The sequence below is a fragment of the Streptomyces sp. NPDC111802 genome (assembly GCF_055634335.1).
The window spans coordinates 1-56,387 of sequence record NZ_JBVKCZ010000006.1; the positions used below are offsets into that span (position 1 = coordinate 1).

The 56,387-nt window shown below is 70.9% G+C and carries 49 protein-coding genes and 1 pseudogene (1 of these 50 running past the window's edge); 22 read left to right on the plus strand and 28 right to left on the minus strand.

The window, feature by feature from the left end; genetic code table 11:
- A partial coding sequence (locus tag ACZ7NC_RS07710) for a biotin carboxylase N-terminal domain-containing protein (protein ID WP_471485846.1) occupies window positions 1-342 on the minus strand: 342 nt, incomplete at its 3' end.
- 303 nt (window positions 343-645) lie between these two features.
- The gene (locus ACZ7NC_RS07715; RefSeq protein ID WP_471485848.1) at window positions 646-1,377 is read right to left on the minus strand and encodes a response regulator transcription factor; all 732 of its coding nucleotides are present in this window, start codon (window positions 1,375-1,377) and stop codon (window positions 646-648) included.
- Window positions 1,378-1,736: 359 nt separating this feature from the next.
- Between ACZ7NC_RS07715 and ACZ7NC_RS07720 the strand changes: the two genes are divergently transcribed.
- Window positions 1,737-2,468 carry a ScbR family autoregulator-binding transcription factor gene (locus ACZ7NC_RS07720; RefSeq protein ID WP_471485850.1) on the plus strand — a complete coding sequence of 244 codons (732 nt, stop codon included), beginning with the start codon at window positions 1,737-1,739 and terminating at the stop codon, window positions 2,466-2,468.
- Here ACZ7NC_RS07720 and ACZ7NC_RS07725 read toward each other — a convergent pair.
- The 3 genes from ACZ7NC_RS07725 to ACZ7NC_RS07735 all read right to left on the minus strand — a co-directional run bounded on the left by ACZ7NC_RS07725 (window position 2,446) and on the right by ACZ7NC_RS07735 (window position 5,217).
- Window positions 2,446-3,234 carry an SDR family oxidoreductase gene (locus ACZ7NC_RS07725; protein ID WP_471485852.1) on the minus strand — a complete coding sequence of 263 codons (789 nt, stop codon included), beginning with the start codon at window positions 3,232-3,234 and terminating at the stop codon, window positions 2,446-2,448. The genes ACZ7NC_RS07720 and ACZ7NC_RS07725 overlap by 23 nt on opposite strands.
- A gap of 66 nt (window positions 3,235-3,300) precedes the next feature.
- Window positions 3,301-4,242, minus strand: coding sequence for an NAD-dependent epimerase/dehydratase family protein (locus ACZ7NC_RS07730; protein WP_471485854.1), 942 nt, complete (start codon window positions 4,240-4,242; stop codon window positions 3,301-3,303).
- A gap of 39 nt (window positions 4,243-4,281) precedes the next feature.
- Entirely contained in the window at window positions 4,282-5,217 is a 936-nt protein-coding gene (locus tag ACZ7NC_RS07735; RefSeq protein WP_471486270.1) for a ScbA/BarX family gamma-butyrolactone biosynthesis protein, read from the minus strand.
- Window positions 5,218-5,433: 216 nt separating this feature from the next.
- On the opposite strand from ACZ7NC_RS07735, the gene ACZ7NC_RS07740 reads away from it, so the two are divergent.
- Together ACZ7NC_RS07740 and ACZ7NC_RS07745 are read left to right on the plus strand one after the other, a co-directional pair.
- Window positions 5,434-6,105, plus strand: coding sequence for a ScbR family autoregulator-binding transcription factor (locus ACZ7NC_RS07740; protein WP_471485856.1), 672 nt, complete (start codon window positions 5,434-5,436; stop codon window positions 6,103-6,105).
- 91 nt (window positions 6,106-6,196) lie between these two features.
- Complete coding sequence (locus ACZ7NC_RS07745; RefSeq protein ID WP_471486271.1) at window positions 6,197-7,156, plus strand: D-2-hydroxyacid dehydrogenase family protein; 960 nt, start codon at window positions 6,197-6,199, stop codon at window positions 7,154-7,156.
- A gap of 9 nt (window positions 7,157-7,165) precedes the next feature.
- On the opposite strand, the gene ACZ7NC_RS07750 is transcribed toward ACZ7NC_RS07745, so the two are convergent.
- The 5 genes from ACZ7NC_RS07750 to ACZ7NC_RS07770 all read right to left on the minus strand — a co-directional run bounded on the left by ACZ7NC_RS07750 (window position 7,166) and on the right by ACZ7NC_RS07770 (window position 10,625).
- Entirely contained in the window at window positions 7,166-7,762 is a 597-nt protein-coding gene (locus ACZ7NC_RS07750; protein ID WP_471485858.1) for a DUF2087 domain-containing protein, read from the minus strand.
- 46 nt (window positions 7,763-7,808) lie between these two features.
- A complete protein-coding gene (locus ACZ7NC_RS07755; protein ID WP_471485860.1) occupies window positions 7,809-8,669 on the minus strand; it encodes a tyrosinase family protein in 861 nt (286 codons plus the stop codon).
- Window positions 8,653-9,156: a tyrosinase family oxidase copper chaperone gene (locus ACZ7NC_RS07760; RefSeq protein WP_471485862.1), complete on the minus strand. Its 504-nt coding sequence runs from the start codon at window positions 9,154-9,156 to the stop codon at window positions 8,653-8,655. The genes ACZ7NC_RS07755 and ACZ7NC_RS07760 overlap by 17 nt, the downstream gene beginning before the upstream one ends.
- 107 nt (window positions 9,157-9,263) lie before the next feature.
- Entirely contained in the window at window positions 9,264-9,854 is a 591-nt protein-coding gene (locus ACZ7NC_RS07765; RefSeq protein WP_471485864.1) for a vitamin K epoxide reductase family protein, read from the minus strand.
- Between the two features lie 9 nt (window positions 9,855-9,863).
- Window positions 9,864-10,625, minus strand: coding sequence for a beta-glucanase (locus ACZ7NC_RS07770; protein ID WP_471485866.1), 762 nt, complete (start codon window positions 10,623-10,625; stop codon window positions 9,864-9,866).
- A 216-nt stretch (window positions 10,626-10,841) separates the two neighbouring features.
- Between ACZ7NC_RS07770 and ACZ7NC_RS07775 the strand changes: the two genes are divergently transcribed.
- The 4 genes from ACZ7NC_RS07775 (at window position 10,842) to ACZ7NC_RS07790 (ending at window position 12,796) form a co-directional block, all read left to right on the plus strand.
- On the plus strand, window positions 10,842-11,237 hold the full coding sequence (locus ACZ7NC_RS07775) for a hypothetical protein (protein ID WP_471485868.1): 396 nt from the start codon (window positions 10,842-10,844) through the stop codon (window positions 11,235-11,237).
- A 455-nt stretch (window positions 11,238-11,692) separates the two neighbouring features.
- On the plus strand, window positions 11,693-12,028 hold the full coding sequence (locus ACZ7NC_RS07780) for a hypothetical protein (protein WP_471485870.1): 336 nt from the start codon (window positions 11,693-11,695) through the stop codon (window positions 12,026-12,028).
- Between the two features lie 63 nt (window positions 12,029-12,091).
- Entirely contained in the window at window positions 12,092-12,412 is a 321-nt protein-coding gene (locus ACZ7NC_RS07785) for a hypothetical protein (protein ID WP_471485871.1), read from the plus strand.
- Between the two features lie 63 nt (window positions 12,413-12,475).
- A complete protein-coding gene (locus ACZ7NC_RS07790; RefSeq protein WP_471485873.1) occupies window positions 12,476-12,796 on the plus strand; it encodes a hypothetical protein in 321 nt (106 codons plus the stop codon).
- 325 nt (window positions 12,797-13,121) lie between these two features.
- Here ACZ7NC_RS07790 and ACZ7NC_RS07795 read toward each other — a convergent pair whose 3' ends face one another.
- Window positions 13,122-13,427, minus strand: a complete 306-nt coding sequence (locus ACZ7NC_RS07795) for a hypothetical protein (protein ID WP_471485875.1) — start codon at window positions 13,425-13,427, stop codon at window positions 13,122-13,124.
- Between the two features lie 123 nt (window positions 13,428-13,550).
- On the minus strand, window positions 13,551-14,114 hold the full coding sequence (locus ACZ7NC_RS07800) for a hypothetical protein (RefSeq protein ID WP_471485877.1): 564 nt from the start codon (window positions 14,112-14,114) through the stop codon (window positions 13,551-13,553).
- A gap of 381 nt (window positions 14,115-14,495) precedes the next feature.
- Between ACZ7NC_RS07800 and ACZ7NC_RS07805 the strand changes: the two genes are divergently transcribed.
- The 8 genes from ACZ7NC_RS07805 to ACZ7NC_RS07840 are packed head-to-tail and all read left to right on the plus strand — an operon-like array spanning window position 14,496 to window position 23,908.
- On the plus strand, window positions 14,496-15,635 hold the full coding sequence (locus tag ACZ7NC_RS07805) for a glycosyltransferase (protein ID WP_471485879.1): 1,140 nt from the start codon (window positions 14,496-14,498) through the stop codon (window positions 15,633-15,635).
- Entirely contained in the window at window positions 15,632-17,095 is a 1,464-nt protein-coding gene (locus ACZ7NC_RS07810; protein WP_471485881.1) for an exopolysaccharide biosynthesis polyprenyl glycosylphosphotransferase, read from the plus strand. The genes ACZ7NC_RS07805 and ACZ7NC_RS07810 overlap by 4 nt, the downstream gene beginning before the upstream one ends.
- A gap of 6 nt (window positions 17,096-17,101) precedes the next feature.
- Window positions 17,102-18,472: an O-antigen ligase family protein gene (locus tag ACZ7NC_RS07815; RefSeq protein ID WP_471485883.1), complete on the plus strand. Its 1,371-nt coding sequence runs from the start codon at window positions 17,102-17,104 to the stop codon at window positions 18,470-18,472.
- On the plus strand, window positions 18,469-20,175 hold the full coding sequence (murJ, locus tag ACZ7NC_RS07820) for a murein biosynthesis integral membrane protein MurJ (RefSeq protein WP_471485885.1): 1,707 nt from the start codon (window positions 18,469-18,471) through the stop codon (window positions 20,173-20,175). Before ACZ7NC_RS07815 ends, murJ begins: the two co-directional genes overlap by 4 nt.
- On the plus strand, window positions 20,165-20,956 hold the full coding sequence (locus tag ACZ7NC_RS07825) for a polysaccharide deacetylase family protein (RefSeq protein ID WP_471485887.1): 792 nt from the start codon (window positions 20,165-20,167) through the stop codon (window positions 20,954-20,956). Before murJ ends, ACZ7NC_RS07825 begins: the two co-directional genes overlap by 11 nt.
- Complete coding sequence (locus ACZ7NC_RS07830) at window positions 20,953-22,095, plus strand: glycosyltransferase (protein ID WP_471485889.1); 1,143 nt, start codon at window positions 20,953-20,955, stop codon at window positions 22,093-22,095. Before ACZ7NC_RS07825 ends, ACZ7NC_RS07830 begins: the two co-directional genes overlap by 4 nt.
- Window positions 22,092-22,757, plus strand: coding sequence for a YveK family protein (locus ACZ7NC_RS07835; RefSeq protein WP_471485890.1), 666 nt, complete (start codon window positions 22,092-22,094; stop codon window positions 22,755-22,757). The genes ACZ7NC_RS07830 and ACZ7NC_RS07835 overlap by 4 nt, the downstream gene beginning before the upstream one ends.
- Window positions 22,754-23,908 (plus strand): GNAT family N-acetyltransferase, encoded by a 1,155-nt coding sequence (locus ACZ7NC_RS07840; RefSeq protein WP_471485892.1) that lies wholly within the window; start codon window positions 22,754-22,756, stop codon window positions 23,906-23,908. Before ACZ7NC_RS07835 ends, ACZ7NC_RS07840 begins: the two co-directional genes overlap by 4 nt.
- On the opposite strand, the gene ACZ7NC_RS07845 is transcribed toward ACZ7NC_RS07840, so the two are convergent.
- From ACZ7NC_RS07845 to iolC, 11 genes and pseudogenes are all read right to left on the minus strand, one after another.
- Window positions 23,868-25,193: a glycoside hydrolase family 26 protein gene (locus ACZ7NC_RS07845; RefSeq protein WP_471485894.1), complete on the minus strand. Its 1,326-nt coding sequence runs from the start codon at window positions 25,191-25,193 to the stop codon at window positions 23,868-23,870. The genes ACZ7NC_RS07840 and ACZ7NC_RS07845 overlap by 41 nt on opposite strands.
- A 113-nt stretch (window positions 25,194-25,306) precedes the next feature.
- Window positions 25,307-27,241: an AMP-dependent synthetase/ligase gene (locus tag ACZ7NC_RS07850; protein ID WP_471485896.1), complete on the minus strand. Its 1,935-nt coding sequence runs from the start codon at window positions 27,239-27,241 to the stop codon at window positions 25,307-25,309.
- A gap of 406 nt (window positions 27,242-27,647) precedes the next feature.
- On the minus strand, window positions 27,648-29,183 hold the full coding sequence (locus ACZ7NC_RS07855) for a vWA domain-containing protein (RefSeq protein ID WP_471485898.1): 1,536 nt from the start codon (window positions 29,181-29,183) through the stop codon (window positions 27,648-27,650).
- A gap of 148 nt (window positions 29,184-29,331) precedes the next feature.
- Window positions 29,332-30,195 carry an ABC transporter permease gene (locus tag ACZ7NC_RS07860; RefSeq protein ID WP_471485900.1) on the minus strand — a complete coding sequence of 288 codons (864 nt, stop codon included), beginning with the start codon at window positions 30,193-30,195 and terminating at the stop codon, window positions 29,332-29,334.
- Window positions 30,192-32,843 (minus strand): CocE/NonD family hydrolase, encoded by a 2,652-nt coding sequence (locus ACZ7NC_RS07865; protein ID WP_471485902.1) that lies wholly within the window; start codon window positions 32,841-32,843, stop codon window positions 30,192-30,194. The genes ACZ7NC_RS07860 and ACZ7NC_RS07865 overlap by 4 nt, the downstream gene beginning before the upstream one ends.
- 196 nt (window positions 32,844-33,039) lie before the next feature.
- Window positions 33,040-34,428, minus strand: a complete 1,389-nt coding sequence (locus ACZ7NC_RS07870) for an APC family permease (RefSeq protein ID WP_471485904.1) — start codon at window positions 34,426-34,428, stop codon at window positions 33,040-33,042.
- Window positions 34,429-34,629: 201 nt separating this feature from the next.
- Window positions 34,630-36,132, minus strand: coding sequence for a CoA-acylating methylmalonate-semialdehyde dehydrogenase (mmsA, locus tag ACZ7NC_RS07875; protein ID WP_471485906.1), 1,503 nt, complete (start codon window positions 36,130-36,132; stop codon window positions 34,630-34,632).
- Window positions 36,133-36,146: 14 nt separating this feature from the next.
- Complete coding sequence (iolD, locus tag ACZ7NC_RS07880) at window positions 36,147-38,030, minus strand: 3D-(3,5/4)-trihydroxycyclohexane-1,2-dione acylhydrolase (decyclizing) (RefSeq protein ID WP_471485908.1); 1,884 nt, start codon at window positions 38,028-38,030, stop codon at window positions 36,147-36,149.
- Window positions 38,027-38,590 (minus strand): annotated as a pseudogene (locus ACZ7NC_RS07885) (5-deoxy-glucuronate isomerase); the annotation flags it as partial. The gene iolD and the pseudogene ACZ7NC_RS07885, both read right to left, overlap by 4 nt.
- Before the next feature lie 120 nt (window positions 38,591-38,710).
- Window positions 38,711-39,592, minus strand: coding sequence for a Cgl0159 family (beta/alpha)8-fold protein (locus ACZ7NC_RS07890; RefSeq protein WP_471486272.1), 882 nt, complete (start codon window positions 39,590-39,592; stop codon window positions 38,711-38,713).
- A 65-nt stretch (window positions 39,593-39,657) separates the two neighbouring features.
- A complete protein-coding gene (gene iolC, locus ACZ7NC_RS07895) occupies window positions 39,658-40,632 on the minus strand; it encodes a 5-dehydro-2-deoxygluconokinase (protein WP_471485910.1) in 975 nt (324 codons plus the stop codon).
- A 508-nt stretch (window positions 40,633-41,140) separates the two neighbouring features.
- Between iolC and ACZ7NC_RS07900 the strand changes: the two genes are divergently transcribed.
- Window positions 41,141-41,341, plus strand: coding sequence for a helix-turn-helix transcriptional regulator (locus tag ACZ7NC_RS07900; RefSeq protein ID WP_362382724.1), 201 nt, complete (start codon window positions 41,141-41,143; stop codon window positions 41,339-41,341).
- A 52-nt stretch (window positions 41,342-41,393) separates the two neighbouring features.
- Complete coding sequence (locus ACZ7NC_RS07905) at window positions 41,394-41,984, plus strand: GNAT family N-acetyltransferase (protein WP_471485912.1); 591 nt, start codon at window positions 41,394-41,396, stop codon at window positions 41,982-41,984.
- Here the strand turns inward: ACZ7NC_RS07905 and ACZ7NC_RS07910 are convergent.
- On the minus strand, window positions 41,965-43,008 hold the full coding sequence (locus ACZ7NC_RS07910) for a zinc-dependent alcohol dehydrogenase family protein (protein WP_471485914.1): 1,044 nt from the start codon (window positions 43,006-43,008) through the stop codon (window positions 41,965-41,967). The genes ACZ7NC_RS07905 and ACZ7NC_RS07910 overlap by 20 nt on opposite strands.
- A 116-nt stretch (window positions 43,009-43,124) precedes the next feature.
- The gene (locus tag ACZ7NC_RS07915; RefSeq protein ID WP_471485916.1) at window positions 43,125-45,353 is read right to left on the minus strand and encodes an MMPL family transporter; all 2,229 of its coding nucleotides are present in this window, start codon (window positions 45,351-45,353) and stop codon (window positions 43,125-43,127) included.
- A 161-nt stretch (window positions 45,354-45,514) separates the two neighbouring features.
- Between ACZ7NC_RS07915 and ACZ7NC_RS07920 the strand changes: the two genes are divergently transcribed.
- The 3 genes from ACZ7NC_RS07920 to ACZ7NC_RS07930 all read left to right on the plus strand — a co-directional run bounded on the left by ACZ7NC_RS07920 (window position 45,515) and on the right by ACZ7NC_RS07930 (window position 48,932).
- A complete protein-coding gene (locus ACZ7NC_RS07920; protein ID WP_471485918.1) occupies window positions 45,515-46,198 on the plus strand; it encodes a TetR/AcrR family transcriptional regulator in 684 nt (227 codons plus the stop codon).
- A gap of 194 nt (window positions 46,199-46,392) precedes the next feature.
- The gene (locus ACZ7NC_RS07925; RefSeq protein ID WP_471485919.1) at window positions 46,393-46,632 is read left to right on the plus strand and encodes a heavy-metal-associated domain-containing protein; all 240 of its coding nucleotides are present in this window, start codon (window positions 46,393-46,395) and stop codon (window positions 46,630-46,632) included.
- Window positions 46,633-46,640: 8 nt separating this feature from the next.
- Complete coding sequence (locus ACZ7NC_RS07930) at window positions 46,641-48,932, plus strand: heavy metal translocating P-type ATPase (RefSeq protein ID WP_471485921.1); 2,292 nt, start codon at window positions 46,641-46,643, stop codon at window positions 48,930-48,932.
- Window positions 48,933-49,867: 935 nt separating this feature from the next.
- Here the strand turns inward: ACZ7NC_RS07930 and ACZ7NC_RS07935 are convergent.
- The 3 genes from ACZ7NC_RS07935 to ACZ7NC_RS07945 all read right to left on the minus strand — a co-directional run bounded on the left by ACZ7NC_RS07935 (window position 49,868) and on the right by ACZ7NC_RS07945 (window position 54,108).
- On the minus strand, window positions 49,868-51,157 hold the full coding sequence (locus tag ACZ7NC_RS07935; protein WP_471485923.1) for a citrate synthase: 1,290 nt from the start codon (window positions 51,155-51,157) through the stop codon (window positions 49,868-49,870).
- Window positions 51,158-51,422: 265 nt separating this feature from the next.
- Complete coding sequence (recD2, locus tag ACZ7NC_RS07940) at window positions 51,423-53,678, minus strand: SF1B family DNA helicase RecD2 (protein ID WP_471485925.1); 2,256 nt, start codon at window positions 53,676-53,678, stop codon at window positions 51,423-51,425.
- A gap of 64 nt (window positions 53,679-53,742) precedes the next feature.
- Entirely contained in the window at window positions 53,743-54,108 is a 366-nt protein-coding gene (locus ACZ7NC_RS07945) for a cupin domain-containing protein (RefSeq protein ID WP_471485926.1), read from the minus strand.
- Between the two features lie 229 nt (window positions 54,109-54,337).
- Between ACZ7NC_RS07945 and ACZ7NC_RS07950 the strand changes: the two genes are divergently transcribed.
- Window positions 54,338-55,357, plus strand: coding sequence for a LacI family DNA-binding transcriptional regulator (locus tag ACZ7NC_RS07950; RefSeq protein WP_471485928.1), 1,020 nt, complete (start codon window positions 54,338-54,340; stop codon window positions 55,355-55,357).
- Window positions 55,354-56,387, plus strand: partial view of a sugar ABC transporter ATP-binding protein gene (locus ACZ7NC_RS07955; protein ID WP_471485930.1) — the 5' portion only. It continues 511 nt past the right edge of the window; the window shows 1,034 of its 1,545 coding nt (coding positions 1-1,034); its start codon is at window positions 55,354-55,356; its stop codon lies off the right edge, out of view. The genes ACZ7NC_RS07950 and ACZ7NC_RS07955 overlap by 4 nt, the downstream gene beginning before the upstream one ends.

Sequence of the window (56,387 nt, forward strand, 5' to 3'; positions counted from 1 at the left end):
GAAGCCGTAACCGGGATGGATCGCGTCCGCCCCGGACTCGCGTGCCGCCTTCAGCACCTTGTCGATGTCCAGGTAACTGGTGGCCGGGGTGTCACTCCCGCTCGCCTCGCGATCTCCGCGCCGACCGCCTCTGCCGACCTGCTCTTCTGCCGGGGGTCCGGGGGTTGTCCCCCGGAATGACGCAGTACCGCCCAGGGCGAACGCCTCATCCGCGGCGCGGACATGCAATGCGTCCCGGTCCGGGTCCGCGTAGACGGCCACGCTCGCGATACCGGCGTCCCGGCAGGCCCGGGCCACGCGGACAGCGATTTCGCCACGGTTGGCGATGAGCACCTTGCGCACGACGAGCTCTCCTCATTCGTCACCGGACCGTGCCTCAAAGCCTCGCCCGCGCCCGACCGCCCCCACAAGGGCGTTCCTTTCAGGAACAGGTCAGATTCCGCAGGCCCTGTACGCCCGTGTCCGAGCAACTTCAGAAGAACGTCGGGAAATCTCAGAAGAGCGTCGGGAAATCGCAGACGAACGCCAAATTCCGCAGGTGACGCCATCATCAAGAAGGGGCACCCCCGCGTCCGGAGGTGCCCCTTTTTCGACGTCATCCTGGAGGGATCGCGAGCCTTTGCCGCTCGGCCACCCACCCTGCGCTCAACCGCCCTCCCCGCCGAAGCGGAAACCGACGCCCCGGACGGTGACGATCCAGCCACTGCCGCCGAGCTTGTTGCGGAGGCTGCTGACATGCGTGTCCACAGTCCGCCGGGACCAGGAGTCGCCCCAGATCTGATGGATGAGGCGCTTGCGGGGTATGACCGTGTCGGGGCTTGAGGCCAGCATGTACAGCAGATCGAACTCCTTGCGGGTGACGTCGACGGCGCGTCCGTGCAGGGTCACCTCGCGGGACCCCGCGTCGATCCGCAGCGGGCCATGGCTGACGACCCTGGCGGCGGGCTCCGGCGTCCGCACGCGGCGCATGACCGCGTCCATCCGCGCCATCAACTCCCGGAAGCCGTACGGCTTGACGAGGTAGTCGTCGGCACCCGCCTGGAGCCCGAGCACCCGATCGAGTTCGGATCCGCGCGCGGTGACGGCGATCACCGGGACGTCACAGGTCGATCGGATGCCTCGGCAGACCTCCAGCCCGTCCAGATCGGGCAGTTCGAGGTCGATCAGCACGAGATCGGCGTCCGCGTAGGACTGAAGCGCGTCGCCTCCGGAGGCGACGCTGTCCACTTCGTGCCCGTGCCGCTTGAGCGCACGGACCAGGGCTTCCGCCTCGACCGCGTTGTTCTCCACGACGAGAACTCGCCAGGCCGCCGCCGCCTCCTCTCGCCGGGGAGCCGGTATGTGAGGCTCCACCAGATTTGTTGAACGCTGGCTCATTAGTCCCCCTAGCTAGTCCAGCTATGTCCGATACGTTCACATTAGGAACGCTCAGAGGAAACCTACAAACCGATGCTCCGGTATGTCAATGATCCTTAGGTCCGTAGACGGCTTGCACAAATGTCGTTCAACGAAACGTCAAATCAAGTTCCACATCGCATACTTCAGCGAAACTGCAGGGAAATGAGGCCGTCTTTCCGTGACTTCGCAGGCGGGGGACGCTTTCACAGATGTCAGACACAGGCTGACAAACAGTCAAAACGGTTTGTTATGATCCACGCCCTTCCTCACCGGGACCTGAGCAGGAGGAGCACGGAAGTGAACATCAGGGAAATCACGGTGTGGGTGGGAAGCCCACGATGACCAAGCAGGAACGAGCCGTCCGCACCCGTGACGCACTGCTGCTCGCGGCCTCCCAGGAGTTCCGCCGGCACGGATACGACAGGGCGAAGTTGTCCGCCATCAGCGCCGAAGCGGGGGTCAGTTCCGGCGCGCTGCACTTCCACTTCGAGAACAAGGCGGCCCTGGCGGAGGCCCTGCGCGCCGAGGCCTCGCATGCCCTGCGCCGGGCCGCCCGCCTCGTCCACACCCGGCGCACCAGCGCGCTCCAGGCCCTGGTCGACGTCTCCCACGCCCTGGCCGATCTGCTCCGCCGCAGCGTCGTCGTACGCGCCGGTTTCGTACTCAGCTGTGAGAACGAACACGGCACAGGGCTGAATCTGCGTCAGGAGTGGCAGTGCTGTGTGCAGCAGTTGCTGGCCGAGGCCTACGACGAGCGCATGCTCGCCCAAGGGGTGCCGCAACAGCACATGGCGGGGGCGCTGGTGGCCTCGACCGTCGGGTACGAGGTGCTGGGCAGATCCAACCCGGAGTGGCTGTCCTGCTTCACCCTCACCGCCTTCTGGGAGTTGCTGCTTCCGGCCCTGGCCACTCCCCAGACGCTCACGCACCTCGACCCGGCGGGCACGGACTCGGCGTACCAGGCGTCGGCCGAGGCCATGCGCGCGCCCCGCGTCCCGGCTCCGGCCGTCCCGGTCGCTCAGGCCGCCCCCGGCATCCGGGTCACCGTCACAGGTCGGTCCCCCCGCTGACGTCGAGATACTGACCGGTGAGCCAGCGGGAGTCGTCGGAGGCCAGGAAGGCCACCACGTCCGCCACGTCGGAGGGCCTGCCGATCCGGTCGAAGACGGACCGCGCGGCCAGGGCGGCCCGCGCCTCGGGTGTCGCCCTGCGCCGGGCGTTCATGTCCGTCTCGATGAATCCGGGCCCGACGGTGTTGACGGTGATGCCACGCCCGGCGAGTTCCTTGGCCAGGCACAGCGTCATCGTGTCCAGCGCGCCCTTGGACATGGCGTACGCGACGGACTCGGGGAAGGCACGTCGTGAGGCGAGCGAGGAGATGTTGACGACCCGCCCGCCGTCGCGCATCCGCGGCAGCGCGCCCTTGACGAGGAAGAAGGGCGCCTTGGCGTTGACGGCGATCATGCGGTCGAAGACGTCGGGATCCGCCTGCCCGATCGGCCCCGAACCGCTCACCCCCGCGTTGTTCACGAGGATGTCGAGCGAGCCCGCGGTATCGGCGCCCGCTTCCGTCTGCTGCCGCACCCCGGCGTCGAAGGCCGCGAAGACGGCGTCGGCGTCGCCCGGCACCCCGAGCTCCGCCCCGACCGGGAAGGCCCGCCCGCCCCTCTCGCGTATCTCCGCGACCACTTCCAGCGCGGCGGCCTCACTCTTGCCGTAGTGGACGCCGACCAGTGCCCCGTCCCGGGCGAGCCGCTCGGCGATGCCTCTGCCGATCCCCCGGCCGGCCCCGGTGACCAGTGCGATCTTGCCCGTCAGTGCGCGTTTGGTATCCACGAAGACCCTGAGTGTCGTTGAAGGCGTACAGAGGAAGGGGGGAAGCGAACAAGGGGAGGCCGAACGTCAGCGCCCGACGAACTCCCGGTACCACGGCCCGTGTTCGGCCAGGCTCCGCGCGAACCCCGCTCCGGGATCGACGCCGGCACCGGCCCAGAAGCCGTCGTCCGCGAACCAGTGGTCCACGGTGAGCATGCCGAGGTGGTGCAGTGCGCGCGGCTGCCCGGCGAGCCGCTCTCGCGCCTCGTCGACGTCCACGGGTGCGCCCGGCAGCCGCAGGCCGAGCCGGTAGGCCACCGTGTCGAGCAGCTCCGAACAGTCCACCGGCTCCGGGTGGTTGACGTGATGCGCCCCGGCCAGCTCCCGCTCCGCCAGCCCGGCCGCGACCACCGCGCGCCCCAACGCCCGTACGTCGACGACGGAGTGCCGGGCCGCGCATCCCTTCAGCCGCGCCGACAGCACGCCCATCAGGGCGGCCAGTCCGGGCACCACCCAGCGGTCGCCGGTCCCGAGCACAAGGTGCGGACGCAGCACGACCCCGCCCGCGTCCAGCACATGCCGCTCGGCGGCGGCACGGGCCCGGCTGGTCGGCGAGGCCGGCGCGAGGGGCAACTCGCCCCGGAGCGCGCCGGTGAAGGGCCCGCGGCCGTATACGGCGGCCGTACTCACATAGACGACCCGGGCCACGCCGGCGCGGGTCGCCTCCTCGACGAGGGCGCGGGTGCCGTGGTCGTTGACGGTCTCGGTGAGCTGCGCGTCGTCGCCGATGTGGGAGGCGCAGTGCAGTACGACGTCCACGCCGTCGCACACCCCGCGCAGCGACCCCGGGTCGGCCAGGTCCCCCCGCACGACGTCCGTCGCCCGGGCATCGTCCGTCGGCAGGATCGCCGGGTCGCGCAGCAGCAGCCGGACCCGTGACGGCGTGACGCCGCTCGACTCCCGCAGGGCGGCGACGACATGACCGCCGACGAAGCCGCTGCCCCCGGTGACGAGGATGCGTGATGACAAGGTGGGGTCCTCCCTCTCGGCCGCGGCCCGCGCGCCGCGTCAGCGGTCGGTGACGGACCCGTCGAGGGGACCGTGGGGGTCGAGGTCCGGCAGGGCGGGCTGCGACGCCGCGACCGTCACGGTACAGCGGAAGACCTCGCCGTCGTCCTGGAGCCCGCGCACCCGCACCGTGGTGGGGTCGGGGTCGCCCTCGGCCGGCGCGTCGGCCTCGATCCAGCAGGGGCTGTCCAGTTCGGCGTACCGGAGGAAGACCATGTCCATGTCGGTGACCACCATCAGGCCGGGGAACAGCGAGAAGGCCGTGGCTGCCTGACGGGCCGCCTCCAGCAGCACGAAGCCCGGCACATGGTCGTTCGGTCGGCGGAACAGGGTGGGATGCGCGGTGTCGACCCTGAGCTGCCAGGCCCCCGGCCGCGGAGACGGGGCGAGTACGACGGCCGCGGGGTCCGTCCTGCCGACCGCGCCGGGCGGCAGTCCGGGCAGCAGCGGCACGGGCCGGCCGGTCAAGGACAGCCGCTCACCGCGCAGTCGGCGATAGGCCCGGTCCGAGACGCAGTCGAGCAGCCCGTCGGCGGTGGCGACGACCCGGCCCCGGCGGCGCAGCACCATCGCGCACCGCATGCCCGCCAGCCGACGCCCCCGGCGCCGTACGCCGCCGCAGCTGAGGTCGGCGACGACGCCCTCGGGCGACCGGTCGAGCAGCAGCCCGGCCGGCGCTGCCGAGTAGCGGATGCGCTGCATCACGAACCGGTCCCCGACGGGCACCGAGAACGCGGCGTGCGCCAGCAGCATCGAGGCCTGCCGCAGTATCTCCGGTATCAGCAAGGGGTCCTGGAAGCGTCCGGCCACCTCGGTGAAGAACCGGTGCCGCCGCGGCCAGCGGGCCTTGACCTGGAAGTTCGTGTCGTCCACGCGACGCCACGCGGTGGGGAACGCGTCCCGGGGATCCGAGCGGTGCACGTGCTCGCCGCTTATCTCCGTATGCCATACGGCCGTTGCGGGAACGGGCTCGACAGCTCCTGTGGTTTGCTCGTCCCGAGCGGATGCGTCAAGAGATCGCACCGGGTCCATGGCTCCCCCCGAGTCATTCGCCAGGGCGAGGTGCCCCCGCCCGCCGAGTAACCTACGTGTGATCCGGTTTTCTTTTCAATACATGAAGTGACGTGCCGCGTGCACACGGTGGAGGCACCCATGGCTCAGCAGGACCGCGCGATCAGAACCCGCCGTACGATCCTCGAGGCGGCCGCGAGGGTGTTCGGCGAGCGCGGTTACGCCTCCGCCACGGTGGAGGAGATACTCAACCGCGCCGGGGTCACCAGGGGCGCCCTGTACTTCCACTTCTCCTCCAAGGAGGAGGTCGCCCTCGGCGTGCTGGAGGCCCAACTGCCCGTCGACCGGCTCCCCGAGAGAGCCAGCAAGCTCCAGAAGCTCGTCGACCACGGCATGCTCATGGCCCATCGACTCCAGCACGATCCGCTGGTGCAGGCGGGTGTCTCCCTCGCCCTCGACCAGGGCGCACGTGAGCTGGACCGCGACGCCGCCTTCCGCGCCTGGACCGCCCACATGGAGCAGATCCTCGCCGAGGCACGGGCCCAGGGCGAGCTCCTGCCGCATGTCGACGTGGCCGAGACCGCCGAGTTCCTCAACGGCGCCTTCGCCGGCGTGCAGGCGATGAGCCAGGCCAACTGCAACCGAGCCGACCTCGGCCACCGGGTCTCCGTGCTGCTCCGCCACGTCCTGCCGAGCATCTCCACGCCCGCGATGCTGGCCGCCCTCGACCTGTCGCCGGGCCAGGGCGAGCAGGTCTTCGAGGAATACCGCGCGAACTCCCCCGAATCTGCCGCGTCCATGACGCGGAGCTAGCGGTTTGCGTACCGGTAACCAAACCGACCGGTCTGGTTGATCCCACCTTCAAGCCAGTGCGACACAGGGGAAAGGAGCCACCGTGGCCACCGTGCGGCTGCGCTGTGCTGTGCTCGACGACTTCCAGAACGCGGCGACCGAGGCCGCCGACTGGTCGCCGCTCGCGGACGACGTGGAGGTCGTCCCCTTCACCACCCACTTTCCCGACGAGGACGCCCTCGCCGCGGCCCTCGCCGACTTCGACATCGTGGTCACCCTGCGAGAACGCGTCCCCTTCCCGGCCTCGCTGATCACCCGTCTCCCCCGGCTGCGGCTGCTGATCGCCTCCGGCATGCGCAACACGGTCATCGACTACGCCGCCGCCGAGGCGCACGGCGTCACCGTCTGCGGCACGGCCAGTTCCTCCAGCCCGCCCGTCGAACTCACCTGGGCCCTGCTGCTGGGCCTCGCCCGCGGCCTCGTCCAGGAGAGCAACGCGCTGCGCACCGGCGGCCCCTGGCAGAACACGGTCGGCGCCGACCTGCACGGCCGCCGCCTCGGCCTGCTGGGCCTGGGCAAGATCGGCAGCCGGGTGGCCCATGTCGGCCTCGCCTTCGGCATGCATGTCACCGCCTGGAGCCAGAACCTCACCAAGGAGTACGCCGACGAGGTGGGCGTCCATCTGGCCGCCTCCAAGGAGGAGTTGCTGGCCGACAGCGACTTCGTCTCCGTCCACCTCGCCCTGAGCGACCGCACCCGGGGCCTGCTCGGCGCACCCGAACTCGCCCTGCTCAAGCCGACGGCGTATCTGATCAACACCTCACGCGCCGCCATCGTCGACCAGGACGCCCTGCTCACCGCCCTGCACGAGGGCCGCATCGCGGGCGCCGGCGTCGACGTCTTCGACACCGAGCCCCTCCCCGCCGACCACCCGATGCGCACGGCTCCCCGACTGCTGGCCACACCCCACCTGGGCTATGTCTCGCAGGCCAACTACGCGACGTACTACGGCCAGGCGGTGCAGAACATCCAGGCGTACCTGGCGGGTTCACCGGTACGGCGACTGCCCTGACGCCGGCCGTCAGGCGCTGTCGGCCGCCTCGGTGTGCCCGTCCTCGGCGGGCCTGCGGTAGATCCCCTCGCTCCGGTGCAGATGGTGCAGGTCCACCAGATAGCGCCGGAGCGTCACATGGTCGATGTCGTCGCTGCCCTCGCACCAGGCGCGCAGCTTCTCGTTGACCGTTCGTTCCGGATACTCGACGCCCGGCTCGAAGGTCTGCTCGGCGATGTACCGCAGCACCAGCTTCTTACGGGTCCACTGCGCGGGCAGCCTGATCAGCCGCCCGTCCCGGACGAAGGTCCGCAGCACGATGTCGCTGCGCGGGTCCCCGGAGGCCGGGCCCTCGGCGGCCCGTGAGTCGCCCTCGCGCCTCGCCGCCGCCCGTGCGTACTCCCTGAACAGGCTGTACGCGACGCCCAGTTGTCCGTCGTCCCCCGTGCTCACCACGCCCTGCTCCCGCAGCCGCCGCAGCGCCACGGCCGTCTCCTTCGGGGACAGCCCCGCCGCCCGCGCGACCTGCTCGGCGCCGCCCGCGCCCAGTGCCACGGCGGCGAAGGCACGTACGCGGCTCTCCTCGGCGAAGAGTCGGACCAGTTGTTCCGTCGGATCGGTTGCCATGCCCGGAGGCTAGTGGACACCAAGAGCGGAAGCTGAGCGATTTTTTCTACGCGTACCGGTAGATGCTGGACACGTCCTCCAGCTCGTCCGGTGTCACGTCCCACGGCGGCAGCCGCTCGTGCCGGGCGACGATCCGCCGGTACTGGTCACTGCGCTCCCCGGGCGGCGTCGCCGGCAGATAGCGGTGCCGACCGTGGCGCTGCTGCCAGCGCTGCCACTGCATGTCCACGAAGGCGTGGTGCAGCCAGAAGACGGGGTCGTTGACGGACGCGCCGCCGAGCATGGAGCCCCCGACCCAGCGGTGCACCCGGTTGTGGTTGCGCCAGGAGTCCCTGCCGCTGCCCCACCCCTCCAGCTTGTTGCGGAAGCCCTTTCGGACCGTCGAGTTCCACGGGGCGACGTCATAGACGGGATCGTCCAGCGCCTGCTTCAGCTCGGCCTTGGTGGGCAGGGAGATCGGACGGCGGGAGCGGCCGAGGTCCCGGGTGAGGAAGTCGCCCGCGAAGGCGCCCGCCCTGATGGTCCAGTTGCCCGTCGCGTGGGCGAACGGCCCGGTCATCACCCGCCGGTCGCCGGGCCGGCCGTTGCCGCCGAGCAGATCGTCGGTCCACGGCAGCGAGGTGGTGCTGCGGTCCCGCGTCCAGTCCCAGTACGGCACCGTCACCGAGTCGTCGACACGCCGCAGGGCGCCCTCCAGGTCCAGCAGGAGCATGCGGTGCCAGGGCAGGAAGGAGGGCGTCATGTGCGCGGCGCGCAGACCTCGGTTGCCGTCCCCGACGAAGTGCGCGATGTGCAGCCGTACGAACTCGTCGTACTCACCGCGCCGTTTGATCTCCAGCAGTGCCTCGACGAACCGCCGCCGCTCGGTGCGCGTCAGCTTGCTCACGTTCTTACGCACGTACACCATGCTCTGCCTCCCTGTGCGGATGCCCGCCGCCGAACGGCCCGGGAGCCAGGTCGCGCAGTCGCCCGCGGGGCCCGAGTTCGTCGACGGCCGCGCGGGTCGCCTCCAGCGGGGTCCGGTACCAGCCGTAGTGGTCGACCATGCTCAGCCAGGTGCCGTCGGCCCGGCGCATCAGGTGCAGCGGCCGCCCGTCCACGGTGACGTGCCAGGCGACGTCGAGGGCGGTGAGACCGCCGTAGGACTCCGGGGCGCCCTGGATACGGCGGCCCTGGTAGGTCTCGTCGAATGCCAGGTCGGTGTCGGCGCCGTGCCGTCCGTCGGCGGACTGTGAGGGCCGGGAGGCGGTGATGACCGGGGCGACGGCCACGGCGGCCGAGGCGAACAGCAGCCGCGCCACCTCCCGCCGCGTCCGCCCTCGCGGCTCACCGCTCACAGGGGCGGGCGCCCCCTGCCCGGCTCCCACCGACACCTCGCGTGCGCTGACGGCCATCGCTCACTCCTCGTACGGTTCGGTGTTCGTACGAGTAACAGTTCAGGGCCTCGCATGGTCACCACCGAAGCGTCCCGGGGGCCGTGTCGCCCCGGGTGCAGCAATGGTCAGCTTGTCCAGAAGTCCCACCAACGGGTCAGGATCAGCATGCCGACGATCCCGATGTGCAGCACCGGGAGCACCCAGGTGAACTCGGTGAAGAAGGCCCGCACCGGCCGTGGCGCGGGCAGGAAGCCGGCCCGCACACAGAGGGATGTCACGTACCAGAACAGCGGGATCGTCCCGAGCCAGGCCAGACAGCACCACAGGCACAGGGCGTTGATCCGGTACAGGGACTCGAACTGCAGCCAGGAGACGAACCCGACCCCGAACAGACAGCCCGCCTCGAAGGTCAGCCAGTACCAGCGCGGAAAGGCGGCACCGGCCAGCAGGGTCACACCGACGCAGATGACGATGCCGTAGGCCACCAGGCCGAGCATCGGGTTGGGGAACCCGAGGGCCTCGGCCTGGTCGCTCTCCATCACGCTGCCGCAGGACACCACGGGGTTGAGACTGCAGCCCGGGGTGAAGTCCGGGTCCTGAAGCAGCTTGAACTTGTCGAGGGTGATGACCCAGGAGGCCAGCAGCCCGGCCGCCCCGCAGAACACCAGCAGCAGGGCGAACGCCCGGCTGCTGCCCGTACGTGAGTCGGAGTCCACCGCGCGACCCTATCGACGGCGCGAAGGGCGGTAGACGCGGAGATGGCCGACGTCGAAGGTGATCGGCTCCGGGCCGTGAGGGGCGGGGTGGTGCTCGCCGGCGCTCAGCGACAGGTTCAGGACCGGATACGCCGACCAGTGCGGGCCGACGCCGGTGCCGTCGGAGAAGACGCACTCGCCGTTGACGTACCACTCGACGCACCGCGCGCCGTAGCGGGTGCCGATGGTCACCCACCGGCCCGGGGCGACGGCGTGGGCGTCGGTGAAGTACGACGCCGCGCAGTTGACGTGGTTGGACAGCTCCAGCAGGTTCGGGTTGTCCGGGTGGTACTCGAAGCTGTCGACCTCGTTCCCGCCGTCCTTCCAGGTCCACAGCGCCGGCCAGGCCCCGGCCTCGAAGGGCAGTCTGACGCGGGTCTCGACATGGTCACCGGTCCTCACCTGGAAGCCCTCGGCGGAGTACTCGGTGGTGAGCAGCCCGGTGCGCCAGGCCTGCCGCCCGTTCTCCAGGACGCGGCCGTCCGGAACGGCGGTGAAGGTGGCCACGCCGTCCGAGACGCTCACACAGGCGGGGTCGAGCCAGTCGAGCTTGTTGTCGTCCGGGTTGTGGTCGCAGTAGCGGAAGGCGCTGGTCCGGTCGCCGGTCCAGCGGGCGCCCCAGGCGAGCGGGGCGTCGAACTCCTCGGACCAGACCAGCGATCCGCCGGGGGTGCGGGGCGGTGTGAATTTGTCACCGCCGGTGATCATGTCGATGAGGGTGCCGAATTTCATATTTCCGATCATGCAGGCAGCACACCCGAACCGGAAGCACCATACGATGAATTAATTCGCGGACCAGCTGCCAATCCCTCCGAATACACCTGCACATTGCATTCTTCACCCCTGCGGCTTTCACGCGTATGGAGTAACGCGTCGCTTTTACAGGGCCGATGGACTGCTATGTTCTCCAACCGTCGGATCAGAGGTACTTTTCAAGCGAGGTGAATCATGAAGAAGGCAGTTTTCACCACTGCGGCGTTGGCGATCGGTGCGGGCCTTGTGGGCGGTTCCGCTGTCGCGGCGTCGGCCGCCACGGGGGGTTCGGGAATCTCCAGCAACCCGCTCGGGCTCATGTCCCCGACCAAGGTGACCCCGGCGGTCGTGCCGGCGGCCGATGTCGTGTCGCGGCTGGCCCGGGACGGCGGGATCGCCAAGGGCAGTGCGTTCGACAAGAAGAGCCCGGGGCAGCCGATGTCCGGCATCTACCTGGACGGCATGGACCCGGATGCCGTCAAGAAGCCCACCATTCCGGTGAAGAACCCGGCGGGCAGCGGCTCCGTCCAGGTCCGCCCGCTGAAGGCGCCGACCGCCGCCGGTCTCGGCACTCTGCTCCCCAACAAGTGACGACCCGGCAGCCTTACGAGTCGGCCGCACCGGTGAAAGCCGGGCCAGGAATTCCGAGACTCTGATCCGGTTCTGGGCAGCCGGTGACCGTCGGCAGGCTCGGACGCTGAAACAGGACCCGCAGTTCCAGCTCCGCACACGGCGGGCCCACGAGCCCACCGGCACCCCGTGAACCATCGTCCGGCCCACCGGCCCTCCCCTCGCCGGTGGGCCGGACGCATGTCGGCGACCGCGTGTCCGGGCCATCCCGGAATCCATTCGGATCGAACCGGACAAATATTTCCAAGGGCGTTCCTCAGGAATGAGAGTTAAGCCGGGTGGGCCGGATGGCCTGTTGCGTTGCGCCATCCGATGGAATCTGCCCGCGTTTGAATGTTTTCGCCGTGACTTAGGCGCGCATATACGGGTTTCCTTTTCGTAAGCGTGCGCAACCGTGAATTCAGGAAGGAACCAAGTTGCCCAAGAAGTTCGCGGTCATCACAGCCCTCGCCCTCAGCACCGTCGTTGCCGGCGCCGGCATGGCCTCTGCTGGTGAATACGGCGGCAACGGCAAGACCACCACTGTCAAGGGCGGTAGCGGCTTCTCGGCGTCGCCGGTCGTCGTGAACGCCCCTCAGCAAGGCGTTGTCATCGTCAACGGCACCCTCGTCGACGCCCGCTGCCTCGCCCCGTGGTCCAACGGATCCGTCCTTGGCGGCGTCGCCGCGCCGAACTCGAAGTACGCCGCCTGCAACACCGCCCAGGTCGAGCAGGCGCGGGGCGCCGTCTACGAGGGCGGCCTGCTCCTCTGACCTCTGCTCGGAGCGATTCGCAGCAGCTGAATCACCCAAACGCCACCCGGAAAGGCGCAACTCATGCTTAAGAAGGTTACGGCCATCTCCGCCCTCGCGGCAGGCATCGCCCTCGCGACCGGGGGCACCGCCGCGGCCGACACCAACACCACCACCGTCAAGGGCGGCAGCGGCTTCTCAGCATCCCCGGTCGTCGTGAACGCCCCTCAGCAAGGCGTTCTCGTCGTCAACGGCACCGTTGCCGACCTCCGCTGTGCACTGCCGTGGTCCAACGGAGCCGTCCTCGGCGGCACCGTGGCGCCGAACTCGAAGTACGCCGCCTGCAACACCGCCCAGGTCGAGCAGGCGCGGGGCGCCCTCCACCAGAGCGGCCTGCTCCTCTGACCCCTGCTCCGAGCGATTCGCAGCAGGTGAATCCCCCAAACGCAGCCCGGAAAGGCTCAACTCATGCGTAACAAGGTTACGGCCATCTCCGCCCTCGCCGCGGGCATCGTCCTCGCGACCGGGGGCACCGCCGCGGCCGACAGCGACACCACCACCGTCAAGGGCGGTAGCGGCTTCTCGGCGTCCCCGGTCGTCGTGAACGAACCGCAGCAGGGTATCGCCGTCGTCAACGGCGCCGTCCTCGACGCTCGCTGCCTCGCCCCGTGGTCGAACGGAGCCGTCCTCGCCGGCACCGTGGCGCCGAACTCGCACTACGCCTCCTGCAACACCGCGAAGATCGAGCAGGGGCGGAACGCCGTGAAGACCGCCGGCCTCCTCATGTAGTAGTGCTTCACACGATGGCGGTCCGCCGGAATCCCGGTGGACCGCCATCGGCGTTCGCGCACCCGTTGCCACAAGAGCTGGTTGCCCCAAAAGCCGTGGGCCCTGTCCGCATTGGAGAGCGGACAGGGCCCACAGCCATTATGGAGAGCGCCGGCAAGGAGGAAAGAGCGCCCATTCACAAGGACCAACGGAGCCACTGAACGAATGGTCACCCCGAGTCGTCCGTTCGGCCCAACGACGAAGAAAATCACACTCCGCCGCACAGACCGAAGGGCCGGCTCCGAGGAATACGGAGCCGGCCCCGATCACCGTCAGGCGGGCGAAGTCACTTGTTGAGCGGAAGACCGCCGAGCAGCCGGCCGTCGACGGGGTTCGGCAGGGTACCGCCCAGGACGGGGGTCTTCACCATGCCCGAGTCCTTCACACCCGTCTTCACCTTGTCCGCGGTGCGCTTCACATTGTTGCCCACGTAGCCCGTCGGCAGCTTGGCGGCGGTGGGGAGGCTGCGGGCGACCGTCTTACCGTTCTCGACGAGGCCGTGCCCCGACATGTCCACCGCCGAGGCGGGAACAGCGGCGCCGGCAATGGCAAGGGAGCCGGCGACCACGGCAGCAGCCTTCAGGTTCTTCATCGTGTTCCTTCCAGGTAAATCCGGTCTCGGTTCTCCTGGGCTAACGACAGGGGAAGTGCTCTGGAAACTCTGCGGCCGGAACTTCCGGGAACTCATACGAAAAGACCCGTTGTGGTTCTGATATCAGGCGGACGGCAGGCCGCTGCCGGTGAGGGTGGCGACGGAGACGTTCACGAGGGCCTCGACCACGTTGTCGGCCGTGGTGTCGACCTGCTCGGACCTGCCGGATGTGAGTGCGGCCAGCAGCGCGTCGAGCGTCTTGCCGAGGTCGCCGAGGACGTCACCCGTGACATTGGTCGGCAGGACGGTCGCCGGTGCGGTCTCCGCGGCCTCGGCGAGGGCCTCCTTCCTGGCCTCCTCGACCTCCTTCCTGGCCTCGGCGAGAGCGTCCTTCCTGGCCTGCAGGGCGTCCTTCCTCGCCTGTTCGGCTTCCTTGCGGGCCTCCTCGACCTCCTTCCTGATCTCGGCGACGGCCTCCTTGGCGGCGTCGGTGAGCTCCTTCTCCTCGGCCGCGGTGAGCGGGTCGTCGTCCGCTGCGAGCGCGCTGTTCAGCAGGCGGGTGACCGGGGTCAGTACGGTGCGCTCTGCGTCGGGAGCGGCCGCGAGCGCGGGCGCCGTCGCCGTTCCCAGAAGGAGGGCCGCGCAGAGGGTCGAAGTGACGATGTGCCGGGTGGTCGGTGCGGGCATGGAGTTCCCCTCGCGTGATTTTCGGATCGTGCGATCACCGTTAAACCGGCACGGCGCGTCCGCAACCCACGGCACTCCGAACAGACCAAGGCCGTGCCGATCGGGTGGCATACCGGAACCACACCGCACGGCGACTCCGAATGGGTGGTCCGGCACATGAATCAAGTCGGGAGCCGCTGCCGTTCCCACACTGTTGACCGGATAGAAGATAAATATGGATAAGTGGCTGGTAGTGCTAATCCGCTGAATCAGGAAGCCGGTTGCCCCTCAGACCCGCTCGAACAGACCCTCTCGAACAGGCGCGGAATCTTATATCGGGAACGCGAGCCACACATCGTGTTACTGGTTCGGACTCATTTCTTCGGAAGGGCAGCATCGGTCATGCGTATCGCGCCGCACATCCTGCACGTCGCCCAGCCCGTCGAGGGGGGTGTCGCGCGGGTCGTGACGGATCTGGTCGCGGCGCAACTCGCGGCGGGGCTGCGGGTGACCGTGGCCTGCCCGCGGGGCGGCACGCTGGCCTACGACGTGCGCGCGCTGGGCGGCCGGGTGCAGCGCTGGGACGCGACCCGGTCACCGGGGCGCCGACTCCCGGGCGAGGTACGGCGGTTGGCGCGGCTGGTGCGTGACGTACGGCCGGACGTGGTGCACGCGCACAGCGCGAAGGCGGGGCTCGCGGCCCGGCTCGCGGTGCGCGGCGCGCTGCCGACCGTGTACCAGCCGCACGCCTGGTCGTTCGAGGCCGCGGAGGGCGTCGTCGCCCGGCTGGCCCTGGGCTGGGAGCGGTTCGGCGCGCGGTGGGCGACGCGGGTGCTGTGCGTGAGCGAGGCCGAGCGGCGTACCGGGCACCGGTCCGGCATCACGGCCCGGTGGCATGTGGTCCCCAACGGTGTCGACACCGACCTGTTCCGGCCGGAGGGGGACAGCGCACGCTCCGGTGCGGGTCCGCTCGTCGTGTGCGTGGGCCGGCTGTGCCGTCAGAAGGGGCAGGACGTGCTCCTGGCGGCCTGGCCCGAGGTGGTGCGGCAGGTGGCCGGGGCCCGGCTGGTGCTGGTCGGCGACGGCCCCGAAGCGGAGCGGCTGCGCAGCGGTGCGCCGGCGTCGGTGGAGTTCGCCGGCGGGACACCCGACGTCGCCGGCTGGTACCGGGCCGCCGATGTCGTCGTACTGCCGTCCCGCTGGGAGGGCATGGCGCTCGCCCCGCTGGAGGCCATGGCGTGTGCCCGGCCGGTCCTTGTCACGGACGTGGACGGGGCGCACGAGAGCCTTCCGCCCGGTCTTCGGCCGTCCTGCCTGGTGCCGTCGGAGGATCCCGGCGCGCTGGCACAGGCACTGACCGCGCTGCTGCGGGACGAGCCGCTGCGGGCGGCGCTGGGCGCACAGGGTCGTACGCATGTGCTCCGTGCCCACGATCTGCGCAGAGCCACGGACGCAGTGACCGACCTGTACCGCGAGCTGCTCGGCCTCGACACCGCGCAGGTCGCCGGTCCCAACGAGGGCAGAAAGTGCATCACCACATGACCGCGGAAAGTACCGTTGCCTCGCCGGGGCACCAGAGGGTGCCCGGGCGCGCCGTCTCCGTCCTCGCCCCGCGCGACCCGGCCGCCGGACGCCGGGGAACGCCCGGACGGGGGCCCCGTCGTCCGCGCCGGACCTCCCGGGCACCCCTGTGGCTCGTCGACGGCGGTGCCGCCCTGCTGGGCGCCCTGGTCCTGCCCGCGCCGCACCGATACCCGCTGGTCATCGCTCTGCTGGCGCTCGGCGTGCTGGGGCTGAACCGGCGGGCCGCGCTGTACGACACCTCCGCGGTGCCCGGCGCACTCGACGAACTCCCCGCCGTCTGCGGCCGGATCGCCGTCGCCTGGGCCGCCGTCGTGGCGCTCTCCCCGCTGCGCTCGCTGCCGGTGGCCGTGCTGGTCGGCGCCGTCGCCGTGCACTGCGCGGTGGCCGGTGCGGGCCGGGCCACGGTGCATGGACTGCGGCGCCGGGCGCTGCGGCGCCGGCCCTGTCCCGCGCTGGTGGTCGGCCCGCTCTCCACGGCCCGGCTCGTCTCGGCCGCGCTGCTGCGCCAACCCGACTGCGGCGTACGGCCGGTGGGCCTTGTCGCCGACGCCTTCGAGGTCCTCGGCGGCGCCGTCGACGAGCTCGAACTGCCGGTGCTCACCACGGCGTTGGAGGCGCGGCGCGCGCTCGTCCGGAACGGGGTGCGGACGGTGCTCGTCGTGGGCGCCGCGACCCGGGTGGAGAAGGCCGCGGTGCTGCGGGAGCTGGCCGGGCACGGATGCGTGCTGTGGGAGCTGGACGCGGACTCGCCGTCGTACGGCATGGGCGGGCACCGCCGGGGGGCGGGACATCTGGCGGGGTTCTCGCGCAGGTTGCTGCGGCCGGAGGGCGGGCGGCGGTTCGGCGGGGCGGGCAAGCGGGCGCTCGATGTGGTGCTCTCCGGCTCGCTGCTGGTGCTGACGGGGCCGGTGCTGCTGGCGTGCGCGCTCGTGCTGCGGGTCATGGACGGGCCGGGCGTGGTGTTCCGGCAGGAGCGGATCGGCAAGGACGGGCGGCCGTTCACGATGCTGAAGCTGCGCACCCACCGGCCGGCCAGCGCGCACGAGGCGGCGACCCGCTGGAGCGTGGCCGACGACCAGGACATGAGCCGCTTCTGCCACTTCCTGCGCCGCACCTCGCTGGACGAGCTGCTCCAGTTGTGGAACGTCTTCCGCGGTGACATGAGCCTGGTCGGGCCCAGGCCCGAACGGCCTTACTTCGTCGCCAAGTTCAGCCAGACCCACCCCGGCTACCCGGCCCGTCACCGGATGCGGACCGGGATCACCGGGCTCGCCCAGATCCACGGGCTGCGCGGTGACACCTCGATCGAGGACCGGTGCCGCTACGACAACGCCTACATCGACAACTGGTCGCTGTGGCAGGACATCTGCATCCTGCTGCGCACGGCGGCCCAGTTCGTACGGCCGATGGGGAGCTGAGGGCCGGTGAGCACTCCCACGGCGGCTCCATCCGCTCCCCCGCTCGCGCCGCCGGAGCCCGCGCCGCGCCGGATCCGTTCCGTCCTGCCCCGCCCCTTCCTGCCCTTCCTGCCCGTGCTGCCCGTCGTAGCGGTCGTCGTCCTGCTGGGGCTGCCGGTCGCGCCGGACAGCGCCGCCGCGCCCGCCGACGCCGCGTCGGGGCTGCTCGTGCTGTGTGCCGTCGGCCACGCCGTGCTGCGGGCGCGGCGACCGCTGACGCGGACCGCGGTGCTGGTGTTCGGGCTGCCCGTGGTGGGCATCGCGGTCGCCGCCGCCGGGGCGGTGACCGCGAGTGACGCGATCACCGGACTGGCCCGCTACGTCCAGGTGTTCGTGCTCGTCCCGGTCGCCGTGCTGCTGCTGGTGCGCGACCGGCGGGGCGCCCGGCTGGTGCTCTGGTCCCTGATCGGCCTCGCGCTGTGGCAGGGCGCGATCGGTGTGAAGCAGTACCTCACCGCGACCGGGGCCTCGTACCAGGGAGCGAACATCCGAGCGGTGGGCACCTTCGGGCCGTCGGACGTGATGGGGATGGCGAACGTCGTCGCGCTCGGGATCGTGGCCGCGACCGGCCTCGCGCTCGGGGCGCGTGAGCGGCGACAGCGGGTCGTGGCGACCGTGTGCGCACTGATGCTGCTGGTCCCGCTCGCGCTGTCCTTCAGCCGGGGTGCCTGGATCGCCACGGCGGTGGCGTGCGGGGCGCAGCTGCTGCTGGTCGGGGTGCGGCGGGCGGCGAAGGTGTTCGCGGCGGCCACGGCGGTGACGGTGGTGCTGGTGGGCGGGTTCGGCGTCGGCGCCGCGGCCGTCGAGGAGCGGCTGACCAGCATCACGCAGGTCACCGACGCGCCGGACCAGTCGGTGGTGGACCGTTACACCATGTGGGCGGCGGCTGCCGACATGTGGCACGAGCACCCGGTGACCGGGGTGGGCCTGAAGGCCTTCCCCGCGCACCGGGACGGACATGCCTCGCTCGCGCTGTCGTCGGGCAGCGACACCGAGGGCGCGGGCCAGGCCTTCCGGCGCCAGCCCCTGCTCTCCCCGCACAACATGTATCTGCTGCTCCTGAGCGAGCAGGGCCTGCTGGGCCTGATCACGGTCGCGGGCAGCTGGCCGGCCCTGCTGCTGTGCGCACTGCGCCGGATGCGGCGAACCGGCGGGCACGCGCGGGCCGCCGCGCTCCCGGTCTGCGGACTGCTGGTGTGGCAGCTCGTCAACTTCTCGTACGCCGACATCGGCGGCCCCTCCACCATCCTCACCGCCGTCTGCTTCGGCCTCGCCGCCTGGTGGGCCCTGAGCGACGACGCGGCGACGGCCCCGGCGACGGAATCGGGAGCACGATGAGGTCCCGAGCGATCGGCGTGGCCGACGTCCTCCAGAAGGACGGCCGCCCCGGCACGGGCAGCCCGCTCCCGCCCAGCCGCCGCCCCGCCCGGCCGGCACCAAGGCGAACGGGCGCTCCCTCGGGCCGATTTCTCGCCCGCGCGACCCTGCTGTCCGCCGCGCTGTCGATGGCCGGGGCGCTGCTGGGGCTCGGGCGGGATCAGGCGCTCGCGCATCTCTTCGGGGCGGGGGCCGAGAGTGACGCGTTTCTGGTGGCCTGGACGGTGCCCGAGATGGCGTCGACGCTGCTGATCGAGGACGGGATGGCGTTCGTGCTGGTGCCCGCGTTCAGCGTGGCGCTGGCGCGGCGGGCGCGCGGGTCCGGCTCGCCCGACCCGGTGCGCGCCCTGGTCGCCGCCTCGCTGCCGCGGCTGTGCCTGGCCCTCGCCGGTACCGCCGCCGTGCTCGCGGCCGGGGCGCCGCTGCTGGTCCCCGTTCTCGCGCCCGGCCTGTCCGACCCGTCCCTGGCGGTGTCCTGCACCCGGCTGACCGCGACATGCGTGCTGAGTTTCGGGCTGGCGGGGTACTGCAGCGCGGCGCTGCGGGCCCACCGCAGCTATCTCGCCCCGGGCGCCATCTACATCGCGTACAACATGGCGATCATCACCACGCTGTTCGTGCTGGCCGCGCGGTGGGGCGTACGGTCCGCCGCGCTCGGTGTCGCGATCGGCGGGTGCCTCATGGTCGCCGTACAGGCGCCGTCCCTGTGGCGGCGGATCGCCGCGCGGCCCGGCCGGCCCACGTCGGCGTCCCTGCCCGAGGAGGACGGTGACGGCGGCCGGACGGTCGCGGTCGGGCTGGTGCTCGCGGTGCTGCTGTTCGCCCTGTGCCGGCAGTCGCAGGTGCTCGTCGAGCGGTACTTCGCCTCCGGGCTGCCCGACGGGGCCATCTCGCATCTCAACTACGCGCAGAAGGTCGCCCAGTTGCCGATGTCGCTGTCGATGATGATGTGTGTCGTCACCTTCCCGGTGGTGGCGCGGGCCATCGCCGAGGGCGACACCCGGCGGGCCGGGGAGCGGGTCGAGCGGGACCTGGCGCTGATCGCCTGCATCGTCCTGCTCGGCGCCGCCGTGGTCCTGGCCTGTGCCCCGCAGCTGGTCCAACTGCTGTTCCAGCGCGGTGCGTTCACCGCGCAGGACACCGCCGCCACCGCCGCCGTCATGCGGGTGTACGCGCTCGGACTGCTCGGGCAGACGCTGGTGGGGGCGCTCGTGCGGTCGTACTTCTCGACCGGCCGCACCACCTGGTTCCCGCTCGGCGCGATGGGCGCGGGCACCCTCGTCACCGTCGTCGTCAGCGCCTTGGCCGTCGACCCCTGGGGCGCCCGCGGTATCGCCGCGGCCAACGCGGCCGGCATCACGCTCACCGCGCTGCTCCTGCTGCTCGGGCTTGGGCCGCGCGCCGTGCCCGTACGCGTGCGCCGGGTCGTAGCCGAACTGGGCCGGCCGGTGCGCGCGGCCGTCTGCGCCACCGGGGCCGGACTGCTCTGCGCAGGGCTGTTCGACTCGCCCGCGTTCTCCGTCGCCGCGTGCTGTACCTGCGTGACCGTCGTCTTCCTGCTGCTGGCCTGGGTCCTCGACGCGGCGGGCGCCCGGTCCCTCCTGCTTTCCGTCACGCACTCCGTCCGTAGCTCCGTCACACGAAAGCCTCGCCATGGTCGCTGACATCACTGCCGCGCCGCGCGCGGTCGAACCCGAACCCCTACCGGTCCCCTGGGGGCGCCCGAAGCGGCAGCCCGCCGCCTGGGTGGCCATGTACCACTCCGTCTCCAACTGCCCGGACGACCCGTACAACATCACCGTCACCCCCGGGCGCCTGCAGCGGCAGTTCGCCTGGCTGGCCCGGCGCGGCCTGCGCGGGGTGAGCGTGCGCGAGCTGCTCGTGGCACGCGCCCTCGGCCGGGAGCGCGGCCTGGTGGGGCTCACCTTCGACGACGGGTACACCGACTTCGTCACCACCGCGCTGCCCGTGCTGCACCGCTGGGGCTTCACGGCGACCGTGTTCGTGCTGCCCGGGCTGCTCGACGGCGAGAACTTCTGGGAGACCACGGGCCCGCGCAAGCCGCTGCTCGACGTGGAGGGCATCCGCCTCGCCGCGGACGCGGGCATGGAGATCGCCTCGCACGGACTGACCCACGTCGATCTGACCACGGCGGACGACGAGACGCTGCACATGGAGGTCACCGAGAGCCGGCACCAGTTGGCCGGGATCGTCGACGAGGACGTCGAGGGCTTCTGCTACCCGTACGGCCATCTCGACGAACGCGCCACCGACGCCGTACGGCGGGCCGGTTACCGCTACGCCTGCGCGATCAAGCCCGGCCCGGCCGGGTCCGGCGACTTCGCGCTGCCCCGTATCCACATCGGGGAGGCGGACCACCCGGTGCGGCTGGAGCTGAAGCGACGTCTGGCCCCGCTCTGCGGCCGCGCCCTGGAGGCAGTGTGAAAGCCCTGCACATCATCACCGGACTCGGCATCGGCGGGGCGGAACTGCAGTTGCGGCTGCTGCTGCGGCACCTTCCCGCGCAGTGCGACGTGGTGACCCTGACCAATCCCGGCCCGGTCGCCGAGGGCCTGACCGCCGACGGTGTGCACGTCACCCACCTCGGGATGACCGGCAACCGCGACCTGAGTGCCCTGCCCCGCCTCACCCGGCTGATCCGCGACGGCGGCTACGACCTGGTGCACACCCACCTGTACCGGGCCTGTCTGTACGGCCGGCTCGCGGCACGGATCGCGGGAGTCCAGACCGTCGTGGCCACCGAGCACTCCATCGGCGCCACCCGGCTGGAGGGGCGACCGCAGACCGCGCGGGTGCGCGGGCTGTACCTGGCCGGGGAGCGCCTCGGCCACACCACGGTGGCCGTCTCGCCGACGGTGGCCGAACGGCTGCGGCACTGGGGTGTGCCCGGCCAGCGCATCCGCGTCATCCCGAACGGCATCGACGCGCCCCGGTTCCGCTACGACGAGGTGCTCCGCAAGGAGGCACGGGCGAAACACGGGGTGCCCGAGGACGCGTTCGTCGTCGGCGGTGTGGGGCGGCTCGCGCCGGGCAAGCGCTTCGACCTGCTGCTGCGCGCGCTGGCCCTGCTGCCCGGCGACGTATGGCTGCTGCTGGTCGGTGGTGGGCCCGAGGAGACGGTGCTGCTGCGCACCGCCCGGGATCTGGGGGTCGCTAGCCGGGTGGTGCTCGCCGGCGAACGGCCGTATCTGCCCGGGCCCCGTGACGAGGCGCCCGGCCTGATCGCCCTGCTGTCCGCGATGGACGTGCTCGTCTCGCCCTCGCCGGAGGAGTCCTTCGGGCTGGCCGTGGTGGAGGCGCTGGCGGCCGGGCTGCCCGTCCTGTACTCGAGCTGTCCCGCCGTCGAGGACCGGCCGCCGGACGCGGCGCCCGGTGCGCGGCGGGTCACGGGCGGCGCCGGGGCGTACGCACGCGAGCTGCTGCGGCTGCGGTCCGCGGGACCGGGTGAGCGGACCGTCCCGGACGTCGTACGCCACTACGACATCGCGCGCACCGCGCGGGAGCTGATGGATCTGTACACGGCCGCTCTGTCCGGCTCGGACCTGGAAGTGAGTTCCTCATGACAGACAACCCCGGTGGACGTGCCCCGCTGTCCGACCGTGCGCGCGCGAAGTGGCTGCCCCTGTGGTGGTGGCTGCCGGCCGGCGCGCTGATCGGTGCCGTGGCCGGTGGCGCCTACGGTCAGTTGAGGCCGCCGCAGTACACGGCGACCAGTTCCGTCGTCGCCGTGCCCAACGGCAGGACCGACGCCGACTGCACCGACGCGCTCGGCTTCGCTCAGGCGTACGGCCGGGTGGCCAAGCAGCTCGCGGTGCTCGGGGACGCGCAGGTGTGGGCGGGTGTGCCGGTGTCGACGATGCGCGAGAGCGTGGACGTCGCGACCTCGCCGGACGCGCCGATGGTCGCGGTCTCGGCGACCTCGTCGAGCCCCGCGGAGGCGGTCGACATCGCCAACGCCGTGTCCCGCGCGCTGCTCACCCACGCGGACCACACCAAGGACGACACCGGCATCAAGCTGGAGCGTCTCTCCCGGGCCCTGAAGCCCACCGAGCCGTCGTCCGCGTCCCCGGCGCTGACCGCACTGGTGGGCGCGAGCGCCGGCGGTCTGCTGGGCGGGCTCGCGCTGCTGGCCCGGCCGCGGCGGACCGAGGACGACGACGACACGGGCCGGGCGTCGGTACCCGGCCCGGCCAACGCCGCCGACGCCCACGGGACGCTTGGATGACGGCGACGGACGGGGCGCTGTCGGTGGAGGTGTGCACCGACGGGCACACCTTCGCCGAACTGGCCGGGGACTGGGCACGCCTGTACCGGGCGTGCCCGTCGGCGACGCCGTTCCAGAGCCACGCCTGGCTGCACTCGTGGTGGCTGTCGTACGGCAGGCCGGGCGCGCTGCGGCTCGTCCTGGTGCGCCGGGGCGGTGAACTGGTGGCGGCGGCACCGCTGATGCGGGTGAGCCGGCCGCTGCCGGCGCTGGTGCCGATCGGCGGTGGCATCACCGACTTCTGCGATGTGCTCGTCGACGAGACGGTGGGCGTACCGGGCGCCGCGGCACTGGCGGACGGTCTGGCAGACCTGGCCCGGACCGCCCTCGTCGACTTCGGCGAGGTGCGGCCGGGCGGCGCGATGGAGCGGGTCTACCTGTGCTGGCGCGGGCCGCGGCACCGCACCCGCGACTCGGTGTGCCTGGACCTGCCCGCCGTGCCGATGGGCGAGCTGGTCGGACGGCTGCCGGTGGCGCGCGCCCGGCGGATCCGCAGCAAGGTGAACCAGCTCGGCCGGCTCGGCCTCGAGTGGCGCGTGGTGCCCCACGACGAGACCGAGGCCGCGCTGCGCCGGCTCCTCGAACTGCACCGGCTGCAGTGGGAGGGCAGACGGGTCTCGGCGGAGCATCTGCGGCCGAGGTTCCTGGAGCACCTGGTCCGCGCCGCGGTCCCGCTGGCCCGGACCGGGGAGGCGGCGACGACGGAGTTCGTGCTGGAGGGTTCGGTGGTGGCGGTCAACATCACGCTGCTGTCGAGGCAGTTGGCGGGGATGTACATGTACGGCTTCCATCCGCAGCTGCGGGAGCGCAGGGTGGACGTGGCGACGATGCTGCTGCACGCGGCCACCGGGCACCTGGAGTCCCCCGAGCACCGGGTGCCCGGCCAGGTGCGGACGTTGAGCCTGCTGCGCGGCGACGAGCCGTACAAGTACCGCTGGTGTCCCGAGACGGCCGTCAACCAGCGCTTCCTGCTGGCCCGGCGCCGCACCCTCCCGCTGCTGGCGGCCGCCGTCGCCGAGGATGGCGCCCGGCGACGGGCCAAGGAGGTCCTGCGACGCCGCTCCGGCCCCGCTACGGCCGATGTCGCCCCGCCCCCTGAGGACAGACGGTGAACTCGGCGCCGCCCTGGTGCTCCAGCCACTTCTCCAGGTCGACCGGCGTGCACCGGGGCAGCTCCGAGGGCTGGGCCGTGGGCTGGGCCGTGGGCGTCCGTGAGGGGGTCGACGCCGGTTTCGGGTCCTGCTCGGGTTCCGGGTCCTCCTCGGTTTTCGGTTCCTCCTCGGGCGGCGTCGGGGCGGGGACCGACGGTCCGGGTTCCGGCTGCGGCAGGACGGGCGTGGACAGCAGCAGGCGGTACAGGGCGGAGGCGCGGGGGTTGTCGGAGCACAGCCACACGCCGTGCGGGCAGTAGTCGGTGATGGTGTTGTACAGCGGCTTGTGCTGGTCCATCCAGGCCAGCATGCGCAGCATGTACCTGATGTTGTCGCCGTTGCGGAACAGGCCCCACTCGGGATACGAGATCGGCTTGCCGTGCTTGCGCGCGAAGTCCACGTGGTGCTGGAGGCCGTAGGGCTCGGACACCTGCTCGTCGAAGCTGAGGCCGCGCGGCTGGTCGTAGGCGTCCATGCCGAGGATGTCGACGACGTCGTCGCCCGGGTAGCACTCCGGCCAGGGAATCGCGTCCATGCCGCGGCTCGGGGCGAAGTCGAACCTGAACCGCTGTCCGTCGACCGAGCGCATCACGTCGACGACGCGTCGCCAGTACCGCTTCCAGCTGTCCGGGTCGGGGCCGCAGCGGTGGGTGTAGGTGATGCCGTTCATCTCCCAGCCGAGCACGATGACCGTGTCCGGCACGCCCAGGTCGACCAGCCGCTCGGCCAGCACCTCGAAGTGCTCGTCGAACGCGCCGGCCGCGGCGCGGCGCAGCAGCTTGCGGACGGTCGCGTCGGGGAGGTTCTGCTCGTTGCGTTCCATCATCGGCACGTTGAGCACGAGCATCCGGTCGGCCTTCGCGCGCCGCCACTTGGCCCAGTCGTCGAGGAAGCCGTGCGCGCCCTCGATGTTGTCCCACAGGTCCCCCGGCAGATAGGTGTGCCCCACGCGTGGCTCCTGACCGCCCAGCCAGCGGGTGAGCTCCCGCATGCGCTTCACTCCGGTGGGCCCGTAGTGCAGATACGCGCCGAACGCGGGGCCCCGGGTGGGGGCGCCCTGTGGGGAGTGCGTGCCGCCGGGAGGTGCCGGGGTCGCCGTGGCCGCCTGCGTGGGGCGCCGCGGGTCGGGGTGGGACGCGGTGTCGGCCCCGAAGGCCGTGCCGGGGGCGAGGGCCGCCGCGGCGATCGTCAAGGCGGTGAGGAACGCCAGCCCTCTGGGGGTGGACCGGCGACGGTCGGGGGCCATGCGTCCTCCTCGGTGCGCGCCTCGGTGCGCTCCTCTCATGTAGTGATACGTAGTCATATCCGCGTCCGGCGCACCATCCGAGTGCGGCCGAACGGGCCGCCGGCTGCGGGTCGTCAGCTGCGATACAGCGTCTCGATCTCGTCCGCGTACGCCGTCGTCACCGCGTGCCGTTTGAGCTTCAGGGACGGGGTGAGCATGCCGTTGTCCTCGTTGAACTCGCCCTCGACCAGGACGAACGCGCGGATCGACTCGGCCCGGGAGACGGCCTCGTTGGCGTAGTCGACCGCCTTCTGGACGTCGGCGCGCATGCGGGGGTCCCGGATCACCTCGGGCAGCGGGGTGTCGGCGGGCATCCCGCGTACGGCGAGCCAGTGTGCGACGGCGTCCGGGTCGAGGGTGACCAGGGCGCCGATGAAGGGCCGGTTGTCGCCGACGACGAGGCACTGGCCGATCGGTGAGCGGCTGCGCAGACGGTCCTCCAGAACGGCCGGGGAGACGTTCTTGCCGCCGGAGGTGACGAGGATGTCCTTCTTGCGGCCAGTGATGGTGAGGTAGCCGTCCTCGTCCAGGGCGCCGAGGTCGCCGGTGGCGAACCAGTCGTCCTGGAGCACGGCGTCCGTGGCGGCCGGGTTGTTCCAGTACGAGCCGAAGACGATGCCACCCTTGATGAGGACCTCGCCGTCGTCGGCGATGCGGACGGCCGTGCCGGGGACGGGCCGGCCGACGGTGCCCGGACGGGGTTTCAGGGGCGGGACGATGGTGGCGGCGGCCGTCGTCTCCGTCAGACCGTAGCCCTCGTAGACGATGATGCCGGCGGCGTAGAAGAACAGGTTGAGGTTGCGGTCGAGGGGGGAGCCGCCGCTGATGGCGTAGCTCATGCGGCCGCCGAGTTCCTTGCGGACGCGGCGGTAGACGAGAAGGTCGTACAGGGCCCAGGCGGCGTAGAGGCCGGGGCCGGGGCCCTTGCGGGTGCCGAGGAACTTGTGCAGGTAGGCCTCGCCGAAGCGGACGGCGATGCGGTCGGCGCGGTCGAAGGAGGCGGCGCGGCCCATCTTCTCGGCGGTCGCCCGGCCGGTGTCGTGGATCTTCTCGAAGAGGTACGGGACGCCGACGAGGAACGTGGGGCGGAACTCCTTGAGGGCCGGGCGGAGTTCTTCGGGCTTGATGCTGGGGCAGTGGCCGATCTCTATGCGGGCCATCAGACAGGCGATCTGGAGGCTGCGGCCGAGGATGTGGGCGAGGGGGAGGAAGAGGAGGGTCGAGGCGGTCTGGTGGGTGACCTCCTTGAAGATCGGGTGCAGCAGTTCGACCGTGTTGGCGGCCTCGGCGTGGAGGTTGGCGTGGGTGAGGACGCAGCCCTTCGGTCTGCCGGTGGTGCCGGAGGTGTAGCAGACGGTGGCGATGGTGTCGGGGGTGAGGGCCGCGCGGCGCTTGGTGACGTCTTCGTCGGGGAGGTGGCGGCCGAGGGTGGTGAGGGCCTGGAGGGCTTGGGCGGCTTCTTCGCCCTCCAACTGCCATGTTCGAGGGCGCTGTTGATGACCGGCGGTGGCTGTGGTGACCGTCTCGGTGTTCTCTTCCGTCTCGGTTATGACGTAGTGGGCGCCCGAGTCGCGGACTATCCATTCGACCTGGTCGGCGGAGGAGGTGGCGTAGATCGGGATGGTCTGGCCGCCGGCCGCCCAGATGGCGAAGTCGAGGACGGTCCACTCGTAGCGGGTGCGGGACATGACGGCCACGCGACCGCCGGGTTCGAGACCGGCGGCGATCAGGCCCTTGGCGACGGCGGTGACTTCGCGGGCGAAGTCGGCGGCGGTGATCGGCTGCCAGGCGCTGCCGCTCCGGGGGCGCCGGAGGACGACGGCGGTGGGGTCCTCGGCGGCGTTGGTGAAGGGCAGGTCGGCGATGCTGCCGGTGGTGGGGTGGGGGGCGAGGGGTGCGGTCCGGGCCTCGCGGACCACGCCGTGCTCGTCCTTGACGATCTCGACCCTGGCGCGGTCCATCAGGTCGGTGCGCTGCTTCGCCCGCTTCAGATCCTTGCGTACGCCCATGTCGGCTCCCGGTGCCAGTTGGACTTACTGGGGAGTCAACTTACTCGTGCGTAGCTGGGGGTCAATGCCTGCGGCGGCCTGTGCGGGTGGGGTGGGGGTGCGCGTAGCGCCGACGGTTTGGTGGGTGGGTCGGGGCCGTGCCGGGGGGTGTCCGTCCTCGGTCGGGCGGTTGCCGTCGGGCAGAGAGGTGCTGTTCGTTGACGCCCGCCGCTGCGGGCGGACACCCCCCGGCACGTCCCCTTGCCGCCGTACGCGACTGCCGGCCGGTGGGGGCTACGCGCCCCAACTATCCGCTGGGGGCACTTCTCGACGCCCGTCCAGGCACTCCCAGCCCGTCCGGCGTTTGAGGACGAGGCCCCTTCAGGGCCGACGGGGGTCCAGGGGGCGGAGCCCCCTGGTGGGGGCGTCAGGTCTGGGACGACAGGGTGTTGGCCTGCTGGATCGCGTTGGCCAGGTTGTGTACCTCCTTGTCCTCCGTCCTCGTCGCCAACTCACGGGCCCGGTCGGCCAGTTGGGGAAGAGGTGACGCTCCGGGAAGGGCCGTCCAGGTGTCCGCCCCTCGTCGCAGCGCGTCGGCGAAGTACGCCGCCGTGGCCGTGACCTGGAAGCGGGGGCTCGCGGCCCAGACGGAGGGCTGGAGGGAGCCGGTCTCCAGACGCCCCGACTCCTCGTGCGGCGCCCGCGTCCCGGGGTCCAGCCAGCGGACGCTCGCCGTGGCGAGGTGCCCCTCGGTGCCGGGCCGGGTGTGGACGGCGTAGAGGGCGGTCACCGTATGGCCGGGACCGACCTCGCCGCCGTCGACGCTGTCGTCGCGGAAGTCGTCGTCGGCCACCTCACGGTTGTCGTAGCCGATGAGGCGGAAGTCGGACACCGTCGCCGGGTCGAAGGCGATCTGGGCCTTGGCGTCACGGGCGGTCAGGTCGATGTTGCGCGGAAGGTCGTCGCAGAAGAGCTCACGGGCCTCGTCGGACGTCGAGACGTACGCCGTGTGGCCGTCGCCCCGGTCCGCGAGGCGTTCCATCAGGGCATCGCCGTAGTCGCTGCCGACGCCCACCCCGAAGAGGGTGATGCCGTGCTCGCGGCGTTCGGACGCGATGCGTTCGAGGATGGTGTCCGGGTCGGTGTCGCCGGTGTTGGCGAGGGCGTCGGAGATCAGTACGACGCGGTTCGTGGCGCCCTCGCGGAGGCCCTCCACGGCCGTTTCATAGCCCCTCTCCACGCCTGCGCCGAGGTTGGTCGAGTCCGTGGGCTCCAGGGTGGCGGTCGCTTCGTGGATCTCCTCCCGGTGGCCGCCCACACGGGTCATCGGCAGGACCCGCTCCGCCTCGTCGCTGAAGGTGACGATCGCCACCGAGTCGTCGTCGCCCAACCGGTTCGTCATCACGTCGAGGGCATCCTTGGCCAGGTCGAGGCGGCCCGGTTCGGCCATGGAGCCCGAGATGTCGATGACGAAGGTGAGGGCCGCGGGCGGGCGTTCGCCGGCGGGTGGGGCGGGGCGGGTGGCCAGGCCCACGCGGACCAGGGACCAGTTCTCGTCCGCGGTGCGGGCGCCGTCGACCGTGACGGAGAAGCCGTTGCCGTCGGGGCGGTCGTAGTCCTGGCGGAAGCTGTTGACGAACTCCTCGGGGCGGACCGTCGAGGGGTCCGGCAGGCGGCCCTCGGCGAGGGTGCGGCGGGCGTAGCCGTAGGAGGCGGTGTCGACGTCGAGGGCGAAGGTGGAGAGGTGGTCGGGGGCCGGCGCGAACTCGCGGGACTCCGAGTCGCCGTCCGTGTTCTTGTGTTCGTCCGTGCCGTCGTTGTAGTCGGGGGCCGGGAGGCCGCCGGTGGGGTAGGTGCTGTTGTCCGCGTTGGAACCCCCGCTGTCCCCCGCGCCGCAGCCCGTGAGCAGCAGGCCCGCCGCCGCGGTGAGTGCGAGGAGCCCTCGTATTCGGTGTCGCTCCATCTTCCGTGCCCCCTTGGTCCGTTGACGTCGGCTTTCTGTGACTGTGACGGGCCGGGGGGCCGGAACGTGCGTTACGGAGCGTTGCGGATGCGTCTCGAAGAGGGCACGGGGACCGCCCGTCGAGACCGGTGCGTGATCTTCCGGTGACCTATGACACGACGTCCTTGCGGGCGAAACCGCGGAAGGCCAGCGCGAACAGGACCAGGGCGTACGTTACGGAAATCGCCGTGCCCTGGATCATGCCGGACCACTCGGGAGTGGGCTGTACGGCGTCCGCCCACGCGAACTGCCAGTGCGCGGGCAGGAAGTGACGCCAGTCGCCGAGCGCCGTCACCGCGTCGAGGACGTTGCCGACGATGGTCAGACCCACCGCGCCGCCGACCGCGCCGAGCGGGGCGTCGGTCTTGGTCGACAGCCAGAACGCCAGTCCCGCGGTGACCAGTTGGGACACGAAGATGTACGCCACCACTACCAGCAGGCGTTGCGCCGCCGTTCCCGTGTCCAGCGAGCCGCCGGTCGGGATCTGCAAGGGGCCCCAGCCGTACGCCGCCGTACCGACGGCCAGCGCCACCAGCGGCAGCAGCACCATCGCGGCCAGGCTGAGGCCCAGCGCGACCACGAGCTTGGACCACAGCAGACGCATCCGGGGCACGGGCGCCGCGAGGAGGTAGCGCAGGGAGGACCAGCTGGCCTCCGACGCCACCGTGTCCCCGCAGAACAGCGCCACGGGGATCACCAGCAGGAAGCCCGCGGAGACGAACAGGTTGACGGCGGCGAAGTTCGCGCCGGACGCCGTGGCCGTGTCCATCAGGGTGATCCGGTTGCCGCCGGCGTCCGGCTCGCCGCCGATCGCGAACGCGGCGACGAGGACGAACGGCAGCACGGCCAGGATGCCGAACATCACCAGCGTGCGGCGCCGCTTCAGCTGGCGGACCAGCTCGACGCGCAGGGGCAGCGTACTGCCCGCCCGGTAGCCGGAGGCGACCTCGGTGCGCTCGGTGAGCGTGCTCATGCGGAGCCTCCGATCAGGGTGAGGAAGGCGTCTTCCAGGCGGCGGTGCGGGCCGACCGCCTGGACGGGCACTTCGAGGCGGACCAGTTCGGCGACCAGGCGCGCCGCGCTGCCGTCCGGGTCGAGGCGGACGAGCAGTCCGTCGTCGGTGCGTACCGCCGAGGCCACGCCCGGCAAAGCGGCGACCTTCTCGACGACCGGCTCCTCCACGGACGCGGCCGTGCCGACGAGCAGTGTGTCGCCCGAGCCGATGATCTCGTGGACCGGGCCGGCCTGCACCAGGCGGCCGCGGTCCATCACCACGAGGTGGGTGCAGGACTGCTCGACCTCCGCCAGGAGATGGCTGGAGACGATCACCGTGCGGCCGGCGGCGGCGTAGCGGATCATCACCTGGCGCATCTCGCGGATCTGGGGCGGATCGAGGCCGTTGGTCGGTTCGTCGAGGATGAGGAGGTCCGGCATTCCCAGCATGGCCTGGGCGATGGCCAGGCGCTGGCGCATGCCCTGGGAGTACGTGCGCACCGCGCGGGCCAGTGCGTCGCCGAGGCCGGCGATCTCCAGCGCCTCGTCGAGGTGGGCGTCCTCGGCCGGGCGGCCGGTGGCCTGCCAGTACAGCTCCAGGTTCTCCCGGCCGGAGAGGTGCGGCAGGAAGCCCGCGCCCTCGACGAAGGCGCCGACCCGGGAGAGGACGGGCGCGCCGGGGCGGATGGCGTGGCCGAAGACGCGGATCTCACCGGCGTCCGGCTTGATCAGGCCCATCAGCATGCGGAGTGTCGTGGTCTTGCCCGCGCCGTTGGGGCCCAGGAGGCCGAGGACCTGGCCCTTCTCCACGCGGAAGGACAGGTCCCGTACCGCGTAACGGTCCTCCGAACCCGCGTACCGCTTGCTCAGGTCGGTGATCTGGAGCGGCACTTCGGCCAGTTCGGGGTCGGGCGCGGGGGTGGCGGTGCGGCGGCGGGCCGTCAGCAGCAGGGCCAGGGCGATCGCCGCGCTCGTGACCGGCAGCCACCACACCCAGGACGGCAGCGGGGCGGCGGCGGTGCTCACGCCGGGGGCCGTCGGGACCGTCAGGTCGCCCTTCAGGGAGACGGTGTACGTCGCCGGGGCGGCCGGCGAGGCGTAGCCGAGGTCGGTGGAGGAGACGACCAGGCGCAGACGGTGGCCGCTCTCGATGTCGTGGTCGATGGCGGGGAGCGTGATCGTCACGTCCTTGCCGGCCTTGGCGTCCTCGACGCGCAAGGGTGTGACCAGCTGGGACGGCAGCACCTGCTGGGTGCCGTCGGGGCCGACGTCGTAGACCTTGGCGAAGACCACCGCGTCCTCGCTGGTCGACTTCACATGGACGGTCGCCTTCGGGGAGCCGGTGATGCGCAGGTTGTCGGTGACCGGCGCCGACTCGAAGGCGGCGAACTGGCCCGGGAAGTCCAGGGACACTCCGACGCCGAGCGAGGACAGCTGGGCCAGGCCGCCGGAGCCGCCGAGGCCGGGCAGGGCCGAGACCGCGGGCGGGCTGGCACCGGCCGGGTTGGCGAAGCTCTGCTCGCCGCCGGTGAGGCGGAAGGACTTCGGGCCGCTCTCCAGGCCGGGGTAGGAGTCCGCGCTCGCGCCCCGCAGCAGAGCCTGGCCGTCGGTGGAGTCGACGCCTCCGGTACGCGTGACACGGAAGGCGGGGCCTGTGTCGGCGCCCTTGTCGTCCTTGAGGTAGCGGTCGAACCAGGACTGGACCCGGGCCTGGATCCGGCCCGTCTCCATGTCGCCGCCGTCATGGCCGCCGGCGATCCAGTCGACGTCGACCGGGGCGCCGTTGGCACGGATCGCCTTCGCGGCCCGGTCGGCCTGGCCGAGCGGGAAGAGGGAGTCGGACTGACCCTGCATCAGGAGGGTGGGGACCTTGATCCGGTCGCCGACGGCGGACGGTGAGCGCTCCTCCAGCATGCTGCGGGCCTGCGCGTCCGGGGTGCCGGACTCGGCGACCCGGTCGTACATCGCGCAGATCTGGTTCTCGAACTTGTCGCAGCCGCCGGCCGAGTTGACGAAGATGCCCGCCCAGAGCTTCTTGAACACGCCGTTCGGGAAGAGGGCGTCCGCGAGGTTCCAGTAGGTGATCGCCGGGGCGATGGCGTCCACGCGGTCGTCGTATCCGGCGGCCAGCAGGGAGATCGCGCCGCCGTAGGAGCCACCGGCCATGCCGACGCGCGGGTCGCCGGCCTTGTCGAGCTCCACCTGGGGCTGCTTCGCCAGCCAGTCCAGCAGCCGGGAGACGTCGGCGACCTCGCCCTCGGGGTCGTTCAGCCCGACCTCGCCGGTGGACCGCCCGAAGCCGCGGGCCGACCAGGTCAGGACGGCATACCCGTCCCGGGCCAGGTCCTCGGCCTGCTGCCGTACGTCGTCCTTGCTGCCGCCGAAGCCGTGCGCGAGCAGGACGGCTGGGCGGCGGCCGCCGGATCCCGCCGTGAAGTACGAGGTGTCGATGCGCACCCCGTCGCCCATGTCCAACACCCGGTCGGTGCTGCGCACCGGCGGCGCGTCGTCGTCGGCGACGGCCGTCCATGTACCGGCGCCGGCGAGGACGACGGCCGCGGCCGCGGCGGCGATCCACCGTCGCGGCCCGCGGACGCGCCCTCGCAGTCCGGGCAGTCGAAGATCCATGCGTCAACGGTACGGGGTGAACCTGTCGGCACGTTATCGACCGAAGTCTGAATCCCGGGGCCTTCTGTGGGGGTACGGCGGGGGATTTGTCTACCGCGTTCGTGGTACGGCGGTGAGAGCTCGGGCGGTCTGTTGTCGGCCGACCGCAGGTTCGCGGTGTGGTTGATCGCGCAGATCCCCGCGCCCCTTTGGGCGCTCAGGCCTCCGGGATCGATACCAACCAGCGTGTTTCCCCACGGGGGCGGAGGTACAGCGCCCAGTACAGGGTCGCGACCGCCGTGATGCCACCCGTCCAGAGCAGATAGCTCGTCTCCTGCCGGCTCAGGATGTACGCGAGGACCACGATCAGCAGGACCGGCACCGCGGGCCACAGCGGCATCCGCCATGCCGGGGTGTGCTCGTGGGCGCCGCGGCGGGCCGCCAGCGCGGCGATCGCGACGAGCAGGTACATGCCGGTCACCGAGACGCCCGTGACGCCGTACAGGGTGTCGAGATCTACGAAGCACAGGGCCGCTCCTGGCACGCCGACCGCGAGGGTGGCGACCCAAGGGGATCCGAAGCGGCCGAGCTTGGCGAGGACGTCGTTCACCGGCTCGGGCCAGGCCTTGTCGCGGGCCGAGGCGAACAGTACGCGGGAGTTCTGGATGACCATGACGATGCCCGCGTTGATGATCGCGAGGGCCACGCAGAGGCTGACGAAGGTGCCGACGGCGGAGTTGGACCAGGCGGTGACCATGGCGGAGATGTCACCGCCGGTGAGTTCCTCCACGTTCGACGCGCCCAGGGTGATGGCGGCGACCGGGACCAGGATGATCACGGTGGAGATGGCGAGGGTGGCAAGGACCGTGCGGGCGACGTTGCGGCGCGGGTTCTCCAATTCCTCGGAGAGGTAGACGGCGGTCGAGAAGCCCTGGGTGACGAAGAGGGCGATGGCGAGCCCGGAGACGATCAGCAGGGCCGTCACGGTGTCCGTACGGCCGTCCGCGCCGGCCACCTCCATCGAGACCAGGCTCGCGGGGCCGCGCTCGGCGTGGGCGAAGCCCAGCACCGCCACCACGGCCGCGGCGATGACCTCAAGGACCAGGAAGACGCCGGTGATCCAGGCGTTGGCGCGCAGGTCGAGCAGGCCGGCGAGGGTGGCGAGCAGCATGACGCCGGCGCCGGTCATGGCCGGGTCGAGGTGGACGATCGGGGCGAGGTAGTCGGCGGTGCCCATCGCGATCACCGGCGGGACGATCATGACGACCAGCAGGGACAGCACGAAGACGAGCCAGCCCGTAAGCCGTCCGGCCAGCGTGGACACCATGGCGTACTCGCCGCCGGCGCTGGGGATGAGGGTGCCCAGCTCCGAGTAGCAGAACGCCACGGCGACGCACAGCAGGGAGCCGATGGCGATGGTGAGGGCGGTGGCGGTGCCGAGCGAGCCGAACAGGTCGGGGACGACCACGAACAGCGTGGAGGCGGGCGTCACGCAGGAGAGCGTGAGCAGGGTGCCGCCGATCACGCCGATCGAGCGCTTGAGCTTCTTGGGGCCGTCCGACGCCTCGACTGCGGCGCCCTCGACGGGGGTGAGGGTGTCGGTCACGAGGGGGATGCAACATCGACGGAAACCGTCGCGTCAATGGGTGTTCACCTACGAAATCCGTGGCCGTAGATCGCCTTTTCGCGCGTTAGCGTTGCGTGAAGGCTTGGAGCACAGCGGCTTCGGGGGGTTGCGGGAACCGCAGCGCGCGCCCGCAAAAAAATGGGGCCGTCCGCGATGCGGACGGCCCCGGGACGCTCGGTGTCAGTGGTTGCGCGGGAACCCGAGATCGACGCCGATCGGCGCGTCGGCCGGGTCGGGCCAGCGGGTGGTGACGACCTTGCCGCGGGTGTAGAAGTGCGTGCCGTCGTTGCCGTAGATGTGGTGGTCGCCGAAGAGGGAGTCCTTCCAGCCGCCGAAGCTGTGGTAGCCGACGGGGACCGGGATCGGGACGTTCACGCCGACCATGCCGGCCTCGATCTCCAGCTGGAAGCGGCGGGCGGCGCCGCCGTCCCGGGTGAAGATCGCGGTGCCGTTGCCGAACGGCGAGCTGTTGATCAGCGCCACGCCGTCCTCGTAGGTCTCGGCGCGCAGCACGCACAGGACCGGGCCGAAGATCTCGTCCTGGTACGCCTTCGCGGTGGTCGGTACCTTGTCGAGCAGGGAGATGCCGATCCAGTGGCCGTCCTCGAAGCCGTCGACCGTGTACCCGGTGCCGTCGAGCACGACCTCGCAGCCCTCGGCCGCGGCGCCCTCGACATAGGACGCCACCTTGTCGCGGTGCACGGCGGTGATCAGCGGACCCATCTCGGACGTCGGGTCATTGCCGGGGCCGATCTTGATCTTCTCGGCGCGCTCGCGGATCTTCTCCACCAGCTCGTCGCCGATCGAGCCGACCGCGACGACGGCGGAGATGGCCATGCAGCGCTCGCCGGCCGAGCCGTAGGCGGCCGACACGGCGGCGTCGGCGGCCGCGTCCAGGTCGGCGTCCGGGAGGACCAGCATGTGGTTCTTGGCGCCGCCCAGGGCCTGGACGCGCTTGTGGTTCGCGGACGCGGTGGTGTGGATGTAGCGCGCGATCGGGGTCGAGCCGACGAAGGAGACGGCCTTGACGTCCGGGTGCTCCAGGAGGCGGTCCACGGCCACCTTGTCGCCGTGCACGACGTTGAAGACGCCGTCCGGCAGGCCGGCCTCGGCCAGCAGCTCGGCGATCTTGATCGAGGCCGACGGGTCCTTCTCGCTCGGCTTGAGCACGAAGGTGTTGCCGCACGCGATGGCCATGGGGAACATCCACATCGGCACCATCGCCGGGAAGTTGAACGGCGTGATGCCCGCGACGACGCCCAGCGGCTGCCGGATCGAGGAGACGTCCACGCGGCTCGCGACCTGCGTCGACAGCTCGCCCTTCAGCTGCACGCTGATGCCACAGGCCAGGTCGACGATCTCCAGGCCGCGCGCCACCTCACCGAGGGCGTCCGAGTGCACCTTGCCGTGCTCGGCGGTGATCAGCTCGGCGATCTCGTCCCGGTTGGCGTCCAGCAGGGCGCGGAACTTGAACAGGATCGAGGTGCGCTGGGCCAGCGAGGACTGGCCCCAGGTCAGGTACGACTCCTTGGCGGCGGCGACCGCGGCGTCCACCTCCTCGACGGAGGCGAACGCGACCTTCGTGGTGACCGCGCCGGTCGCCGGGTCGGTGACCGGCCCGTATGTGCCCGACGCGCCTTCGGCGGTCTTGCCGCCGATCCAGTGGTTGACGATCTTCGTCATGCCCGGTAACTCCTTCAAAGATGGCGGCGTCGGGTCGAGACGTGCCGTTCGTACAGCTCACGTGCCTTGACCGCCGACGGTCGGGTCGCGGTCTCGGCCACGGGAACATCCCACCAGGCCTGCGCGGGCGGCGCGCCCGACACTGTGTCTGCCGTTTGGGTCTCGACGTAGACACATGTGGGAGTGTCGGCGGCACGGGCCTCGACGAGCGCCTCACGAAGACCACCCACGGTCTTCGCGCGCAGCACCCGCATGCCCAGGCTGGCCGCGTTGGCGGCCAGGTCGACGGGGAGCGGGGGACCCGAGAACGTGCCGTCCTCCGCACGGAAGCGGTACGCCGTGCCGAAGCGCTCGGCACCCGTCTCAGCCGACAGGCCGCCGATGGACGCGTACCCGTGGTTCTGCACGAGCAACACCTTGATCGCGACGCCCTGCTGCACGGCGGTCACGATCTCCGTCGGCATCATCAGATACGTGCCGTCGCCCACCAGCGCCCACACGTTGCGCTCGGGTGCGGCCAGCTTCACGCCGAGCGCGGCCGGGATCTCGTAGCCCATGCAGGAGTAGCCGTACTCCAGGTGGTACTGGTCCCGCGAGCGCGCCCGCCACAGCTTGTGCAGATCGCCGGGGAGGGAGCCGGCCGCGTTGATGATGATGTCGCTCTCGTCCACCAGAGCGTCCAGGGCCCCGATGACCTGCGGCTGTGTCGGCCGTACGTCGATCTCCTCGGCCTCGAAGCAGGCGTCGACGCGCTGCTCCCAGCGTTCCTTGTCCTCGGTGTACTCGGTGCGGTAGCCGTCGGACACCCGGTACGCGTGCATGTCCAGGGCCTCGGTCAGCTCCTGCAGGCCGCTGCGGGCGTCCGCGATCAGCGGCATACCGGCGAGCTTGTGGCCGTCGTAGGGCGCGATGTTGAGGTTGAGGAAGCGGACTGCGGGGTCGGCGAAGAGGGTGCCGGAGGCGGTGGTGAAGTCGGTGTACCTGGTCCCCACGCCGATGACCAGGTCGGCGGTGCGGGCGAGTTCGTCGGCGGTGGCGGTGCCGGTGTGGCCGATCCCGCCGACGTCCTGGGGGTGGTCGAAGCGCAGGGAGCCCTTGCCGGCCTGGGTGGAGGCGACGGGGATGCGGGTGACCTCAGCGAACTCCGCGAGGGCCTCCTCGGCGCGGCTGTGGTGGACGCCGCCGCCCGCGATGACCAGCGGCCTGCGGGCGGACCTGATCGCCGTCACCGCCTCGGCGAGTTCGGTCGGGTCGGCGCCCGGGCGGCGGACCACCCAGGTGCGCTCGGCGAAGAAGTCGTCCGGCCAGTCGTACGCCTCCGCCTGCACGTCCTGCGGAAGCGCCAGCGTCACGGCACCGGTCTCGACGGGGTCGGTGAGGACCCGCATGGCCTGGAGAGCCGAGGGAATCAGGGCTTCCGGACGCGTGATCCGGTCGAAGTACCTCGACACCGGGCGCAGACAGTCGTTGACCGACACATCGCCGGCGTACGGCACTTCGAGCTGCTGGAGGACCGGGTCGGCGGGGCGGGCGGCGAAGACGTCGCCGGGGAGGAGCAGGACCGGGAGGTGGTTGACGGTGGCGAGGGCGGCGCCGGTGACGAGGTTGGTCGCGCCGGGGCCGATGGACGTGGTGACCGCGTGGGTGCGGAGGCGGTTCGACTGGCGGGCGTAACCGACCGCCGCGTGCACCATCGACTGTTCGTTGCGGCCCTGGTGGTACGGCATCTCGTCGGCGTACTCGACGAGCGCCTGCCCGATCCCGGCGACGTTGCCGTGGCCGAAGATGCCCCAGGTGGCGCCGATCAGGCGCTGGCGTACGCCGTCGCGCTCGGTGTACTGGGCGGACAGGAAGCGGACGAGCGCCTGTGCGACCGTGAGCCTCGTCGTTGAGGTCATCGGTACCCCTCTGTGCTCTCTACGTGGTCCGGATGGAAGCAGATCCGCCACTGTCTGGTCTCGCCCGGACCCGCCATGACATTGAGGTAGTACATGTCGTGGCCTGGCTGGGCGATCGACGGGCCGTGCCATCCGTCGGGGACGAGGACGGCGTCGCCGGTGCGGACCTCCGCGAGGTCGTCGGATCCGCCCTCACGCGAGGGGAATACGCGCTGATGGCCGAAACCGTTCGGGCCGTCGATCTCGAAGTAGTAGATCTCCTCCAGCTCGGACTCCTCGCCGGGCCGCGTCGCGTCGTGCTTGTGCGGCGGGTAGGAGGACCAGTTGCCGCCGGGGGTGATCACTTCGACGGCGATGAGCTTGTCGCAGTCGCAGTCGCAGTCACAGGCGTCGGCGGAGGCGAAGTTGCGCGCATGGCGCAGGCAGCCGCCACTGCCGCGCACCTCGACGGGGACCTCCGGCGCGGGGCCGTAGCGGGCGGGGAGTCTTCGCTCGCACTTCGCTCCTGCCAAAGCAAAGCGGCCACCCGCGCCGGAGGCGATCTGTGCGTCGGCGCTCCGCTGGGGGTGCCGACGGGGAACTACGGGACGTGCGTGTACGGGACGCTCGTGTAGTGGCCGAGGGTCGGCACAGGCTTGTGGCCCTGCGCGGCGGGACGTACGGCTCGTGGTCATGGGGCCTCACAGCAGTCCTACGGCGGTGTCGACGGCGGCGGCCACGTCCCCGTCCGCCGGGTAGAGCAACGAGCGGCCCACCACGAGGCCCCGCACGGTGGGCAGTTGCAGCGCGCCGCGCCACTTCTCGTACGCCCCGTCCTGATCGTCGCCGACCTCGCCGCCGAGCAGCACGGCCGGCAGCGTGGAGGTCTGCATGACCTCGGCCATGTCGTCGGGGTTCTCGGTGACCGGGAGCTTCAGCCAGGTGTAGGCCGAGGTGCCGCCGAGGCCTGAGGCGATGGCGATGGACTTGGTGACGGCCTCGGCGGACAGGTCGTTGACGACCTTGCCCTCGGGGGTGCGCCGGCTGAGGAACGGCTCGACGAAGACCGGGAGCCGGCGGGCGGCCATCTCGTCGATCGCGCGGGCGGTGGACTCCAGCGTGGTGAGGGAGCCCGGGTCGTCGTAGTCGACGCGCAGGAGCAGCTTGCCGGCGTCGAAGCGCAGCCGCTCGATGTCCTCGGCGCGGTGGCCGGTGAAGCGGTCGTCGAGCTCGAAGCTCGCGCCCTGGAGGCCGCCGCGGTTCATCGAACCCATGACGACCTTGCCGTCGAGCGCGCCGAGCAGCAGGAGGTCGTCGAGGATGTCGGCGGTGGCGAGGACGCCGTCCACGCCGGGGCGGGAGAGCGCCAGGCAGAGACGTTCGAGCAGGTCGGCGCGGTTGGCCATGGCGAGCTTGCGGTCGCCGACGCCGAGGGCGCCGCGGGCCGGGTGGTCGGCGGCGACGATCATCAGGCGGCCGCTGTCGTCGAGGAGAGGCCTGCGCCTGCGGTCGGCCGCGGCCTCCGCGACCGCCTCGGGGCGCTGGGTGCGCAGCCGGACCAGTTCCGCGATGTCCACGGTCACGGGGCGGCTCGTTTCGCGGGCCTCGCGGGCCTCGCGGGTCTCGCCGGTCTCGCGGGCTTCGGCGTTCACTTGACGGCCCCCGCGGCGATCGCGGCCTCGATCTCCTGCGGTGTCGGCATCGCGGAGGAGCACTCCAGGCGGGAGGCGACGATGGCGCCGGCGGCGTTGGCGTGCCGCATGATCTTCTCCAGTTCCCAGCCTTCGAGCAGCCCGTGGCAGAGGGAGCCGCCGAAGGCGTCGCCCGCGCCGAGGCCGTTGAGGACGTTCACGGGCAGCGGCGGGACCTCGGCCTGGTCGCCCTTGCTGTTGACGGCGAGAACACCCTTGGGGCCCTGCTTGACGACCGCGATCTCGACACCTGCGTCGAGAAGCGCGCGGGCGGCGGCGTGCGGCTCGCGGACACCGGTCGCGACCTCCACCTCGTCGAGGTTGCCGACGGCGACGGTGGTGTGCTTGAGCGCCTCCGCGTAGAAGGGGCGAGCGGCGTCGGGCCCACGGCTGTCGCCGCTGCTGTCGCCGTTCCAGAACATGGGGCGCCAGTCGAGGTCGAAGACCGTGATGCCGGACCTGGCGCGGTGGGCGAGGGCCGCGAGCGTCGCCGTGCGGCTGGGCTCCTCGCTCAGGCCGGTGCCGGTGACCCAGAAGATCCGGGCGTCGCGGATGGCGTCCAGGTCGAGCTCGTGGGCGTCGATCTCCAGGTCCGGGGCCTTGGGCCGGCGGTAGAAGTACAGCGGGAAGTCGTCTGGCGGGAAGACCTCGCAGAAGGTGACCGGGGTGGGCAGACCCGGGACCGGGGTGACCCAGCGGTCGTCGACGCCGAAGCCCTGGAGGGCCTCGTGGAGATAGGTACCGAAGGGGTCGTCGCCGGTGCGGGTGATCACCGCGGTTCGCCGTCCCAGGCGGGCGGCGGCGACCGCGACGTTCGTCGCCGAGCCGCCGAGGAACTTGCCGAAGGACGTGACCTGCGGCAGTGGGACGCCGGTCTGCAGGGGGTAGAGGTCCACTCCGATCCGCCCCATGGTGATCAGGTCGTACGCCATCGGCTTCCCTCTGTCTCCCTTGTCGCGGCTCTTGGGCCGACGGTGTGCATCGGCTCTCCCCGGCTTTGTAGCCCTGGTGGGGGAGGCCTGTCAATGTTTTGTCCAGACATTCGAACCAAGGCCGTTTGTCGCGTGCAGGTCGTGGGGGCTGGTCGCGCAGTTCCCCGCGCCCTTCAGGGCGTTGCAGATGGGTGGTGGAGCCGGTGGGCCGGGCCCGGCGCAGCAGCTCCGGGCCACCGTTGCGTCGACTGCGTCGGCGACGGTTGTCAACGCGCCGCGCCCTTACGCCCACGTGCGCCTTTGCGTCACCTCTGTCACAAGCGCACCTTTCACGTCACACATGTCCCAAGTACGCGGGTCGCGTGTCACACCCGGCGCACAGGCCCTGTCCTCTGCTCACTCCACCTCGTTCACGGAGCACAGGCTTTGTGATCGCCAGCGCAGCGCACGGTCCCCCCGACGACCAGCCCCCGGTCGCCGCCGCGGCGCGCGCGGGGAGGTGCAAGTGATGACCGACCGAAGGCTCTGGTCCTACAAGGAGATCGCCGCGCACATCAAGGTGCAGCCGGACACCGTACGGTCCTACCGCAAGCACGGGCTGCTGCCGCCGCCCGACCATGTGGAGAGCGGCAAGCCCTTCTGGTACGCGGACACCGTGCGGGCCTGGGTGGCGTCCCGGCCGGGCAACCGAGGTCGCAGATCGGACTGACCTCCCGGAAAACCAGCTGTGCCCCACCTTTGACGTGGGGCACAGTCGCTCCATGAGCGACTTCTCCGTGAAACCCGTACTCCGCGGCGAGAGGGCGCTCTTGCGTCCCTTCGCGGAGGAGGACGTGCCCGTGATGGCGCGGATCCTGTCCGACCCCGAGGTGGTTCGGCTCACCGGCAGTCCCGAGGAGGAGTTCGGGCTGGACCGGCTGCGCGCCTGGTACGGGAGCCGGAACGACCAGGCCGACCGACTCGACCTCGCCGTCGTGGACCGGGCGAGCGGCGAACTCGTCGGCGAGGCTGTCCTGAACCACTGGGACGAGCCCAACCGCAGCTCCAACTTCCGCATACTGATAGGCCCGGACGGGCGCGACCGCGGGCTGGGCACGGAAGCGGTCAGGCTGATCGTGGGCCATGCCTTCGAGCAACTCGGGCTGCATCGCGTCTCGTTGCACGTCCTGTCCCACAACCCCCGCGCCCGGCGCGCCTACGAGAAGGTGGGCTTCGTCGCCGAGGGTGTCGACCGGCAGTCGGTGTGGCAGTCGGGCGAGTGGGTCGACGAGGTGCGGATGGCGATCCTCGCCCCCGAGTGGGCCACCCACCGCGGCCACCCGCACACTGCCCTCAGCTCCACGGCTCGATGACCGTCACCCCCGCCCCCGGCGCCGTCCCGAGCGCCGCCAGCGCCGACGGCACCGCGTCCAACGGGATCGTCTGTGTCACCAGCAGATCAGGCCGCAGCACCCCCGCCCGCACCAGCTCCAGCATCGGCGGGTAGGTGTGCGCCGCCATGCCGTGACTGCCCAGGATCTCCAGCTCCAGGGCGATGGCGCGGGCCATGGGGACCGGGGTCGTGCCGGACTCGGAGGGCAGCAGGCCCACCTGGATGTGCCGGCCCCGGCGGCGCAGGCCGTTGACGGAGGCGGCGCAGGTCACGGGCGAGCCGAGGGCGTCCAGGGAGAGGTGGGCGCCGCCGCCGGTGAGGTCCTGGATCGCCGCCGCCGTGTCCGGCGTGCTCGACGCGTCCACGCACTCCGTCGCCCCGAACTTCCGCGCCAGGTCCAGGGCCCCAGGTGAGACGTCGACCGCGACGACCCGCGCGCCCGACGCCGCCGCGATCATCACCGCCGACAGACCCACCCCGCCGCAGCCGTGCACCGCGACCCACTCCCCCGCCGCCACCCGGCCCTGCTGCACGACCGCCCGGAACGCCGTGGCGAAGCGGCAGCCCAGCGAGGCCGCCGTCGCGAAGGACATCCCGTCGGGTACGGCGACGAGATTGACGTCGGCGTGGTCCAACGCGACGTACTGAGCGAAGGATCCCCAGTGGGTGAAGCCGGGCTGAGTCTGGCGCTCGCACACCTGCTGGTCGCCCGCCGCACACGCCCCGCAGCCGCCGCAGGCGCACACGAACGGCACGGTGACCCGGTCGCCGGGGCGCCAGCCGGTCACCCGGTCGCCCACCGCCTCGACGACACCGGCCAGTTCATGGCCCGGCACATGCGGCAGCGTGATGTCCGGGTCGTGTCCCTGCCAGCCGTGCCAGTCGCTGCGGCACAGCCCCGTCGCCTCGACCCGCACGGTCACTCCGTGGGGGGCGGGGTGCGGGTCGGGCACGTCGCGTACCTCGGCCTGTTCCCCGTACCGCTCGAACACGACTGCCCGCATCCCGGTCTCCTCTCGGCCGCGCCCCTTGCACGGAGATCATCGCGAACGGTAGACGCTCCATCGGGTTCGCGGTACGGCGCCGACGCCCGCGCGATCGGCCGGGGTGCGCTGTGAGGTCAGCCGTGTGCGCTCACCTTGTCCCGCTCCTGTGCGGGCTCGGGCGCCGCAGCCGCCTTCGGCTCCTCCTCGCTGAGGCCGAAGCGGCTGTGGAACCGCCGTAGCGGCCCCGGCGCCCACCAGGTCGCCCGCCCCGTGAGACGCATGACCGCCGGGACCAGAAGGCTGCGGACGATCATCGCGTCCATCAGGACCGCCAGGGCGATGCCGAGGCCGAGCATCTTGGTGTTGGTCACCCGGGAGGTGCCTATCGCCACCATCACCACCGCGAGGATCACCGCGGCGGCGGTGATCAGACCGCCGGTGCGCTGCAGTCCGTGCCGGACCGCCTTGTCGTGGTCGCCCGTCGAGTCGTACTCCTCCTTGATGCGGGACAGCAGGAACACGCCGTAGTCCATCGACAGACCGAAGGCGACGCAGAACATGAGCACCGGGAGGGTCGTCTCGATCGAGCCCGGGCTGGTGAAGCCGAGCAGGCCGGACAGATGGCCGTCCTGGAAGACCCAGACCACGGCGCCGAACATCGCCGTCAGGCTGAGTGCGTTGAGCACCACGGCCTGGATCGGGATCAGCACACTGCCCGTCAGCAGGAACACCAGCAGCAGAGTGACGATCACGATGAAGGCGGCCGCCGCCGGCAGGTGTTCGGCTATCGCGTCCTTGGAGTCGACCAGGACCGCAGCCGCGCCGGTCACCTTGGTGTCGAACGGCGCCTCGGTGGCCCGCAGTTCACCGACCAGGCGCTGGGCCGGGTCGTCCACCGCCTCGCCCTTCGGCAGCACCGTGAAGTAGGCCGACTCGCCCTTCACCAGCGGCCCGTCGACCCGTGCCACCTCCGGGAGAGCGGCGATCCGCTCCTTGTAGTCGGCGTACTGCGCCTGCGTCGCCCGTCCCTCGGCCAGCACCTCCAGGCCGCCGCCGGGGCTGCCCGGGAAGCCGTCGCGGATGTGCTGCTGGACGACATGGGACTCGGCGCTCGACGGCAGCTGACGGTCGTCGGCGGTGCCGAACTTCACGCCCAGGAAGGGCAGTCCGAGCAGGACCAGTACGGCGGTGGTGCCGAGGGCGAAGAAGGGGGCGCGGCGCATGACGAGGTTCGCGGTGCGGGTCCAGGCCCGGCCCTGCGTCGCACCGGACGCCTCCGCGGGGTCCTCCTTGCGCCGTCCGCGCCGGAACAGGCGCCGCAGGTCCAGGGAGTTGACCCGGTGCCCGAGCAGGACCAGTGCCGCCGGGAGAAGGATCAGCGCGGCCGCCGCGGCCAGCAGCACCACCGCGATCCCGGCGTAGGCGAAGGAGCGCAGGAAGTACTGCGGGAAGAGCAGCATCGCGGCGAGGGACACCGCGACCGTGAGGGAGGAGAAGAGGACCGTCCGGCCGGCCGTGCGCAGGGTCGTGCCGACCGCCGCCAGTGGTTCGGCGCCGGTGGCCAGTTCCTCGCGGAAGCGGCGGACGATGAACAGGGCGTAGTCGATGGCGAGACCGAGGCCCAATGCCGTGGTGAGGTTCATCGCGAAGACCGACACATCGGTGAACTCGGTCAGGCCGCGCAGCACCGCGTTCGTGCCGAGGATCGCGACGATGCCGATGCCGAGCGGCAGCAGGGCCGCGACCGCGCTGCCGAAGACCATCACCAGCAGCACCAGGGTGACCGGCAGGGCGATCATCTCGGCGCGGAGCAGATCCTCCTGGATGATCGTCTGCATCTCGTGCCGCACCGCGACCGGGCCGCCGACGCTCACCTCCACCGGGCCCCGCGCGCCCCGGAACTCGGGCGCGATGCGGTCCAGGGTCTCCCCCATCTGCTTCTCTTCGCCGGTGATCCGGGCGGCGATCAGCGCCTCATGGCCGTCCTCGGCCCGAAGGGCGGGCGACTTGGCCTGCCAGTAGGAGCCGACGCCCATGACGCCCTTCTCGTCGGCCAGGCGCGCCATGAGGCGCCGGGCCTCCGCGGCGACCGCCGGGTCGTCCACCGAGGCGCTGCCCGCGTCCACAAGGAGCAGGAGGTTGGGCTGGGAGGCGGGGAACTCACGCTCCAGCGCCTTGGTCGCGTAGGTCGACTCGGCGTCCGGGTCCTCCCAGCCGCCGCTGCCCAGCCGGTCGGCGACGCCGCTGCCGGCCAGCACGGCGAGCGCGGTGATCACCAGGGCCACGAGCAGCGACAACCGTGGACGGGCTGTCACGAAGCGGGTCCAGCCTCCGATGCGGGGTGGCCTGTTGACTTCGGTCATTGTGCGGTGTCCCCTTCACCCTGATCCATGCCGTGCACAGCAAGGCAGCATGGAGCTGTCACTGCCATAGACTGGCAAACACGAGAGATCGCTCGCGTTTCTCCAGAATGCGAGCGACCACTCGTGTTTGTCAATCGCGTTCGGAGAGCTGGGGATAACGCGTGTCCGCCAACCGGGAGAAGGACGACCAGGTCCACCAGGAGAGAGAGCAGCCGCGCCGCCGCCAGGCCCGCGGCGAGCGGCGTATCGCCCAGCTGCTCGAGGCCGCGGCCACCGTCTTCACCACCACCGGCTACACGGCCGCCAGCACCAACGCCATCGCCCGCGAGGCGGGCGTCTCACCGGGCACGCTGTACCAGTTCTTCCCGAACAAGGAAGCGATCGCCATCGAGCTCGGCGACCGGCTCATGCACGAGTTGCGCGAGATGTACGGCGAGGCACTCGCCCCGGTCGATCCCGCGACCCCGCTGGCGGAGGCCGTCGGCTCGGCCGTCGACCGGTTCATCGCCTTCAACTGCGAGCACCCGGTGTTCTTCGCGCTGATGCACGGCCCCGACATCCCCGGCCGGATGGCCGAGGAGCACGACGCCCTGCACGCGACCCTGCTGTCCCGGATAGAGGGCCTGCTCTTCTCGTTCCTGCCCGACGCCGACCCGGCCGACCTCGCCCGGACCGCCCATATGTGCCTGGGTCTGTACAAGGCGGGCCTGGAGCTGGTCCTCGCCCACGAGGGCGCCGAGCGGGACGCCTACGTCCAGGAGCTGAAGAACGCCCTGATCCGCTACCTCGACCCGATGGTGGGCGGCAGACTCGGCCGCCCGGACGCGACCCGGACCACGACGTGACACCCGCATCCCGGAGCGAGAACGCGGTACTCACCGAAAACGCGGTACTCGGAGAAAACGCGCTACTCACCGAACGTCCGTGCTGTACCGACAGGGGCCACCCCTCTTTGAGCAGTACCCCGTAGGGGTATACCGTTGAGGGGAAGGGACCCGCAGGTCCCCTCGGCCCCACATGCCTCGACGAGGAGAACCACATGACCGCCCAGACCGACACCCCGGGTTCCGTCACCGCCGTCTACAAGGTGAGCGGCATGAGCTGTGGACACTGCGAGGGCGCCGTCTCCGGCGAGATCTCCGAACTCCCCGGCGTCAGCTCGGTGAAGGCCGTCGCCTCCACCGGCGAGGTCACGGTCGTCTCCGCGGCCGCCCTGGACGACGAGGCCGTGCGCGCGGCCGTCGACGAGGCGGGCTTCGAACTGGTCGGCAAGGCCTGAGTCTGGCCATGACCCGCACCACGGACGAACCGCCGATAGCCGCTCCCGCCGGCACCGCGGACACAGCCGACCGGACCGGCTCGGTCGGCCTGTCCGCCACCTCGGAAGTCGAGCTGCTCATCGGCGGGATGACCTGCGCCTCCTGTGCGGCCCGCGTCGAGAAGAAGCTCAACCGCATGGACGGCGTGACCGCCACGGTGAACTACGCGACGGAGAAGGCGAAGGTCACCCACCCCGCGTCCGTCGAGGTCGCCGACCTGATCGCCGTAGTGGAGAGGACGGGGTACACCGCCGCGGAGCCGGCGCCCCCGCAGCCCGCGCCGCAAGAGCCGCCGCAGGCCCCGGAAGACGCCGAACCGGCCTCCTACCGCCAACGCCTCACCGTCTCCGCCCTGCTCGCCGCCCCCGTCATCGCACTGTCGATGATCCCGGCCCTGCAGTTCGACAACTGGCAGTGGCTCGCGCTCACCCTCGCCTCGCCGGTCGTCGTCTGGGGCGGACTGCCCTTCCACCGGGCCGCGCTCACCAACGCCCGGCACGGCGCGGCCACGATGGACACGCTGATCTCGATGGGCACGCTGGCGGCGTTCGGCTGGTCGCTGTGGGCGCTCTTCTTCGGTGATGCGGGCATGCCCGGCATGCACGACACCTTCGAGTTCACCGTCGCACGCACGGACGGCGCCTCGCAGATCTACCTCGAAGTGGCCTCCGGCGTCGTCACCTTCATCCTCCTGGGCCGCTATCTGGAGGCCCGCGCCAAGCGCCGCGCGGGTGCGGCCCTGCGCGCCCTCATGGAACTGGGCGCGAAGGACGTCGCCGTACTGCGCGACAGCGGTGAGGTCCGCATCCCGGTCGACCGGCTGGCCGTGGGCGACCGGTTCGTCGTACGGCCCGGCGAGAAGATCGCCACCGACGGCACCGTCGTCGAGGGCGCCTCGGCTGTCGACGCCGCCATGCTGACCGGCGAGTCGGTGCCGGTGGACGTGACGGTCGGCGACGCGGTCACCGGCGCGACGGTCAACGTCGGCGGGCGGCTCGTCGTGGAGGCGACCCGGGTCGGCGCCGACACCTGGCTCGCGCGGATGGCGAAGCTGGTGGAGGACGCGCAGAACGGCAAGGCCGAGGTACAGCGGCTCGCCGACCGGATCTCCGCGGTCTTCGTACCGGCGGTCATCGTCCTCGCGGTCGCCACCTTCGGGGCCTGGCTCGGCATCACCGACGACACGGTCGCCGCCTTCACCGCGGCCGTCGCGGTACTGATCATCGCCTGCCCGTGCGCCCTGGGCCTGGCCACTCCCACGGCCCTCATGGTCGGCACGGGCCGCGGCGCCCAGCTCGGCATCCTCATCAAGGGCCCCGAGGTCCTGGAGTCCACGCGCCGGATCGACACCGTCGTCCTGGACAAGACCGGCACGGTCACCACCGGCCGGATGACCCTCCAGAAGGTGTACGTCGCCGAGGGCGCCGACGAGGAGCGGGTGCTGCGGCTCGCGGGCGCCGTGGAGCACGCCTCCGAGCACCCCGTCGCCCGGGCGGTCGCCGCCGGCGCCGAACAGCGGCTCGGGCGACTGCCGGAGGTCGAGGGGTTCGAGAACGTCCCAGGGCGGGGCGTACGCGGGTGCGTGGACGGCCATGACGTGGCCGTGGGGCGCCTTTTCGACGCGCTGCCCACCGAGCTGGCGCGCGCCCGGGACGAGGCCGAGAGGGACGGTCGTACGGCCGTCGTGGTCGGGTGGGACGGAGCCGCGCGGGGTGTCGTCGCCGTCGCGGACGCGGTGAAGGAGACCAGCGCCGAGGCGGTGCGCGAGCTGCGCGCGCTGGGGCTCACGCCGGTGCTGCTGACCGGGGACAACCGGAGGGTCGCCGAGGCGGTGGCGTACGCGGTCGGTATCGATCAGGTGATCGCGGAGGTCCTGCCCGAGGACAAGGTCGAGGCCGTACGGCGGCTGCGGCGCGAGGGCCGGTGCGTCGCCATGGTCGGCGACGGCGTCAACGACGCGGCCGCGCTCGCCACCGCCGATCTGGGTCTCGCGATGGGGACGGGGACGGACGCGGCGATCGAGGCGAGCGATCTGACCCTGGTGCGCGGTGATCTACGGGTGGCGGCGGACGCCATCCGGCTGTCCCGGCGGACGCTGGCCACGATCAAGGGCAATCTCGTGTGGGCCTTCGGGTACAACGTCGCCGCGTTGCCGCTGGCCGCGGCGGGATTGTTGAACCCGATGATCGCGGGTGCCGCGATGGCGTTCTCCTCCGTGTTCGTGGTGTCGAACAGCCTGCGGCTGCGGACGTTCCGGTGAATTCGTAGTAAGAACCCCGCTTGGCCCCTCTGGAGTCCGACGCCCGGCTCACATAAGCTCTTCACAAGGCTCACGCATCATCCTTACGCTTGGGTCCCGATCGCCATATCGGGGCTCTTGCGCATCTAACGGACATATGCAAGAGACGCAGATCACAGTGATGTGAACGTAACCATCGAAGGGGTTCGAAGGTCTAAGTTGACGATGTCAGGGAGCGTCTTGGGGGGCGCCAACTGGCATCTGGGGATGTCTTGGGGGACTTCCTCAGAGTTGCGTTGCCGGGGCACGTGCATCGGGAAGCTTTGAGCGGCCCTCCCGACCGTGCGCTGTCCCGGCAGATCGCACCCAACCATGAGTACGACGAGTTTTGTTCGTTCTACTCAAAGGCAGTACCGAAAGGCAGTACCGAAAGACAGCGAATTCAGGCGCTGCTCTCTCAGACGCCCGGCCGGATCCCGTGGGGGGAATCCGCACCGGGACATGGGAAGGCGCCCTGGACGTCGGCCCGTGGGGGGACCGCCGCCAGGGCGCCTTCTGTTATCCCGCGCTTTTCCGACAGCCCGCACAAACACGAGAGCCCCGCACCCGACCGAAGTCCGGCACGAGGCTCCGAATAAGAGGCTCAGCACTCCTCGCCGGGAACGAGATCACGCCCCACGACGCCCGTGCCCGCGACACGACCAAAGCCCAGCCCACACAACCAACGGCGGGGCACCGCGAAAACGGCGCCCCCACCGGCAGGTGTCAGCGCTCCTCGACAGGAACGAAGTCGGGCTCGACCACGCCCGTGGCCATGCTCACCCGGGGAGCAACCCCCGGACCCCCGGCCGCCCCGCCCCACCCGCGACACAAAAACCCCGCCGCGACACAGCCAAAACCCAGCCAACCCAACCAGCGGCGGGGCACCGCACACACGGCGCCCCCACCGGCAGGTGTCAGCGCTCCTCGACGGGAACGAAGTCGCGCTCGACCACGCCCGTGTAGATCTGCCGCGGGCGGCCGATGCGGGAACCCGGCTCCTTGATCATCTCGTGCCACTGGGCGATCCAGCCCGGGAGGCGGCCGAGGGCGAACAGGACCGTGAACATCTCGGTCGGGAAGCCCATGGCCCGGTAGATCAGGCCGGTGTAGAAGTCGACGTTCGGGTAGAGGCTGCGCGAGACGAAGTAGTCGTCGGAGAGCGCGTGCTCCTCCAGCTTCAGCGCGATGTCCAGCAGCTCGTCGGACTTGCCGAGGGCGGAGAGGACATCGTGCGCGGCGGCCTTGATGATCTTGGCGCGCGGGTCGAAGTTCTTGTAGACCCGGTGGCCGAAGCCCATCAGGCGGACGCCGTCCTCCTTGTTCTTCACCTTGCGGATGAAGGAGTCGACGTCACCGCCGGACGCCTGGATGCCCTCCAGCATCTCCAGGACGGACTGGTTGGCGCCGCCGTGCAGCGGGCCCCAGAGCGCGGAGATACCGGCCGAGATCGACGCGAACATGTTCGCCTGCGACGAGCCGACCAGACGGACCGTCGACGTCGAACAGTTCTGCTCGTGGTCCGCGTGCAGGATCAGCAGCTTGTCGAGGGCGGCCACGACGACCGGGTCCAGCTCGTAGTCCTGCGCCGGCACCGAGAAGGTCATCCGCAGGAAGTTCTCGACGTAGCCGAGGTCGTTGCGCGGGTAGACGAACGGGTGGCCGATCGACTTCTTGTACGCGTACGCCGCGATCGTCGGGAGCTTCGCGAGCAGGCGGATCGTCGAGAGGTTGCGCTGCGTCTCGTCGAACGGGTTGTGGCTGTCCTGGTAGAAGGTGGACAGCGCCGAGACGACCGACGACAGCATGGCCATCGGGTGGGCGTCGCGCGGGAAGCCCTTGTAGAAGTTCTTGACGTCCTCGTGCAGCAGGGTGTGCTGCGTGATGTCGTTCTTGAAGGTCGAGAGCTCGTCGACGGTCGGCAGCTCACCGTTGATCAGCAGGTAGGCCACCTCCAGGAAGGTGGAGCGCTCGGCCAGCTGCTCGATCGGGTAGCCGCGGTAGCGGAGGATGCCCGCCTCGCCGTCGAGGTAGGTGACGGCGGATTTGTACGCGGCGGTGTTGCCGTAGCCGCTGTCCAGCGTCACCAGACCGGTCTGGGCCCGGAGTTTGCCGATGTCGAAGCCCTTGTCGCCGACGGTGCTGTCAATCACCGGGTAGGTGTACTCGCCGTCGCCGTACCGCAGTACTACAGAGTTGTCGCTCACGTCTTCCCTCACCGACGTTGTGCCTCATCTTCGAGGTTGCCCTGACTGTCTCTACCCTCCCCCATTCGGCTCAGGAGAGTGCACTCGGGGTCGACCATTGGGCCTATCGGCGGCACTGAGTGCCGCCAACCTGTCATCCTGCCCGCTGTTTTCCCCATCTGGAAGTGCTCTGTGACCTTCACGACTCATTTGATCGATCATTTTTTTCGATGCCTCATGAAACGGCAGGTCAGCAGGGGGCCCGACCGGGGGCCGGAAGCAGGGTTCAGGAGCCCGCGAGCCGGAAGTCGAGTGCCGTGCAGCGGCGCCCGGCCGACACCGTGCGCACCGCCTGGCCGATCGCCTTGCGCGAACCCACGAGGACGACCAGCTGCTTGGCGCGGGTCACCGCCGTGTACAGCAGATTCCGCTGGAGCATCATCCATGCTCCCGTGGTGACGGGGATCACCACTGCGGGATATTCACTTCCTTGTGAACGGTGGATCGTCACCGCGTACGCATGCGCCAGTTCGTCCAGTTCGTCGAATTCGTACGGCACCTCCTCGTCCTCGTCCGTCAGCACCGTCAGGCGCTGGTCGACCGGATCGAGCGAGGTGACCACGCCCACGGTGCCGTTGAAGACACCGTTCTCCCCCTTCTCGTAATTGTTGCGAATCTGGGTGACCTTGTCGCCGACGCGGAAGACCCGGCCGCCGAACCGCTTCTCCGCGAGATCGGGGCGTCCGGGGGTGATGGCCTGCTGGAGCAGGCCGTTCAACGTGCCGGCGCCCGCCGGGCCGCGGTGCATGGGGGCCAGCACCTGGACGTCCCGGCGCGGGTCGAGCCCGAATTTGGCCGGAATCCGACGGGCCGCCACGTCCACCGTGAGCCGGCCGGCCGCCTCCGTGTCGTCCTCGACGAAGAGGAAGAAGTCCTTCATGCCGTCGGTGAGGGGGTGCTGCCCGGCGTTGATCCGGTGGGCGTTGGTCACCACGCCCGACTGCTGGGCCTGCCGGAACACACGCGTCAGGCGGACGGCGGGGATGGGGCTGTCATCGGCGAGCAGGTCCCGCAGGACCTCCCCCGCGCCGACACTCGGCAGCTGGTCCACGTCGCCGACGAAGAGCAGATGGGCGCCCGGCGGTACGGCCTTGACCAGCTTGTTGGCCAGCAGCAGGTCCAGCATGGACGCCTCGTCGACCACCACCAGGTCGGCCTGGAGCGGGCGGTCCTTGTCGTACGCCGCGTCTCCGCCGGGCTTGAGCTCCAGGAGCCGGTGGACGGTGGAGGCCTCGGCACCGGTGAGTTCGGCGAGGCGCTTGGCGGCGCGGCCGGTGGGGGCGGCCAGCACCACGCGCGCCTTCTTCGCCCGCGCCAGCTCCACGATCGACCGGACCGTGAAGGACTTGCCGCAGCCGGGGCCGCCGGTGAGCACGGCGACCTTCTGGGTCAGGGCCAGCTTGACGGCGGCCTCCTGCTCGGGGGCGAGGTCGGTGCCCGTACGGCCCTTCAGCCAGCCGAGCGCCTTGTCCCAGGCCACGTCACCAAAGCCCGGCATCCGGTCCTCGTCGGTGCGCAGCAGGCGCAACAGCTGGGCGGAGAGGGAGAGTTCGGCCCGGTGGAAGGGGACGAGATAGATGGCGGTGACCGGTTCCGAGGCGCCGTCGGCTCCCGGCACCCTCTCCCGTACGACACCGGGGTCGCCGCCGTCCTCCGGGACCTGCGCGAGTTCGGCCAGGCACTCGATGACGAGTCCGGTGTCGACCTGGAGGAGCTTGACCGCGTCGGCGATCAACTGCTCTTCGGGGAGGTAGCAGTTGCCCTGGTCGGTGGCCTGCGAAAGGGCGTACTGCAGGCCCGCCTTGACGCGCTCCGGGCTGTCGTGCGGGATGCCGACGGACTGGGCGATCTTGTCGGCGGTGAGGAAGCCGATGCCCCACACGTCGGCGGCGAGACGGTACGGCTGGTTCTTCACGACCGAGATCGAGGCGTCGCCGTACTTCTTGTAGATGCGCACGGCGATGGAGGTGGACACCTCGACCGTCTGGAGGAAGAGCATGACCTCCTTGATCGCCTTCTGCTCCTCCCAGGCGTCGGCGATCTTCCTGGTGCGCTTGGGGCCGAGCCCCGGCACCTCGATGAGCCGCTTGGGCTCCTCCTCGATGATCTTCAGGGTGTCCAGCCCGAAGTGCTGGGTGATGCGGTCGGCGAAGACCGGGCCGATGCCCTTGACCAGGCCGGAGCCGAGATAGCGGCGGATGCCCTGGACGGTGGCCGGCAGCACCGTCGTGTAGTTCTCGACGGTGAACTGCTTGCCGTACTGCGGGTGGGACCCCCAGCGCCCCTCCATCCGCAGGGACTCACCGACCTGCGCACCGAGCAGTGCGCCGACGACGGTGAGCAGGTCGCCGCCGCCTCTTCCGGTGTCGACGCGGGCGACCGTGTAGCCGTTCTCCTCGTTGGCGTAGGTGATGCGCTCCAGGACGCCTTCGAGCACGGCCATTCGTCGCTCGTCTGTGGTGACCCCCGCCTGATTGGACATGGTCCGACGCTACCGTTCGGGTCCGACAACGCGGGGCGCCCGTGGACGAAGCGGCCGGCGGCCGTCACGCCGACTGCGACTTCACGTGGTCGAGGACCGCCTGGAACTCCGCGGTCGGCGAGAACTCCACGAACTCGCAGTCCTCCAGGGCCACGGGGACATGGCCGGGGCCCCAGTAGTACGCCTGGCCCGCCTCGTAGTGCTCCTCGCCCTCGGGCGTCAGTATCCGCAGCCGACCCTTCAGCAGATAGCCCCAGTGCGGGCAAGGACAGGCGTCGTCCGCCAGGCCCTTGAGGGCGGGACCCATGTCCGTGCCCTCGGGCAAGCTGATGTAGCCGACGGACATACCGCCGCCGATGGACTTGGTGCGCACCTCCACGCCGTCACCACCGAGGGTGACGGGTACGTCGTCGTGAGCCGCTGCCGTCATGGCTCCTCCACTCCCGGCCCACGAGGGCCCTCGAAGTCGGCCCCCGCTCTTCCAGGCTGAACCGCCCCGCGGTGGGCCGCGACATCACGATCCGGTCTCGGGATGTGGTTGAGGGCTTGATTAACCCGCGTGTAATCGATTCCAATCCTCCGTACACGTCGATGTAATCGATTCCACGTCGATTTCACGACCATCGACCACGAACGATCCACAAGGAGGTGGAGCGGCGATGGCGAGCATCAAGGACGTCGCTGCCGAGGCGGGGGTCTCCGTCGCCACGGTCTCGCGGGTCCTGAACGACCATCCGTCGGTCAGCGCCGAGGCACGCGCGCGCGTGCTGGCCGCCGTCGAGACCCTGGGCTACCGCCCGAACGCCGTCGCCCGCTCCCTGCGCACCGACCAGACCCACACCCTCGGCCTGGTCATCAGCGACGTGCTGAACCCCTACTTCACCGAACTGGCCCGCTCCGTCGAGGAGGAGGCCCGCGCGCTCGGCTACAGCGTCATCATCGGCAACGCCGACGAGCGGCCCGACCTCCAGGACCATCACGTACGGAACCTGCTCGACCGCCGTATCGACGGGCTGCTCGTCTCCCCCACCGACGGCGGGTCGCCGCTGATGCTGGACGCCGCGCGGGCGGGGACGCCGATGGTGTTCGTGGACCGGTGGATCCCGGGCGTGGACGTGCCGGTGGTGCGCTCGGACGGGCGGGCCGCCGTACGGGACCTGGTGGCGCATCTGCACGGGCTCGGGCACCGGCGGCTCGCGATCATCGCGGGACCGGCGGCGACCACGACCGGCCGGGAGCGCGTGGAGGCATTCCGGGAGGCGCTCGGCGCCTACGGCCTCGAACTCCCCGACGCCTACACAGGCCGGGGCGACTTCCAGGCCGAGAGCGGGCGGCGGGTCACCGAGGGCTTCCTCGACCTGCCCGAGCCGCCCGAGGTCGTCTTCGCGGCCGACAACCTGATGGCGCTCGGCGCGCTGGACGCCGTACGCGCGCGTGGGCTGCGCGTGCCGGACGACCTCGCGCTGGCCGCGTTCGACGACATCCGGTGGTTCGTGCACACCGATCCGCCGATCACCGCCATCGCCCAGCCGACGGGCGAGCTGGGCCGGGCCGCCGTACGGGCCCTGGTGGACCGCATCGAGGGACGCCCCGGCGAGTCCGTCACCCTCCCCGCCCGCCTTGTCGTACGCCGCTCGTGCGGCGAGAACCCCACCCCAGTGCAAAGGAGCACGTCGTGAGCAGCCAGGACGAGTTGCTGCGCATCGAGGGCATACGGAAGACCTTCCCGGGCGTGGTCGCGCTGGACGGCGTCGACTTCGATCTGCGCCGGGGCGAGGTGCACGTCCTCCTCGGTGAGAACGGCGCGGGCAAGAGCACCCTCATCAAGATGCTCTCCGGTGCCTACACGCCCGACGCCGGACGGATCCTGGTCGGCGGTGAGGAGACGCGCGTCCACGGTGCGCAGGACTCCGAGCGGCTCGGGATCGCCACCATCTACCAGGAGTTCAATCTCGTACCCGATCTCACGGTCGCCGAGAACATCTTCCTGGGGCGCCAGCCGCGCCGCTTCGGGATGATCGACCGGAAGCGGATGGAGGCCGACGCCGAGGTCCTGCTGAAGCGGGTCGGCGTCCATGTGTCGCCACGCGCGCGGGTGCGTGAACTCGGCATCGCGCGCCTGCAGATGGTCGAGATCGCCAAGGCGCTGAGCCTGAACGCGCGCGTGCTCATCATGGACGAGCCGACCGCCGTACTGACCTCCGAGGAGGTCGACAAGCTCTTCGCGATCGTGCGCACGCTGCGCGAGGACGGCGTGGGGGTCGTCTTCATCACCCATCACCTGGAGGAGATCGCCGCCCTGGGCGACCGGGTCACGGTCCTCCGCGACGGCAGGTCCGTCGGGCAGGTCCCCGCCTCCACCCCCGAGGACGAACTCGTACGGCTGATGGTGGGCCGCTCGATCGAGCAGCAGTATCCGCGCGAACGAGCCGACAAGGGCGCCGCGTTGCTCACCGTCGAGGGACTGACCCGCAACGGCGTCTTCCATGACGTCGGTTTCGAGGTGCACGCCGGTGAGGTGGTCGGCATCGCCGGGCTGGTCGGCGCCGGACGTACCGAGGTGGTGCGGGCGGTGTTCGGGGCGGACCCGTACGACAAGGGGGCCGTGAAGGTCTCCGGGACCTCCTTGAGGCGCCACGACGTGAGCGCGGCCATGGCGGCCGGGGTCGGGCTGGTGCCCGAGGACCGCAAGGGCCAGGGGCTCGTGCC

Coding starts and splice junctions, on each gene's coding strand:
- ACZ7NC_RS07715 (WP_471485848.1), bottom strand. CDS start 1,377: ATGAGCCAGCGTTCAACAAATCTGGTGGAGCCTCACATACCGGCTCCC.
- ACZ7NC_RS07720 (WP_471485850.1), top strand. CDS start 1,737: ATGACCAAGCAGGAACGAGCCGTCCGCACCCGTGACGCACTGCTGCTC.
- ACZ7NC_RS07740 (WP_471485856.1), top strand. CDS start 5,434: ATGGCTCAGCAGGACCGCGCGATCAGAACCCGCCGTACGATCCTCGAG.
- ACZ7NC_RS07750 (WP_471485858.1), bottom strand. CDS start 7,762: ATGGCAACCGATCCGACGGAACAACTGGTCCGACTCTTCGCCGAGGAG.
- ACZ7NC_RS07755 (WP_471485860.1), bottom strand. CDS start 8,669: ATGGTGTACGTGCGTAAGAACGTGAGCAAGCTGACGCGCACCGAGCGG.
- ACZ7NC_RS07760 (WP_471485862.1), bottom strand. CDS start 9,156: ATGGCCGTCAGCGCACGCGAGGTGTCGGTGGGAGCCGGGCAGGGGGCG.
- ACZ7NC_RS07770 (WP_471485866.1), bottom strand. CDS start 10,625: ATGAAATTCGGCACCCTCATCGACATGATCACCGGCGGTGACAAATTC.
- ACZ7NC_RS07775 (WP_471485868.1), top strand. CDS start 10,842: ATGAAGAAGGCAGTTTTCACCACTGCGGCGTTGGCGATCGGTGCGGGC.
- ACZ7NC_RS07785 (WP_471485871.1), top strand. CDS start 12,092: ATGCTTAAGAAGGTTACGGCCATCTCCGCCCTCGCGGCAGGCATCGCC.
- ACZ7NC_RS07790 (WP_471485873.1), top strand. CDS start 12,476: ATGCGTAACAAGGTTACGGCCATCTCCGCCCTCGCCGCGGGCATCGTC.
- ACZ7NC_RS07795 (WP_471485875.1), bottom strand. CDS start 13,427: ATGAAGAACCTGAAGGCTGCTGCCGTGGTCGCCGGCTCCCTTGCCATT.
- ACZ7NC_RS07800 (WP_471485877.1), bottom strand. CDS start 14,114: ATGCCCGCACCGACCACCCGGCACATCGTCACTTCGACCCTCTGCGCG.
- ACZ7NC_RS07805 (WP_471485879.1), top strand. CDS start 14,496: ATGCGTATCGCGCCGCACATCCTGCACGTCGCCCAGCCCGTCGAGGGG.
- ACZ7NC_RS07810 (WP_471485881.1), top strand. CDS start 15,632: ATGACCGCGGAAAGTACCGTTGCCTCGCCGGGGCACCAGAGGGTGCCC.
- murJ (WP_471485885.1), top strand. CDS start 18,469: ATGAGGTCCCGAGCGATCGGCGTGGCCGACGTCCTCCAGAAGGACGGC.
- ACZ7NC_RS07825 (WP_471485887.1), top strand. CDS start 20,165: ATGGTCGCTGACATCACTGCCGCGCCGCGCGCGGTCGAACCCGAACCC.
- ACZ7NC_RS07835 (WP_471485890.1), top strand. CDS start 22,092: ATGACAGACAACCCCGGTGGACGTGCCCCGCTGTCCGACCGTGCGCGC.
- ACZ7NC_RS07840 (WP_471485892.1), top strand. CDS start 22,754: ATGACGGCGACGGACGGGGCGCTGTCGGTGGAGGTGTGCACCGACGGG.
- ACZ7NC_RS07845 (WP_471485894.1), bottom strand. CDS start 25,193: ATGGCCCCCGACCGTCGCCGGTCCACCCCCAGAGGGCTGGCGTTCCTC.
- ACZ7NC_RS07850 (WP_471485896.1), bottom strand. CDS start 27,241: ATGGGCGTACGCAAGGATCTGAAGCGGGCGAAGCAGCGCACCGACCTG.
- ACZ7NC_RS07855 (WP_471485898.1), bottom strand. CDS start 29,183: ATGGAGCGACACCGAATACGAGGGCTCCTCGCACTCACCGCGGCGGCG.
- ACZ7NC_RS07860 (WP_471485900.1), bottom strand. CDS start 30,195: ATGAGCACGCTCACCGAGCGCACCGAGGTCGCCTCCGGCTACCGGGCG.
- ACZ7NC_RS07865 (WP_471485902.1), bottom strand. CDS start 32,843: ATGGATCTTCGACTGCCCGGACTGCGAGGGCGCGTCCGCGGGCCGCGA.
- mmsA (WP_471485906.1), bottom strand. CDS start 36,132: ATGACGAAGATCGTCAACCACTGGATCGGCGGCAAGACCGCCGAAGGC.
- iolD (WP_471485908.1), bottom strand. CDS start 38,030: ATGACCTCAACGACGAGGCTCACGGTCGCACAGGCGCTCGTCCGCTTC.
- iolC (WP_471485910.1), bottom strand. CDS start 40,632: ATGGCGTACGACCTGATCACCATGGGGCGGATCGGAGTGGACCTCTAC.
- ACZ7NC_RS07900 (WP_362382724.1), top strand. CDS start 41,141: ATGACCGACCGAAGGCTCTGGTCCTACAAGGAGATCGCCGCGCACATC.
- ACZ7NC_RS07905 (WP_471485912.1), top strand. CDS start 41,394: ATGAGCGACTTCTCCGTGAAACCCGTACTCCGCGGCGAGAGGGCGCTC.
- ACZ7NC_RS07910 (WP_471485914.1), bottom strand. CDS start 43,008: ATGCGGGCAGTCGTGTTCGAGCGGTACGGGGAACAGGCCGAGGTACGC.
- ACZ7NC_RS07915 (WP_471485916.1), bottom strand. CDS start 45,353: ATGACCGAAGTCAACAGGCCACCCCGCATCGGAGGCTGGACCCGCTTC.
- ACZ7NC_RS07925 (WP_471485919.1), top strand. CDS start 46,393: ATGACCGCCCAGACCGACACCCCGGGTTCCGTCACCGCCGTCTACAAG.
- ACZ7NC_RS07930 (WP_471485921.1), top strand. CDS start 46,641: ATGACCCGCACCACGGACGAACCGCCGATAGCCGCTCCCGCCGGCACC.
- recD2 (WP_471485925.1), bottom strand. CDS start 53,678: ATGTCCAATCAGGCGGGGGTCACCACAGACGAGCGACGAATGGCCGTG.
- ACZ7NC_RS07945 (WP_471485926.1), bottom strand. CDS start 54,108: ATGACGGCAGCGGCTCACGACGACGTACCCGTCACCCTCGGTGGTGAC.
- ACZ7NC_RS07950 (WP_471485928.1), top strand. CDS start 54,338: ATGGCGAGCATCAAGGACGTCGCTGCCGAGGCGGGGGTCTCCGTCGCC.